Here is a 57,671-nt window from a genome sequence, read left to right as displayed (position 1 = left end):
TGCACCTCGGCGGACAGCGGCTTGAGCGCGTTCTCGTCGGCGTACTGCTGCACGAGGCCCGGCTGGGGCAGGATCGCGACGTCCGGAGGGTTGCCGCCCTGGATGCGGGGGCCGAGGTAGGCGCCGGTGTCCTCACCGGTGGAGGCGTAGGTGACCTTGGCGCCGGTCTTCTCCTCGAACGCCTTGAGCACCTTCTCGAAGTTGGCCTGCTCGTCGCCGGTCCACTTCGCGGCGACCTCGACCTTCACACCCTCCAGGGGCTTGGCGGCGCCGCCGGCGGCCGAGGCGCTGCCCGAGGCCGCGGGCGTGCTGCCGGAGTCGCTGCCGCACGCGGCGGCGGCGGCGAGAGCGAGGCACGCGACCATGACGGGGGGGAGTTTCCGCATATCTATCCTCCGAACTGGATGACCTCGCCGAGTCCCTGTTTCAGGTCGGCGACGGTCTCGTCTACGGGTTTGGCAACAGTGAGCGCGCCGGAAACGGCGCTGGAGATCAGCAGGCTGACCTGGTTGTAGTCGGCGGTGACCGGCCTGGGCCGGGCCGAGACGATCGCCTCCTTGAGCGCGGGCAGGTAGGGGAACCGCTCGATGAGCTCCGGGTCGTCGTACAGGTCCGCCCACACCGGGGGGAACGAGCCCTCGGTGAGCACGAGCCGCTCGTTGTCCCTGCCGGTGAAGTAGCGGATGAAGTCGAGTGCCGACTTCTGCCGCTTGGAGAAGGCGCTGATGGCCAGGTTGTAGCCGCCCAGCGAGCTGGACCCCGGCCCGTTCAGGCCGGGCAGCCGGGCCACCGAGAACTTCCCGGCCAGTTTCGAGTGGGCGGCCGGTCCGTACGCGTGCGGCCAGTTGCGGGCGAACAGCAGCCGCCCCTCCTGGAAGGCGAGCCGGGACTCCTCCTCCTTGTACGTCAGCGCCTCGCGGGGGATCCACCCCTCCTTGACGCCGCCGACCAGGAAGTCGAGCGCGGCCCGCGCGCTGCCGAGGTCCATCGTGACCGTGCGGGCGTCCGGGCCGAGGATCGACCCGCCCGCCGACTGGACGGCCTCGGCGAAGTTGACGGTCAGTCCCTCGTACGGCAGGAACTGCCCGGCATATCCTCCGATGTGATACTTGGCGCTCAGGCGGGAGGCCTGCTCGCGTAGCTCCGCCCAGGTCTTGGGCGGCTTCAGGTGCTCCTTCTTCAGGATGTCCGACCGGTAGTAGAGCAGGCCGGCGTTGCTGGTGTACGGCGCGGCCCACAGCCTGTCGCGGTAGATGGCGGTGTCCGCGACGCCCTTGAGCAGCTTGTCCAGGGGGAACAGGCTGCGGTCGAGCGGCACGATCCAGCCGGCGTCCGCGAACTCCGCCGTCCATATCACGTCGAGCGCGAGCACGTCGTAGACCGCGTTGTGCGCCTGCAGGTTGGCCACCATCTGGGCGCGCTGCTCGTCGGCCGCCTCGGGCAGTTCGAGCAGCGACACCGGCTCGTCCGGGTGCGCCTGGTTCCACCGGTCGAGCAGTGGGCGGAGGTACGCGGTGGTGTCCCTGCCGATCGCCAGTGTGATCGGCCCGGTGCCGTCGCTGCCCACAGCGGACTCGGTGCCGGTGTCGGCGAGCCCCGCGCACCCGGCCACCAGGAAGGTGGCCAGAACGGCGACGGCTCGGCGAACCATGTGGCCTCCGTATGAAAAGCGGGTTACATACGTGTTAGGTAGGTGCATGCATGTTATGCATAGCGATAATGTGAGCGTCAACGGATCAGCCCGTAACGCTCCGATAACTGCTCGATACGGCTTGGGGGTGGGCGCGTGCGGCAGTCGCTGCTGGCGCTCCTTGCGAAGGAACCTGCCCACGGATACGAGCTGAAACAGGCGTTGGAAACGATCTTCGGCGACGCCTACCCGTCACCCAACATCGGCCAGATCTACGTGACCCTGGGCCGGCTGGAGAAGGACGGGTACGTCCGGTCGGTCGACGTCGAGCAGGCCAACCGGCCGAACAAGAAGGTCTACTACATCACCGCCACCGGCCGGGAGGCGCTGGAGACCTGGGTCGAGGAGCCCACCGAGGGCCCCCGGGTGCGTGACGAGTTCTTCATGAAGCTCGTGCTGGCTCCGATGACCGGGCTGTCCGACCGCATGGCCTTGGTGAACCGGCAGCGACGGCACTACCTTGCGCTCATGAGAGACCTCCGCGAGCTGGCCGAGCGCACCGACCCGGCCAACCGCGTCGCGCTGCTGCTCATCGAGGGGGCCATGCTCCACCTGCAGGCCGACCTCGACTGGCTCGAACGCTGCCAGGAGGACCTGCCATGACCGCCGACGTTCCCGTCGTACGGGCCGTCAACCTGGTGAAGATCTACCAGACCGGCGGGCTGCCCGTGCCCGCCGTACGCGGGGTCGACCTGACCGTCGAGGCGGGGGAGTTCGTCGCCGTCATGGGCCCGTCCGGGTCGGGCAAGTCCACCCTCGTCCACATGCTCGGCGGGCTGGACACACGCACCAGCGGGGAGATCTGGCTGGACGGCAGGCGGGCCGACACGCTCTCGGAGAGCGGGTGGGCGGTGCTCCGCCGAGAGAAGATCGGCTTCGTCTTCCAGTTCTTCAACCTGGTCGCCAACATGACCGTGGCCGACAACGTCGAGCTTCCCGCCCTGCTGGGCGGCGTCTCCCCCCGGCAGGCCAGGGAACGGCGCGAGTACCTTCTCAGCGAGCTCGGCCTGGCCGACCGCGCGGAGGCGTCGCCCGCGCAGCTCAGTGGCGGCGAGCAGCAGCGGGTCGCGCTGGCCCGCGCGCTCGCGAACCAGCCCCGGCTGCTGCTCGCCGACGAGCCGACCGGCAACCTCGACAGCCGCAACACCCGCGACGTGCTGCGCCTGCTCGGCAAGGTGCACGGGCAGGGCCAGACGATCGTGCTGGTCACCCACGATGCCCGGGTGGCGAGCATGGCCGACCGCGTCGTCAGCCTGCTCGACGGCCAGATCGTCGACGACGGCGCGATCCCGAAGTCGCGCCGGCGCCCCTTGGGAGCGGCCGGAGACGTCGTGGAGCTGCGCGGTTGAGATCGTCCGGCGACGCACGGGACCGGCACGAGGGGGCGGCTTGATCACGACGAGGACCGCGGAGCTGCGGTGGATCCGCGCGGACCTGCGGGCACGCCGGGGCCAGGCCGCGCTGACGGTCCTCGCGGTGGCGGGGATCGTCACCGCCCTGATCATCGCGGCCACGCTGCTGGAGGACGGCACCAACCCCTGGCGCGGCCTGTTCGAGCGCAGCAACAGCGCGCACATCTGGATCCACAGCAAGGACGTCCCCGACGTGTCCGCGCTGCGCCGCCTGAACGGCGTGACCGACGTCGCCGGGCCCTACCGCAGCGCGCCCGCCACGCTGGTCACCCGAGGCCGGCGGGTGCCGATCACCCTGCAGGAGACGCCTGCGGCCTTCCCCGCCGTGGCCCGCCCGCTCCTGCGCGAGGGCCGCTGGCTCGACGTGCGCACCCCGAACGGCGTGGTCGTCGAACGGTCGTTCGCCCGCGCCCTCGGCCTGCGGCCGGGCAGTTCGTTCACCGTCACCGGACTGAACGGCGCGACCCACGCGCTGACCGTCGCCGGGCTGGCGGAAAGCGGTGACCAGGGGTTCTATCCGGAGTGGACCCCGGGCCTGGCCTGGACGCTCGCGCAGACGCTGAACGTGGTCGAGCCCGCGCCCGGCCGCACGGAGACCGTGACCGGACTGCGTCTGGCCGACCCCGCCGGCACCGACCTCGTCGTCCAGAGGGCCGTCTTCACGCTGCGCAACCAGGTGCAGCGGGTGACGACCTGGCGCGAGGTGCGGGCCTCGATGGAGCTGGACAACCGGCTGCTCGGCCTGCTGCTCGCGCTGTTCGGCGGCGCGGGCCTGATCGCCGCCGCGCTGGCGCTCGCCAACGCCGCCGGAGGCCGGGTGCTGATGCAGTTGCGCGATATCGCCACGCTCAAGTCGCTCGGGTTCACCCGGGGCCAGGTGGTCCGGATGCTCCTCGCCGAGCACGGCACGCTCGGGTTGCTCGGCATCGCCATCGGCGCGGTCGTCGCCCGGCTGATCACGGCGTACGCGATGGGGGAGACGGTCGTCGTGCCGCTGTCGGCCGGCCCGCTCGCCGCGATCATCGTGGGGACGTCGCTGGCGGTGCTGGTCGCCGTGCTGGTCCCGGCCTGGCGCGGCGGGCGCACCCCGCCGATCCCGGCCGCCCCGGCGGCGCCGCCGCGCGGGCACCTGTCGCGACTGGCCCGGGTCGCCCTGCTCGTACGGCTGCCGCCCGCGCTCGTCCTCGGCGCCAGGGACGCCTTCACCCGCAGGATGCCCGCCGCGCTCACGGTGTGCGGCGTCGCCATCCCGATGATGATGATCACGATCGGGCTCGGCTGCTGGACGACCCTGGACGACTTCATCCGCCATCCGGAGAGCGTGGGCCAGGCCGCGGCCCTGACCGTCCGGCCTGGCGAGCTGACCGCCGAGGAGGCGCGCCAGCACGCGATGGCCGATCAGGACGTGGTCGCGGCCTACCCGGGCGCCGAACTCGACGCGCTCGTCCCCTGGCAGACGAGGACCGTGCGGACCAGGGCCCTCGGCCTGTCCTCCGACCCGTACCCCTTCCCGGTCGTCGAGGGCCGGATGTTCGCCGACCAGGGCGAGGCGGTCGCCGGGCAGGGCCTGCTCGACCTCCTCGGCGTACGGATCGGCGACCGGGTCCGCATGACGATCGGGGGCACCCCGCTGATCGTGCGCATCGTGGGCCGGGTGGTGGAGCCCGAGCAGGACGGCGAGGTGCTGTCGTTCGGGGTGGACAGCCTGGCGGCCAAGGACGCGCTGCCGCCCCAGTTCTACGCTCTGGTGCTGCGGCCCGGCGCCGACCCGGCCCAGGTGCGCGCCCGCCTGCAGGGGCAGGGGCTGGAGGTGGCCCAGGCCGTGAACCCGGCCGACCGGCTCGCGGTCATCCGCGTGATCATCGTCGCGCTGGTCGCCGTGCTGGCCCTGATCGGGCTGGCCAGCCTGCTGACGGCCAGCGCGCTCGGGCTGCGCGACCACGTCTTCGACCTGGCCGTGCTCAAGGCGATGGGGCTGACCCCTCGCCAGGTGATGGCCACGCTGGTCACCGCCACCGGCCTGCCCGCCGCGGTGGGGGTCGTGCTGGGGGCCGCGGCGGGGGCGTCCTGGTCGCGCTGGCTGATCGACTTGGAGGGCCGCGGCAGCGGCGTCGGCGCCGGCATCGGCCGCGCACCGACGCCCGGCATGCTCGCCGCGACCCTCCTGATCGCGGTCGGCGCGGCGTTGCTAGTGGCGCTGATCCCCGCCAGGCGGGCGGCGCGGGCGCAGGTGCCCGTCACCGCCCGCTGAGGCGCGCGGCCCCTCAGGCGTCCGGGGACCTGCGCAGGGACAGCCAGTAGAAGCCGTAGCCCGGCAGCGTGAGCAGGTAGGGCAGGTCGCCGACGGTCGGGAAGGAGACCCCGCCGCGGCACTCGACCGGGGTGACCCCGGCGAAACGCCGCAGGTCGAGCTCGACCGGCTGGGCGAAGCGCGACAGGTTGTTCACGCACAGGACCACGTCGTCGCCCTCCTCCCGAAGGAAGGCCAGCACGCTCGGGTTCGGCGACCACAGCTCGTTGTAGCTGCCGGTGCCGAAGATCGGGTGCTCCCGCCTGATCTGCAGCATCCGCCGGGTGAAGTGCAGCAACGACGACTCGCTCTTGGTTTGCGCCTCGACGTTGACCGACTGGTAGCCGTACACCGGGTCCATGACCACGGGCAGGTAGAGCCGGCCGGGGTCGGCGTCGGAAAACCCGGCGTTGCGGTCGGGGGTCCACTGCATCGGCGTGCGGACCGAGTCGCGGTCCTCCAGCCAGATGTTGTCGCCCATGCCGATCTCGTCGCCGTAGTACATGACCGGCGAGCCCGGCATGCTGAGCAGCAGCGCGGTGAACAGCTCGATCTGGTCCCTGTCGTTCTCCAGCAGAGGGGCCAGGCGCCGCCGGATGCCGAGGTAGGCGCGCATGCGCGGGTCCTTGGCGTACTCCGCGTGCATGTAGTCGCGCTCCTCCTCCGTCACGGTCTCGAGCGTCAGCTCGTCGTGGTTGCGGAGGAAGATGCCCCACTGGGCGCTTTCCGGAAGCTTGGGGGTGCGCGACATGATCTCGGAGATCGGCTCGCGGCTCTGCCGGCGCACGGCCATGAAGATGCGCGGCATCAGCGGGAAGTGGAAGGCCATGTGGCACTCGTCGCCGCCCACGGTGGGGTCGCCGAAGTACTCGACCACGTCCTCAGGCCAGCCGTTGGCCTCGGCGAGCAGCACCCGGTCGGGGTAGAGCCGGTCCACCTCGGCGCGGATCTTCTTGAGGTAGTCGTGCGTCTCGGGCAGGCCGGCGCAGGAGGTGCCCTCGCGCTCGAACAGGTAGGGCACCGCGTCCAGCCGGAACCCGTCCACACCCAGGTCGAGCCAGAAGCGGATGACCTCCATCATCGCTTCCTGGACGGCCGGGTTGTCGTAGTTCAGGTCGGGCTGGTGGTGGAAGAACCGGTGCCAGTAGTACTGCTTGCGCACCGGGTCGTACGTCCAGTTCGACTCCTCGGAGCCCACGAAGACGATGGGGACGCCCGAGTACTTCTCCGGGTCGTCCGACCAGACGTAGAAGTCTCCGTACGGGCCGTCCGGGTCGGTGCGGGACGCCTGGAACCACGGGTGCTGGTCGCTGGTGTGGTTCATGACCAGGTCGGTGATGACCCGCAGGCCGCGCTCGTGCGCGGCCTCGATCAGCTTCACGAAGTCGCCGAGGTCGCCGAACTCCGGAAGGATCTTGAGGTAGTCGGAGATGTCGTAGCCGCCGTCCTTGAGCGGGGACTCGTAGAGCGGCAGCAGCCAGAGGCAGTCGACCCCGAGCCACTGGAGGTAGTCGAGCTTCTCGATCAGCCCGCGCAGGTCGCCGGTGCCGTCGCCGTTGGAATCCTTGAAGCCGCGGACCAGTACCTCGTAGAAGACCGCGCGCTTGTACCAGCGGGGGTCTTGCGAGGTGAAGTCGGTGATCTCCGGGAGATCGCCGGTGGAGGCGCCGAACGACCCGGGGACCGGGTCAGGGCAGGGCGCAGCAGCGTTCATCTGGTTCTCGCTTGAGGAAAGAAGGAGCGCGTTGTCAGGTCACACCCGAGCTTTGAAGCTCTCGCCATGATGTTTGGCTCTATTTGACCAAAACTACCACTAGAAGTGGCCTGACCGAAAAGGCTGACGCCGGTCTGACATGCAGTTTTTACCTGTTTTCAGGCGATCACGTTCTGCTACCGCACAGACGCGCCCCAGGACTGTGCGCGCTACCCGCCCGACGGTGCAGGCCAGGGCGGGGTGAGGTCGCCGAGCACGTCCTCGTAGTCGGCCAGCCACGCCCCGAACGCCACCAGGGCGCGCAGCCAGAACCGCGAGTTCCACGACCCGAAGGCGGTCAGCGCGTCGGGCCCGCCGTTGATCGCGTCCAGCATCTGGGGCGACATCAGCCCGGGGATCTCCGCGGCCTTGACCAGCATCCGGTGGTTCCACTCGCGGGCGACCGGCCCGTTCGAGCGCAGCGGCACCCGGCGGTTCGGCATCAGCGGGGTGTTGGTCGAGGGCAGCGCCGCCACCCGGGGGTTGGCGGCCCGCAGGACCTCCCGGTAGAACTTGCCGCCCTCCTTGCGGACGACCGGCACCGACAGCGCCGCGTCGAAGAACTCGGGGTGGAGGAACGGGAAGACCGGGGTCGCCTCGGGGCCGACGAGGTTGACCGGGGACCGGGCGATGCCCCGCACGGTCCGGGTGTGGAGCACACTCAACGGCAGCTCCGCCCGGTGCCCGTGCAGCATCGAGGTCGCCCGGGTGAACGCCGTACGGACCCGGTCGTCCATCCACGCGGCGGCGGCCTCGCCGAGCACGGGGATGTGGGCGTCGCCGGTCGCCAGCGCCTTGAGCAGCGCCTCGCGGCGGGTCGCGCCCGTCCCCGCCCCGACGGCGTCCGCCGTGATCAGGAAGTTCTTCATCAGCGGGCCGCCCGCCAGGCCGTCCACCAGCGCCCGGCCCGCGCCGTGCACCTCGCGGGCGAAGGGGGAGTACCACGCGTGGTGGCTGGTGAGGAACTCCAGGCGCCGGGCCGCCCACAGCGCCTCCTGCGGGTAGGCGGCCGGGTCCTGCGGCATGATCCGATGCGGGATGCCCAGCTCGCGGGTGATGTAGCGGGCGAAGTCGATGTCGTTGTCCAGCCCGTCGTCGGGGCTGGTGGTCCACGACTCGACGTCCATCTTCCTGGCCACCGCCACGCTGGCCAGCAGCCGCGAGTCGTACCCGCCGCTCACCGGCACCAGCACCCGCTCGTACGGCTTGAGCGCGTCGTGCAGCAGCGCGACCAGGTCGTGGCCCGTCACGCCCCGGTCCACCGGCTCCTCCCGCACCCAGCGCGGGGCCCGCCGGTCGGCCCGCAGCCTGCGCTCGCGCCGTGACCAGGTCAGCGCGGTCGCGCCGGGCAGGCGCCGGATCTGGCGGTAGGGCGTGTCCTCAAGCAGCGGGTAGGTCAGCGTGAGGATCGCCGCCCACGCCTCCCAGTTCACCTCGTAGGGCCGCCGGGCCAGCGCGAGGAGCGGCTCGATCAGCGAGGAGAAGTAGACGGCGTCGCCGTCCTGCAGGTAGTAGACGTCGACCAGGCCGAGACCGCCCGTGTGCAGGCTCACCGTGTCGGGCTCGTCCACCAGGCCCGGGGTCTCGTAGGTCTCCGCGACCCGCAGCCACGCGTTCGCCCGGGGCTCGCCCCCGGTCTCCGGCCGCCGGCCGCTCCACGCGTACGCGGTCGCCCGGGCTCCCGTGGCGTACGGCGCCAGGGGGGCCGACGCGAGCAGCGCGGCCTCCGGTGCGGTGTGCACCGCCTGGACGGCGGGGCCCGACCGCGCCAGCAGGTCGAGCGTTGCCTGCTCGAAGGGCCCGACGGCCCCGCAGACGTACGGCCTGGCCTGGAATCGCGGCCACTCACCCTTGCGCACGGTTTGCCCTCCCTTGAACCGCAGCCGAGTCTACGGACCTCGGGGCCGGCAGGGGGACCAGAGCCTGTCACGGCCCCGGGCGGGCGCGGCGACTGCCTGGCATCGGCCGGGCGAACGAAATGGACCTCCTTTGATACTCCGATAACGGGCGTCGATTTCGGTCGCGCGCATACGTATATCTAGGCGATATCTAGGCGAAATATAGATAATCACCTCTTGATCCCCAACTTGGTGCTGTTATACGTTTCTCCACGTTTGCCGATCTTCGCGGGTTAATGCTGTTTCGCGGGGCTGCTCCACCGCGCTCTGAACGTGACGAAGGTGTCGCCGATAGAGGGCGTTTTCCACTTCCGTCCGTGCGATTGCCTTCTGGAGTGTGACGAGCCATGCGGCGTAGCCGTCTTGGGCGCGATTTCGCGCGCTTGTTTGTCCGGGTGACCGTGGCGATTCAGGTGGCGTTGCTACCGAATTTGATTTCTCCCGGAATCGCGTGGGCGGCGGCGCAGAGTGGTCCGCCTCTCGTCTCGGTCGAGTTGCCGAGCGGCGAGGCTCCCAAGCAGCTGACGGGAACGGCCGGAGGTCTGCCCCATCTGGTCGACAGCGCCGTCACACGTTCGAAGGGCCTGCCGGCGCGGAAGACGGCTGAGCCTCCGAAGGGCAGCCTGCCGGTCGAGCAGCGGCACAAGACGTCCGGCGAGCCGGCCGAGGGCGGGCTCGCCTCTCCTCCGCCGTTGCCTTCGGAGCTGAGCCCCTCGCCCGCCCCGGACGCCAAGAGGACGGCGCGGGATGCGGATAAGCCGGCGTCGTCGGAGGAGAAGACGGAGATCGCCGCGGCGCTGGCGAAGGCGCGGCGCACCGACTCCCGGGTCCTGGTCGAGAGTGCCACCACCGAGAACTCCCGGACCTACGCCAACAGCAACGGGACGCTGACCACGCAGATCACCGCTCCCGTCAGCACGGACACGTACGTGGAGACCACCGAATACCAGAACGGCACCTACCAGCTCGGGTCCGGTCATCCCTCCTCTTCCTCGCTTTGGGTGGGGACGAGCGCCAACACGTACGAGATTCCCACCAGCTATGTGCGGGATCGGGCGTTTTTACGGTTCAATTTGTCGGCCGTACCCGCGGGTGCCACGGTGACCGCCGCCGAAATGAAGCTGTGGAATTCCAGCTCCAACGCGTGCAGCAGCGTTTCCGTGAAGGCCGCCATGGTGACCGAGTCGTGGTGGTCGGACATCGCCTGGTATGACCAGCCGGAGGTCGACTGGTCGGAGATTCCCGGAGTGAACGTCTCCTCGTCCTGCGGCAGCTCCAGTCCCAGAGCGATGAAGTGGGACGTCACCAGCATGGTGGAAGATTGGGTGTCCGGCTGGTACGACAACTACGGGGTGCGGCTCACCGGCCCGGAGGGGACGAGCAGCCAGACGCGGACCTTCGCGTCCGCCGAATCCTCCAACAAGCCCGCCCTGACCATCACCTACCAGCCGCCGAACACCGCGCCCACGGTGGCGGCCCCGCAGATCGCGCCCACGGTGACGGCGGAGACCGGCGGGGTGGTGACCTCGCTGACGCCGGTGCTGTCGGCCGTGCTGTCGGACGCGGACGGCGGCAGTCTCAGCGGGGAGTTCCAGGTGCAGGTGGGCAGCTCCCTGGTGTGGAGCGGCACCGCCAGCGGGGTCGCCGCCGGCGGCAAGGCGACGGTGGCCGTCCCCGCCGGGAAGCTGTCGGACGGGCAGACGATCCAGTACCGGGCCCGTGCCTACGACGGCTCGGCCTACTCCGAGTGGTCGGCGTGGCAGACCGCGCGGGTAACGGCCATGCCGCTGGACACCGTGACCTTCCAGCAGTTCACCCCGGCCGACAACACGCAGGTCGGTTCGCTCACGCCGGCCCTGTCCGCCTACGCGCAGGCGCCCGGTGAGGCGGCGACGTCGTACTGGTACCAGGTCTGCGCGGGCCCCAAGGACAACTGGACCTGGTGCGAGTCGTCGACCTGGGTCAAGGGCGCGTGGACCGTCCCGGCCGGCAAGCTGCAGTGGGGCAAGACCTACTGGTGGTACGCGCAGGCCGCCACCAGCGCCGCGACGGCGACGTCGTCCTGGCGCAGCTTCACCGCCGTCCCCGAGCAGGACTCGATCAACGCCCTGCTGGCCGCGGGCACGGACGGCCGTGAGTTCAACCACGTGACCGGCAACTACACGCACACCGAGACCGATCTGACGGTGGCCACGGTGGGGCCGCCGCTGTCGGTGGTGCGCACCTACAACAGCCTCGACCCCCGCACCGACGGGGCGTTCGGAGCGGGCTGGACCACGCGCTGGGACACCCGGCTGGAAAACGAGCCGCTCAGGTCCACCGTGTTGATCACCTATCCCGACGGGCGCCAGTGGCGGTTCGCGGCCAAGGGCGACGGCACCTACGCGTCCCCGGCGGGCACCTACGCCACCCTGGCCACCCAGAGCGGGGGCGGCTGGCGGCTGATGGACAAGGAGTCCACCTCCTACTGGTTCGACTCCGCGGGACGGCTGGTCAAGGTCACCGACAGCCGGGGCCGCACGCAGACCCTGCAATACGGCACGGACGGGAAGCTGTCCAAGGTCACCGGGGCGAGCGGGCGCTCGCTGACCTTCACCTGGAACGGCGGCCATGTGACCGGTGTGGCCTCCGACGCGGTGGACGGCGCACCGATCTCGTGGAGCTACACCTACGACGGGGACTATCTCGTCAAGGTCTGCCCGCCGTCGTCCGGCGGCGCCTGCGTCGGCTACGAGTACGGCGACCGCTCCCAGTACCGCAGCTCGGTCATCGACGGCAGGCCCGTCGGGTACTGGCGGCTGAACGAGACCGGCACCGGGATCGGCAGCGTGATCACCAACGACATGAAGTCGATCTCCGGCGTCGGCGACGCGAAGATCGCTGGGAGCACCGCGGACGCCACCGGCGGCACGCAAGCCCCGTTGGACGGCTCGTCCGACACCGCGATGACCTTCAAGGGCGCGAGCGGCTCCGCGTACGTCTCCCTGCCGGCCGGAGTGATCAACGGGCTGGGCGGCGACACCACGATCGAGGCGTGGTTCAAGACCACCGGTTCGGGCACCATCCTCGGCTACCAGAACTCGGCCACCGACGCGCCGAGTGTGTACACGCCGGCGATCTACGTGGGCACCGACGGCAAACTGCGCGGCCAGCTGTGGACCGGGACCGTCGCTCCGATCACCTCCGCGACGTCCGTCAACGACGGAAACTGGCACCATGTGGCGCTGTCGGGAGCCAGAACCACCCAGACCCTCTACCTGGACGGCCAGCAGGTGGGCACCCTCGCCCAGCAGATCACACAACTGGGCCAGTGGGACACGCGGATCGGATACGGCTTCGCGTCCTCCAGCTGGCCGGGCACGGTGACCTCCAGCCGGCCCTTCCCCTTCGCCGGCTCGATCGACGAGGTCGCCGTCTACGGCAAGCCGCTGCGCCAGGAGCAGATCCGTACCCACTACCGCACCCGGCAGGTCCGGCAGCAGCTCACGAAGATCACCAAGGCGTCGGGCCGCGTCGCGGCGGTGAACACCTACGCCGCCGACGGCGGCCGCCTGCTGACCCACACCGACGCGAACGGCGGCCTGTGGAAGCTGTCGTCCCCCGCGTACGCCAAGGATTCCACCGGGGCGTCCCTGGCCACGATCACCGTCACCGACCCGCGCAACGGCACCCTGACGTACGTCGACGACGCCTCACGCGACGACCGCCTCGTCTCCTGGACCGACCAGCTCGGCAAGACGACCCGGTACGAGTACGACACCGGAGGTTTCGTCGCGAAGGTCACCGACCGCAACGGCATCGCCTCGCAGTTCGCCAACGACGTGCGCGGGAACCTGCTGGCGAAGACCATCTGCCGGACGAGCGGCTCGTGCGGCACGGAGTACCTCACCTACCACGTGAACGCCGACGACCTGTTCGACCCCCGCAACGACCAGGTCGTCGAATACCGGGACCGCAGATCGTCGGATGAGGACGACGACACCTACCTCACCACGATCGAGTACGACCAGTACGGCGACAAGGTCAAGCAGACAGGGCCGGCCACCGGCGACTTCCCCTCCGGGCGGTCCGCCGGCTGGGCATACACCGACGGCACCGAGCCGGCGGCGGGCGGCGGCACGACCCCTGCGGGCCTGCTGAAGAGCGAGAAGAAGCCGAACGGCGCCGAGACCACCTACCGCTACAGGTCCAACGGCGACCTCGCCGAGACCACGGACGCGGCGGGCCTGATCACTCGCTTCGGCTACGACGCCCTCGGGCGCAAGACCAGCCGGACGGTCGTGTCGGCGGCCGAGCCGGACGGTGTGACGACCGGCTACGCCTACGACGGCCTGGGCCGCGTCGTCAAGGCGACCGGTGCCGGCGTCGCCAACGAGGTCACCTCGGCCACGCACACCGCCGAGGTCCGCACCGCCTACGACGTGGACGGCAACGTCCTCACCGCCACGCTGGACGATCTCAGCGGATCCGACCCGGACCGCGTCACCACCTACACGTACGACACTCTCGGCCGGGTCAAGACCATGACCGGCCCCGAGGGCGGCGTCACCCAATACTCCTTCGACGCCACCGGCGCGCTGGTCTCCGCGACCAGCCCGGCCGGCGCCCTGCTGCAGTTCGGCTACACCCCGCGCGGGGAGAAGGCCACGGTCACCGTCAAGAACTGGACGGGCAGCCCGGCCGCCCCGCAGCCGGCGGCCGACGTGGTCCTGACCTCCTATGCCTACGACCCCGGAGGCCGGCTGGCCTCGGAGACCGACGCGATGGGCCGCACCACGCGGTACACGTACTGGGACGACGACCTCGTGTCCCAGAAGATCGCCGACGACGCCCGCCTCAACGGCTTTACCACGCCGCGGGACGTCGTGCTGGCCTCGTACGAGTACGACTGGGCGGGCAACCCCCTCAAGACGGTCACCGGTGGCGGCAAGACCAGGACCGACTACGTCTACGACGCCGCCAACCGGCTCACCTCGGAGACGATCGACCCGGCGGGGCTGGCCCGTACGACCAGCTACGGCTACGACGCCAACGGCAACGTCGTCTCCACGACGAAGACCGCGGCGGGCACCTCACGGACGGAAAGAGTGAAGGCCGAGTTCGACGACGCGAACCGCAAGATCAAGCAGATCGTCGAGAACGGCGACACCGACCTCGTCACCACCTGGAAGTACGACGACCGGGGGCTGGTCACCGAGGTCACCTCGCCGCGCGGCAACGCGTCCGGCGCCGACCGGCTCGACTACACGACGCTGAACCGGTACGACGCCGTCGGCCGGCTCGTCGAGACGAAGCAGCCGCCGGTCGCGGTCGAGCGCGGGGGCGGGGCCCCGGCCAACCAGCGGCCCGTCATCCGCTACGGCTACAACACCGCCGGAGAGCAGACCGACGTCCTCGACCCCGAGGGCAGGGCCAGCTCGATCGGATACGACCGAGCAGGTCAGCGGACCTCGCAGACGTCTCCGTCGTACACCCCGCCCGGCGGGAGCGCGATCACGCCGGTCACGGCTTACGGCTACGACGCCGCCGGCAGGCTGACCACGATCACCGACCCGCGCGGGAACGTCACCACCAACACCTACGACGTCCTCGACCGGTTGGTCCGGGTGAGCCAGCCGCCCGCCACCGGCGGCGCGACCCCGGGACACACGGACTACACCTACACCCTCGACGGCGAGTTGCTGTCGGTCACCGACCCGACCGGCGCGCGTAAGGAGGCGACCTACGACGATCTGGGCCGGCAGATCACCTCGACCGTCATCGAGCGCAAGCCCACCACGGCCACGCTGACCTCGTACTCGACCTACGACGACGCGGGCAACCTGCTCACCGAGAAGCGGCCGGGCGGCGACACCACCACCGCGACCGTCAACGCCGCCGGTGAGCTCACGGAACTGACCGACCCGCTGGGCGACACGACCACCTTCGACTTCGACCTGGCGGGACGCCAGACCAAGGTCACCGACCCGCTCGGCAAGGCCGGCAGCATCACCTACGACCTGGCCGGACGTCCCACCACGGTCAAGGACCTGGACGCCGCCGGGGCGACCGTCCGCACCCGCTCGATCGGCTACGACCTCGACGGCAACCCGGTCAGCCGCACGGACGCCGAGGGCCACGCCGTCACCTACGACTTCGACGCGCTCGGCCGGGTGAAGCGGATGGTCGAGCCGGTGAGCGCCGGAGACTCGATCACCACGTCGTTCGGTTACGACGCGGCGGGCGCCCGTACCCGGTACACCGACGGGCGGGGCAACGTCACCGTCACCACCTACAACAGCCTCGGGCGCGTGGAGTCGGTGATCGAGCCGTCCACCGCCGGGCATCCGAACCTCGCCGACCGCACCTGGACCACGAGCTACGACACGGCGGGCAACCCCGTGAGGCAGCTCCAGCCGGGCGGGGTCACCATCACCAGCACCTTCGACAACCTCAACCGGCTGACCCAGCAGGCCGGCAGCGGCGGCGGCGCCGCGCCGACCGCGCCGAAGACCTTCGGCTACGACCTGGCCGGCCGCGCCGTCTCGGCCGGGGACCTCGCCTTCACCCTCAACGACCGGGGCCAGATCCTCAAGACCACCAAGGGCGGGGTCGACCAGGCGACCTTCGCCTACGACGCCAACGACCGCCTGGTCCAGCGCGGGGACGCCGCGGGCGCCGCGACGTTCACGTGGGACGGCAAGGACAGGCTGAAGACGACCGTCGACCCGCTCACCGGCGTCACGGTCAGCTACGACTACGACAAGGCCGACCGCCTCACCTCGGCGACGTACGGCAGCGGAGGCCCACAGCGCTCCTACGGCTACGACGCGCTCGACCGCGTGACCAGTGACGTGCTCAAGACCGGTGGCGGCGCGGATCTGGCGTCCATCACCTACGGGTACGACAAGGAGGACCGCCTGACCTCCAAGGTCACCTCCGGAACCGCGGGTGCCGGTGGCAACAGCTACACCTACGACTTCGCCGGGCGGCTCACTTCCTGGACCGACCCGTCCTCGACCACGACCACCTACGAGTGGGACGCGTCGGGCAACCGCACGCGGGCGGGGAACGACACCTTCACCTACGACGAGCGCAACCGCCTCGTCTCCGGCGCAGGAGTCGACTACACCTACACCCCGCGCGGCACGCTGGCCTCGGCTTCCAAGGACGGGACCGTCAGGGCCTTCTCCTTCGACGCCTTCGACCGGATGGTCGGCGACGGGAACGCCGACTACACCTACGACGCCCTCGACCGCATGACCGGCCGTACCAAGGGCGGCGCCACCACCAGGTACGTGTACGCCGACATGAGCAACGACGTGGTGGCGGTCACGGACGCCGCGGGAGCGGCGCAGGAGACCTACAGCCGAGGTGCCTTCGGTGACGTCCTGTCCGCCAAGATCGGCACTAACGCGGCCCAGTTCCAGATGGCCGACCGGCACGGCGACGTCGTCGCGGGCTTCACGGCCGGAGCCACGAGCCTGGCCGGCTCCACCGCCTACACCCCGTTCGGCCAGGTCGTCACCGGCACCGGGACCCGGCCCCAGCTCGGTTTCCAGGGCGAGTGGACCGACACCGACACCGACACCGGTGAGGTCAACATGCACGCCCGCTGGTACCAGCCCGGCACCGGCACCTTCACGAGCCGCGACACGGCGAACCTGGATCCGGCGTCGTCGGTGCGGGCCAATCGCTACACCTACGCCGGCGCCTCGCCCCTGAACTACAGCGATCCCACAGGGCACCAGCAGGTGGAGGTCTGCCTGGCCGGCTTCTCCTGCGGCGGATACGTCTGCTCCGGCGACACCTGCTACGAAACCGACGCCCATGCGCGATGGTGGGAGGAGTACTTGCAATCGCCGTGGTACAAGGCGACAGAGCCCCGCATCTCAGACGAGCGGGCCAAGGAACTGGGTGTCATGCCGGATGGGCACCAGGCCCCGAAGGGCTTCTGGTCGGTCGACGAAAAGCGTCGGGAGGCCTACATGCTGGCCTACGACGGACGGCTCACCGACCAGCAACTCGACCTGATGTGGCAGCTGGTCAAGACGATGCCGATGAACGAGAAGAGCATGGACGGACTGCTCCCTTCGGGAGCGATCGGTGACTGGCTCAACAATCTGAGGAAGAAGGTCGGCGAAGGAGCGTGGAAGGGCATCAAGACCGCGTTCTGTGCGGTCGTCGGAGGTGAGAGCCAGTGCAACAAGCTGCTGAGCGGTGACAAGGCCACGTGGGACAAGTACGGTAGCGTCCTGGCGAAAGCGGCGGACATCGTCTTCCGGTCCTGGGTTTCCCTCACCTCAGTGATGCTGGAGTACAACGCGAAATTTAAGCTGGCCAATGTGGAGGCCCAGCTCAAGACGTGGGCGTACAAGCTGACTGGGAAGCCTTGCGGCAGCGCGCTGGGAGGGAAGCTGTCGGTCTGCGGCGGGCTGCCGGGGTGGTTGTTCCCCGAAGGCCGCGGCGGCTACACCATCGGGGCTGTGTTCCTGACCAAGTTGCCTCTCAAAGATGCCTTGCTGAAGACAGACCTGCTGCAGCATGAATATGTACATACTCAGCAGTGGTACACCTATGCCGGGAAAACGGGATGGTGGTTCTCGTTCGCCATCGCCTACTGGCTCGCAGGGCCGAATCCCTGCACCAACACGTTCGAGATTCAAGCAGGCCTTGTCAAGGGTGGGTACGGCAAGCAGTGTGGGCTCACATGAGTAAGGTCCTGCGTCTCGTCGCCGGGCTGGCGATGGTCGGCATGCTCACCGGCTGCGTGCAGAATCAGGTAGGGAACGTGGGGCTGACGCGATCGCAGGACGGTGGCCTGAACATCTCCGTCGCCTGGTGCGGAAGGACGCCTCACCTGCTGACCGTGACCATCATGGTGCACGAGTCCTGGAAGGGTGTCGCCAAATTCAGCACCACGCGGGTCGGGAACGGTTCTGTGACGCTCGACCTCGATTCGCCGTCGTCGGATTGGAAGTTGGTCTCGGGCGATTCTCATCTGCGTCCCGGCATCACGTACTACGTCGAGGCGTTTCCTGATTCGGGAAAGGAGGCGATCGTGAGCCAGCTCACCTTCACGCTGGAAGAAGTCGCCTCACTCCGGCCCGGCCAGGTGTACGTCGGCGACAAGAACGACCTGTACACCTGGAACGAGTTTCTCGAGAGTGCGAATCGTCTGTGCGCTTGAATCGAAGTGGGCGAGCCCGGACGAACACGACCTCGTACGGCGCCGTGGCCGCCTTGTCCGCGAACGCGTAGCTGCCCCCTGCGGTTCGCGGCCGAGGCGTCAGACCTGCCATAGGGCGCTCACCGGCATGGCGCGCAGGCGGGGGCCGAAGGGGAGGGTCTGGGTGCCGGTGTAGAGGACGATGCCGGCCACGAAGTCGTCGCCCAGGCGGTCGGCGAGATGACGCAGTCCGCGGAAGTCGTCGGCGCGGACCGTGGAGGAGGCCTTGACCTCGATGCCGACGACGCGGCCCTGCCGGTTTTCCAGCACCGCGTCGACCTCGACCTTGTCCTTGGTCCGGTAGTGGAAGAGCTCCACACGCTCGTCCGACCAGGTGAGCTGGCGGGCGAGCTCCATGAGGACGAATCCCTCCAGCAACGGTCCGAACCGGCCCTCGGGCCGCACCAGGCTCCTCGCGTCGGCGCCCAGCAGGTTGGCGGCGACGCCCGAGTCGACGAAGGCCACCTTGGGGGTGCCGACCGCTCGATTGCTGAGGTTGCGCGACCAGGCGGGAATGCGCTTGATCAGGAAGACCTCTTCGAGCAGGCCGAGGTAGCGGTTGGCGGTGCCGTGGGACAGACCGATGTCCGCCCCGAGCGCGCTGGTCACGAGCAACTGTCCCGACCGGGCGGCCACCGACCGCACCAGGGCGCGCATCTCGGCCGCCCGCTCGATCTCGGACAGCCGGCTCACGTCCCGCGCGATCAGGTCCGAGACGTAGGAGTCGAAGAAGCGCTCGCGTCTGCGCGGGTTCGTCCGGGCCACCGCCTCCGGAAATCCTCCGCGGACGACCCGCTCGGCGTAGTCGGCGCGCGACAACGAGGACGTGTGATGGAGGCCCTCGCCCTCGGCGAAGATCGCGTCCACGAACCTGTCCGGGGTGTCGTCGATCTCTCCTTGAGAGAACGGCCACAGCTCGATCGTCTCCATGCGGCCCGGCAACGCGTCGGGGAGGCTCCGCAGACCAAGCACTCGCGCCGATCCGGTGAGCAGGAACCGCCCCGGCCGGGGGTCGGTGTCCACCTGTTCCTTGATGGACAGCATGAGTTCGGGTACGCGCTGGATCTCGTCGATCACCATCAGATCGGGGAACGCCACGAAGCCCGAGGGATCCTCCTCCGCGGCTTGGCGGACGACCGGGGTGTCCAGGTTGCGCCACTCGGCGGTCCGTTCCTTGGCGAGGAGGCGGACAAGGGTGCTCTTGCCGCTCTGGCGGGCGCCGTTGATCAGCACAACGCGAGTGTCGCTCAAGGCGTCCGCGGCGGGCTTTTCCGCGTGTCTTGGGACCACTCGGCCGAGAGGGGTCTGTGAAGGGCTTCTCACCAGCTCAGGATGGCATGCTCGACTGCCCTCGTGAAACAACGGTCGCATGATCGATGACAAAATGGCCGCGTGATCGTTGGCGATTTGGTCGCTGGTCTCATGGTGATCTGGTCGCGGAGTGGCCGGGGTGGCGGTCGCCGGGGCATGGGGCGCACGAGGTGGACGAGGTCTCGGCTCTGCCTGAGAGCGATCAGGGCGTTCTGCGAATATTGTGACTCTGGTCCTGAAGGTCTACCGCGGAGTCACCCCCTATGAGCGAGGTAAGCGAGCCGGCAGCCGGGCAGCCCGAGCGGAGCGACCCGGCGGCGCTGCGGCAGGCGCTGGCGGAGGCGGTGGAGCGAGCCTCCGGCGCGGCGGAGCTCGCCCGGCTGATCACCGACTACCAGCGGCGGCTGGAGGAGGTGGCGCGCTCGGAGGCCGAGGCCCTGACCAAGATGCGCGAGGCCGAGGCGCGACTGAAGACGGTCGAGCGGCAGAACGCGCAGCTCGCCAAGCAACTCGCGGAGCAGAAGTACCAGACCGAGGTCGCCAACTGGAAGCTCGCCTCGCTCCAGGAGAGCCGGTGGAGCAAGCTCGGCGACGCGATCCACAGCAAGAAGCCCGGCACGGTGGCCAGGACACTCAAGGCGCCGGTCAGGAAGCGCCCCGCGCCCAAGCGCTCGGACTTCAAGCCCGAGGTCCCCGCCGTCCCCGAGGTGAAGGCGGCCCCCGCCGCGCCCGAGCCCAAGGCCCCGCAGGTCTCCGCACCGCTCGCCGAGTCGTTCGTGGTCCCCAAGGGCCCGACGGCCCGGCCGTACATGACGGTCGCCGCGATCGTGGACCGGCAGACCGAGGCGCTGCTGCGGTACGAGTGGCGGCTGGTGACCAACTTCGGCCCGGACAACTGGGAGGCCATGCTCGACCAGCAGCGGCCGCACGTGCTGTTCGTCGAGTCCGTACGGCCCGGCCCGCGGCAGGGCAACGGCGGGCGCTGGCTGGAGGCGCTGGCAGGGGAGACGCGGGCGCTGCGCGACCTGGTGGCGGCCTGTCACAAGCGGGGGGTCAAGACGGTCTTCTGGCACTCGGGCGGCGCGGTGTCGCGGGCGGTGCCGGCGGCCGAGCACTTCGAGTACGTGCTGGCCACCACCGAGGCCCGGGCCCGCGAGTGGCGCTCGGCGCTGCGGCACGACCGGGTCGGCGTGCTCCCGCACGCGATCCAGCCCCGCGTGCACAACCCCATCCCCGCCGAGGGCGGCAGGACCGGGGAGATCGTCACCCTCGGCACGGTCACCCCTCCGGCCGGCGGCGCCACCTGGCAGCCGCTGGCCGGGCAGGGCGACGACCCCACGGCGTACGACGACGTGCTGACGGCCTACCGGCAGCCGGCCCTGGTGATCGCGGGCGCCGACGCCGAGCCGAGGGTGATAGGGGAGGTCGCGGCCTGCGGCACCCCGGTGCTCCAGGTGCGGGCCGGGGCCAAGGGCGAGGAGATCCTCGCGGCGGCCGAGATCCTCATGGCCGACGCCGGACGGCTGGACAGGGAGGCCCACCTCGCCTGGCGGGCCCGCACGAGCGTCACCCCGCTGCTCGACCCGATCCTCGACACCCTCGGCGTGCCGAGCGTGCGGGGCAGCGGCGTGATCACGGCGATCACCGCCGTGTCCGACCCGGCGGAGCTGGACCGCCTGCTCGCCCAGGTCACCCGTCAGATCGAACGGCCCGGCCAGATCGTGATCGTCGCGGACGGCCTGGACGCCGGACTGGTGGACAAGACGGTCCGCCAGGCGTGCCCGGACCTCGACGTCGTGGTCCGCGCCACCGAGGAGCCGGTCACCAGGGGCGCCGCCCTCGACCGCGCGATCAGGCTCGCCGACGGCGACCACGTGGCCGTGCTCGACGCCAGGGACCTGTACGGCGAGCACTACCTGGCCGACCTCGTCCGGCACTTCGCCTCCACCGACGCGGAGGTGCTGGGGAAGGCGTCGTTCTACGCCCACCTGCCGGCGGCCGGCGCGACCCTGCTGCGCCAGCCGGGAGCCGAGCACCGGTTCCTGCCCGAGGTGGCCGGCGGCACCGTCCTGGCCCGCCGCCAGGTCCTCACCGACCTCGGCTTCGCCGACGTCTCCGAGGAGTGGGGCGAGGTCCTGATGCGGCAGTGCCGTACGGACGGGGTGCGGGTCTACTCGGCCGACCGCTACTCCTACGTCTGCGTCCGCGACTCGGCGGAGGGCTCGCTGCTCGGCTCGGCGCGCATGGAGGGATACGTCCCGGCCGAGCCCCTCGCCCTGCTCTGATCTCCAGCAGTCAGCCCAGGTCGAGCACGGCCTTGCCGTGGAGGCGGCGGCCGAGGAGGAGCGCCACCGCCTCCTGCGCCTTCTCCCAGCCGCCGCGCCAGGAGATCCCCGGATCGAGACGGCCCGCCGCGACCTGCCCGGCGAGCCAGGTGAGGTCGGGAGCGAGCCCGCCGCAGGCGAGCAGGAAGAACGTGACCATCGAACGGTCATGACCCTTGTCGCCGAAGAGCGCGCCGAACGGGAAGGTCTCCGGCTCGCCGGTCACATGCCCGACGGCCACCAGCGTGCCGCCCTCGGCCAGCCTGTCGTACGCCTCGACGAGCAGGCGCCCGCCCACCACGTCGATCACGCCGTGCACCGGGTCGCGGAGGGCGGACGGCCGGTCCACCACCTCGTGCGCGCCGAGCGCCCGCAGGGCGTCGCCGTGCGCCCCGGGATCGCCGGTGGACGCGACCACATGGGCCCCGCCGAGCCGGGCCAGTTGCACGGCGTACCTGCCGACCCCGCCGGTGGCGCCGGTGACCAGCACCCTCCTGCCGAGGATGGGGCCGAGCCGGTGCAGGGCGCGCAGCGCGCTGCCGGCGGCCACCGGGATCGTGCTGATGGCGCCGGGATCGGCGCCCTCCGGGACCGCGCCCATCAGGGAGGTGTCCACGGCCCGGTACTCCGCCCACGCGCCGTCGACGCCGAGCGTCACCACGGGGGTTCCCGCGGCGGGGCCGGACCCGTCGGCGGCGGCCCGTTCGACCACCCCGGCCGCGTCCCATCCCGGTACGGCGCCGTCGGGGGCGTTCTCGATGCCGAACCTGACCTCGCCGTAGTTGAGCGAGGTCGCCGTCACCCGCACCAGCGCCTGATGCGGGGCGGGCTCGGGGTCCGGAGCCTCGCCGAGCCTCAGACCGGCGGGCGCGGAGCGGTCGACGATCAGAGTGCGCATGGGGGTCGTCCCTTCGTGTGGAAGTGCCACTCGGTGGCAGGAGTGTCGAGGCGCTCACTATGCCACTCAGTGGCATATGCCAACAAGGGGCGTTCCGTGCCGCGGCTAGACTGGCCGCGATGACCACCACCGCCGTCCCGGCCGACCAGCTCCCGCTGCGCGAGCGCAAGAAGCTGCGCACCCGCCGGGCCCTGGTCGATACGGCCCTGGAGCTGTTCACCGAGCGGGGGTTCGAGGCGACGACCCTCGACGATCTGTGCGCGGCCGTGGAGGTCTCCAAGCGCACCTTCTTCCGCAACTTCGGCAGCAAGGAAGACGTCGCGCTGACGCCCACGCAGGACATGTGGGCGGCGTTCCTCGACGAACTGGAGCGGTGGGAGCCCGGCGCCGGACGCCCCGTCATCGAGGTGGTGCAGGACTGCCTGCTCGCCGCCGTCGGCCGGATGACCGACGACGGCTGGGCGCGCCAGGTCCGGCTCAGCGAGCGACTGGCCGCCCGGACCCCCTCGGTGGGGGCGTACGGCCTGCACTTCTGCGACCGCACCACCCGTGAGGCGCTCGCGATCCTGCGCCGCCGTCTCGACCTGGGCGGCGTGGACGACCTGCGGACGAGACTCGTGCTCGACATGCTCGTCGGGGCCTGGCATGGCGCGCTGGAGTCCTGGACGGCCATGCCGGGCGAGCCCACGTCCGCGGATCTGGCCGCGTGCCTGCGGGAGGCGTTCGCCGCGATCCCCGGGTGCCTGACGCTGACCGCCGCCCCCAAGGACGGCCCGGCCGCGCCATGATCATGGAGGTGCTGCGCGACGTCCTCGGTGCGCCGCCCGTGCCGCAGGGGTCGTGGGAGCGGGAGGCGCGCTTCGTCTCCGCCGCCGCGCTGCGGGGGACGGCGGAGCCCCCGGCCGAGGCGGCGGAGCGGCTGGCCGTACGGCTGCGCGCGGTGCCCGGGGTGCGGCACGTGGACGTCCGGCCGAACGGTTTCCTGGTCGTCGAGATCGCCGCGCCGGGAGAGATCGTCCACGACATCCTGGCCGCCCCGCTCGCCGTGCCCCTGCCCGAAAAGGACCAGGAATCGGGCCCGGAAACGAACTCCGTGGCGCCGTGGCCCGATTTCCCGCGCACCTGGGACAACCCCGGTTTCGTGGTGAGGTACGCGTACGTGCGGGCGGGAGCCGTACAGCGGTGGGCGCGCGACCTCGGCGTGCCTGCCGCCGCGGTGGTGCGGTCCGGCCTCCTCGACGGCCCTTTCGACCGGGCCGTGCTGCGGGTCCTGGCCGAGCTGCCGAGCAGGAGGGACAGCCGCGATCCTGGATGGGCGGCGTACCTCGAACGGCTGGCCGAGGTCTACCACGCCGCCGTCGAGCACGCGTCCCCGATTCCCAGGGGCGACGAGCCGCCGTCGGAGGTCCACGCGGCCCGGGTGCGGATGGGGGAGGCCGTGCGCCGGGTGCTCGGGGAGGGACTGGCGGAGCTCGGTGTCGCCCCGCCCGGCAAAATCTGACCAAAACCAGCGGATGGCGGAAAGTACTGTCGCCGATGACCTGCGGATCTGAATATCTTCCGTCCGGGCCGTCTCGCAGGGTGAACAGCGGGCGCGAGTGAATCGCAGGGTCGGCTAGCCTCGTTCGGGTGAGTCGATTCGCCCACCCCGCCGGCGACCTGCACGCCGCTTCATCGATCGTCGCCGTGACCGCCGGACACCCCGAGGAGCGTCCGCAGCAGGTGCCCGCCGACCTCAACGCGCTCGAACCGGCCATCTGGCCGCGAACGTCCGGCCGGGCCGACGGAGCCGTCACGATCGGCGGAATCGACGTGCGTGACCTGGCGAAGGAGTTCGGCACGCCTCTGTACGTCATCGACGAGGAGGACTTCCGCTCCCGCTGCCGTGAGTACCGGTCCGCCTTCCACGACGGCGAGGTCCACTACGCCGCCAAGGCGTTCCTGTGCCGCGAGGTCGCCCGCTGGATCGACCAGGAGGGCCTCGGCCTCGACGTGTGCAGTGCCGGTGAGCTCGCCGTGGCGCTCAGCGTGGGCTTCCCGCCCGAGCGGATCACGCTGCACGGCAACAACAAGTCGCTCGCCGAGCTGGAGAAGGCCGTCCAGGTCGGCGTGGGCCACATCGTGGTCGACTCGTTCGAGGAGATCGCCCGCCTCGGCTTCCTCGCCGACGAGCACGGCGTGCGGCCGAAGGTGATGATCCGGGTGACCGTGGGCGTCGAGGCGCACACCCACGAGTTCATCGCGACCGCTCACGACGACCAGAAGTTCGGCCTGTCGCTGAGCAGCGGCGCCGCCGCCGAGGCGGTGCGGCGCATCCTCGCGTTGCCGCAGCTCGAACTGGTCGGCCTGCACTCCCACATCGGGTCACAGATCACCGACACCGGCGGTTTCGAGGTCGCGGCCCGCCGCCTGGCCCGGCTGCTGGTCGAGATCAAGGAGGAGCACGACGTGGTGCTCCCCGAGCTGGACCTCGGCGGCGGATACGGCATCCCGTACGTCGTGGGCGACGACTCCCTGGACGTCAAGGTCATCGCGGACGGTCTGCGGGAGATCGTCACGAAGGTGTGCGAGTCGGCCGGACTGCCGGTGCCGCGCCTCACGGTCGAGCCGGGCCGCTCGATCGCCGGAGTGTCCGGCGTGACCCTGTACGAGGCCGGTACGGTCAAGGACGTGGAGGGCCTGCGCACCTACGTGAGCGTCGACGGCGGCATGAGCGACAACATCCGCACCGCCCTCTACGGCGCCGAGTACACGGCCGTGCTCGCCTCCCGCGTGAGCCAGGCGGCGCCGATGCTGTCGCGCCTGGTCGGCAAGCACTGCGAGAGCGGCGACATGGTCGTGCGCGACCTGTACCTGCCGGGCGACCTGGCCCCCGGCGACCTGATCGCCGTCGCCGGCACCGGCGCCTACTGCCGGTCGCTGGCCAACAACTACAACTATCTGCCCAAGCCCGCCGTCGTCGCGGTGTCCAACGGCCAGGCGCGGGTCATCATCCGCAGAGAGACCGAGGACGACCTGCTCAGGGGGCAGCTGTGAGCGGCCGTCCCGGACAGTCCGGCGGCGAAGCGAGGAGGGGTCGTGAGTAAAGCCAAACCGGCGCTCAGGGTCGCGCTGCTGGGCTGCGGCGTCGTCGGGTCGCAGGTCGTGCGTTTGCTCCGCGAACAGGCCGACGACCTGGCCGCCCGCGTCGGCGCCCCGCTGGAGCTGGCCGGCGTCGCCGTGCGCAGGCTGGGGCGCAAGCGGGACGCCGACGTGGACCCCGCCCTGCTCACGACCGACGCGGAGGCCCTGGTCACCCGCGACGACGTGGACATCGTCGTCGAGGTGATCGGCGGCATCGAGCCCGCCAGGTCGCTGATCCTCGCCGCCATGGCGCACGGCAAGTCCGTGGTGAGCGCCAACAAGGCGCTGCTCGCCGAGGACGGCGCGACGATCCACCGGGCCGCCCGCGAGAACGGCGCCGACCTGTACTTCGAGGCGAGCGTCGCCGGGGCGATCCCGCTGCTGCGCCCGCTGCGCGAGTCGCTGGCCGGCGACCGGGTGCGCCGCGTGCTGGGCATCGTCAACGGCACCACCAACTACATCCTCGACAAGATGGACTCCACCGGCGCCTCGTTCAACGACGCCCTGGAGGAGGCCCAGGCGCTCGGGTACGCCGAGGCCGACCCCACGGCCGACGTCGAGGGCTTCGACGCCGCCGCCAAGGCGGCGATCCTGGCCGGCATCGCCTTCCACAGCCGGGTGACGGCCGCCGACGTGCACCGCGAGGGCATCACGGAGATCACCGCGGCCGACGTGGCCTCGGCCAAGGGCATGGGGTACGTCATCAAGCTGCTGGCCATCTGCGCCCGCTCCGACGACGGCCGGTCGGTCGGCGTCCGGGTGCACCCCGCCATGATCCCGAGGTCGCACCCGCTGGCCGGTGTGCGCGAGGCGTACAACGCCGTCTTCGTGGAGGCCGAGTCGGCCGGGCGGCTGATGTTCTACGGCGCGGGCGCGGGCGGCGCGCCCACCGCCAGCGCCGTGCTGGGCGACATCGTCGCCGTGGCGCGCAACCGCCTCGCCGGCACCCGCGGGCCGGAGGAGTCGACGTACGCCGACCTCAAGGTCCACCCGATGGGCGACAGCGTCACCCGCTACCACGTGTCGCTGGACGTGGCGGACAAGCCCGGTGTGCTCGCCCGGGTGGCCGAGATCTTCGCCGGCCACGACGTGTCGATCCAGACGGTGCGGCAGGAGGGCCGCGGCGACGACGCCCAGCTCGTGCTGGTGACCCACCGGGCCAGCGACGCCGCCCTGTCGGGCACGATCAAGGACCTGCGCGACCTGAACATCGTCCGCGCGGTCGCGAGCGTCATGCGGGTCGAGGGCGACGACACCCCCTGACGCCGAGGGCGGCGGCCATGGCTGAAGGCACTCCCGGGTGCTCCACCCGGGAGTGCCTGTTGCTGCCTGCCGTCGTCTAGGGGGATCTTCGCGATCTGGCCGACGTAGTTCTCGGAACGCCCACGGCAGGCCAGGGCACCGGGGCGGCCTCTTGCCGTCGCCACGCCGGGATCAGCTGTAACCGTGGACATCGGGCCGCGCGTCTCCGCCGGTCGTCATCTGATCACAAAGGGTCTCCAGACACCGGCGGAAGAACCCTGCCATACGCCTCGGACCGGCCAGGATGTCACCGACCGCGACCCCGACGGGGCACCGCATCGACGGAGGAGTTCGGCAGATGGGCAAGAGGAGTGTCGCCGCCCCGTCGGCGGGTGTCGCGGGACTGGCGCTGGTCGCGACGCTCACGGTCGCATCCACGGCGTCCGGCGCGGCGACGGCCACGACCGGCCCCGGCAGGTTCGTGCCGGGGCACGCGGACGCGGCGGCCGCCCAGTCGCTCGACGTGCCGCGCACCGCGTTCAGCACGACGAGCGGCTCCGGAGACAACTCCGCCACCTGGGACCCGACCCTCGTCGTCAACGTCCCCGCCCAGGCGGTGGCGGGCACCAACATCGGCACGCCGAACCACTCCGTTGCCTGACCGTTCACCCCGCAGGGTCGTCGCCTCCGGCCTGCTCGCGGTCGTGCTGTACACGGCCGCCGTCGCCCCGGCGGCGGCCTCCGGCGACGCGCACCGGCACCGCCCGGAGAGCGTCCCCGCGCGTACCACCGACGAGCTGACCTCCTGGTCCACGCTCGACCGGACGGCGGTGAACCTGCCGCCGTACGGCCGCGTCCCGGTGACGGCCACCGTCGCGGTGCCGCCCACGGCTTCCAAGGGCGAGCGATACGCCGTCATCTGGGCGGGGATCGCCTCGGCCTCGCCCGGCCCGTCGGGCGACGTCGCGCTCGTCAACCGGGTGGGCGTCCGCACCGACCCGGACGTGGGCCCGGGCGGCGAACCGCCGACGAGCTTCCGGATCGGCGAGGTGGCCGCCGGGCGCACCGACGCCGGGCAGCCGCGGCTGGTGGCCGAGGTCGGCAACACGGGAGAGCGCGCCGTCGACCTGGAGGGCGAGGTGCGGTTGTCGGAGGGGCCGAGCGCGCTCAGCGCCGGGCCGTTCCGCAGCACCCGCGCCACCACCCTGCCTCCCGGAGGACACGGTCAGGTGACCGTGCTGCTGGGCGACGACCTGCCCGCCGGGCCCTGGAAGTTCCGGCTCACCCTGCGCAGGCGGCCGCGTCAGCCGTACGGCCACCGGGACGATCATCATCCCGGCGGCCGGAGAACCGGCGGCGGAGGACGACCCCAGCATGCCGGTCCTCGCCGCCTGCGCCGCGGCGGCCGTCGCCGCCGCGGCCCTCCTGGTCGTGAACCTGCTCCGGTTCCGCCGCCGCCCACTGGACGGCGAAGCCGCCTGACCGGCCCGGCCTCCCGGCCTCGGCGAACGCCGTCGACACGGCGGGCGAGGCGCGGATCAGCGCTCGGCCAGAGCCCTGCGGACCGCGTCGAGGGCCTCCTCCTCGGAGGCCCCGAGGTGTCGCACGGCGCCGGCGAACTCCTCGGCGGCCTCGCGCAGGCGCAGGCGGCCGCCCTCGGCCGCGAGATCGGTGATCGTCGCCGCGCGGCCCCGGCGCAGCTCGACCAGGCCCTCGTCGCGCAGTTGCTGGTAGCCGCGGAGCACGGTGTGCAGGTTGATGCCGAGCGCGGCGGCGACGGCCCGCGCCGAGGGCAGCTTGTCGCCGGGGACCGCCGCGCCCCTGGCGACCGCCGCGCGCACCGAGGCCGCCACCTGGTCGGCCAGCGGCTGAGCCGAGGACGGATCGACGACGATCAGCACCCGGCGGCTCCCCTGGCCCGGGAGAGGGACGCGTTCACCAGCGCGGCGGCCGTATCGGCGTCTCGCGTCGAGTACAGGAACTCCCGGCCGTCGGTGAGCCGGAGGGCCAGCACCGGACCACGGCCGCTGACGTATCCCCACCCCCTGCTGCTGCCGATCATGCCGAGCCCCCTGCCGGACGCCTCCGGCAGCACCGAGGCGAAGAGCACCGTGTCGTATGGCACGACCCGCCGCAGGCCGCCGAGCCCCGGCAGGCTGACCTCGACGCCGCTGCCGTCGATGCGGAGCCGGGTGCGCGCCGAGAGGACCGCGATGAGCCCCATCAGCGCCATCAGCGTTGCCCCCTGCCAGGAGCGTGAGAGGTTGAAGAGTCCGAACCAGCCGAAGGCGAGCATCGCCGCTCCCTGTAGGAGCGAGCGCGGGTACCAGGAGGACACGGCGTAGACGGCCCGCTGGGCCGGCGCGAGCGGCAGCAGGGGCACTCCCGGGGGTGGTGCGCTGCGCGCGCCGGGCGCGGGCGGCAGGGGACCCGCCAGCCACCAGCCCGTGGCGCCTCCGAGAACGGTGAGGGCGATTTCGGCCGGAACCTCCCACGCCGGCAGGGTGGCGGGTCCCGCGGAGTCGATCAATGCCGTCACCGCGACACCGTTCCCTGTCGCCATGGAGACGCTCATGGCGACGGAGCACGTGACCAACCAGCGCTGCAGCTCGGGCCAGCGCCAGTAGTGCGTGAACGCGGCGAGGAACACCACCTCGAAGACCCCGAGGGAGAGGGCGGCCGATCTCAGCCACTGACCCCATCCAGGCGCGTACCGCGGCTCCCAATCGGCGACGTAGGCCCGGTCGGGCAGCCGGTCCCGGAAGACGGCGAAGAGCAGCAGGAGAAAGAGGAGGGCGAGAAGCGGTGGCGCGAAGGTCAGGGCCAGGCGGCGCGGCCGGCCGGGGCGCCCAGTGTCGTGCTGGGGGGAGTCGTACACGAGCCACCTCCCAAACTGTTTGCATGTCACTATAACAAGCAAACAGTTTCGTGAGGAGTCCCCCATTGAGATCTCGTACCGTGGAGCCCGGCATGTCCGGAACGGACGGCTCACGGCGCCGGTGGGGCAATGACTCGATCGGATAACGCCCCGCCGATCCGCGCGTCCGTGCGTGTTCGATGTCTTTGACGTGGCCGAAATGATCAGTTCTGTGGGGGGAAGCGTGGTTGCGGGCGAGGCGGTCCGGACGTCCGGCCAGAGGACGGATGCGGGCGCGAAGGACTGGCCCCGCTGGACGCCGCTGCTCGCGGGCCTGCTGACCACCTGTGTCGCCGTCTCCGGCACCACGGCGTCGCTGTCGGCCGACGAGGTGGCGACCTACAGCGCCGCGGTGGCTCGGCCGCTGAGCGGGCTGTGGGGGCTCGTGCAGCAGATCGACGGCCACTTCCTGCCCTACTACCTGCTCATCCATGTCTGGTCATTGCTTGGCGAGGCCGAGTGGTGGCTGCGCCTGCCCTCGGCCCTCGCGGCCGGTGTGGCGGCGGGCTTCCTGGCCGACCTCGGCCGTCGGCTGGCCGGTCCGCGTGCGGGAGTGGTGGCCGCGGCGCTGTTCGCCGTCCTGCCTTCGGTGTCCTACCACGGCGCGAACGCCCGGCCGTACGCGTTCGCGGCGGCGGCGGCCGTCGTCTCCGCCTGGGCGCTGCACCGGGTGGCCGAGGCGCCCACTGACTCCGCCGGCGGGAAACAGGTCCGCTGGTACGCGGCGTCGGTGGCGCTGCTCGGTTGCACGCATCTGTTCTCGGTCCTGGTTCTCCCGGCCCAGTTCCTGGCCGCCCTGCTCGCCCTGCCCCGCCGTACCTTCCTGACCAGGATCGTTCCCGCGACGGCGGTGGGGTGCGTCCCCCTCGCGATCCTCGCCCTGGTGGGCTGGGGCGAGCGCCACGCGATCAGCTGGATCCAGCCGCACGGGCCCGACGTGCTGCTGAAGTTCCCCAAGCACGCGGCGGGCTCCGACCTCGCCGGGCCGCCGCTGTTCGCCCTCGCCGTCGTGGGGGTGGTGATCCTGCTGCGCAGGTCGGTCCCCTGGGGCGTCCTCGTGGGCGGCTGGCTCGTCCTCCCGCCGATGCTGCTGCTCGTGATCGACGCACTGGTCACCCCGGCCTACGTGGACCGTTACGTGTTCGTCACGGCGCCCGCCCTGGCCCTGGCGGGAGGCGTGGCCCTGGCCTCGATCCGCCTGGCTCCCGTCCCCTTCGCTCTGGTCTGCGTGCCCGCCGTGCTGGTCGTGGCGCTGCTGGGGATGCCCGCGCAGGCCGACTACCGGCAGCGCAACGGCCACTACGACGACTTCCCCGGCGCGGTCGGGGTGATCCGGGCGCGGGAGCGCGCCGGCGACGCCATCGTGTACGGCCAGAGCCGGCTGCGCACCGGCTTCGTCTACTACGGCCGCGAGGGCCTCCCCGAGGACGTGCTTCTCAGGGGGCGGGGCCCGGCCTTCGAGTACGTGGAGCGGGACGACCTCGCCGAGGCCCTGGCCGGGCACCGCCGGGTCTGGGTGGTCTGGCGGGGGACGAAGCAAGCCGGGCTGACGGGAAAGAAGATCCCCAAGGTGGCCGCCGTCCGTGCGGCCGGATACCGCCTCTCGACGGCCTGGCACTCCGCGGAGCTGCCGGGCCTGACTGTCGCACTGTTCGAGCGCGTCCGCGGCAAGGGCTGAGTGGACCGTTTCATCACGGTTGGACATCGCGCGCAAGAGTAATTGCCAATTATGAGTAAAGTTTCTCTTCATGCGACTTACGGTGAAGAGACTTCTGCCGGTCTGTCTCCTAGCCGCGGCGTCGATCGCGGGACTCCAGCACCCGGCCGCGGCGACGGCCGGCTCGGCCGTCTCCGCGCAGGCGGCCCCCGCGCGAGTCGCCGAACAGGGAGCGCGGGCGGCCGGGGTGCCGACCGTGGTCCTCACCTTCGACGACGGCACGGCCGACCACCTCGCCGTCGCCGGAATGCTGAGCAGGCGCGGCCTCAAGGGCACCTTCTACGTCAACAGCGCCCGCCTCGGCAGGCGCGGCTTCCTGAGCGTGGCCGAGCTGCGGGCCATCGCGAAACAGGGCCACGAGATCGGCGGCCACACCCTTCACCATCCGCATCTGCCGGAGACGTTCGACGCCACGCAGCAGACGGAGATCTGCGACGACAGGCGCGCGCTGCTGAAGATGGGCTTCGCGGTGCGCTCGTTCGCCTATCCGTTCGGTGACTTCGACGAGTCGGGCAAGCAGATCGCGATGCGCTGCGGCTACAACAGCGCGCGCGACATCAACGGCCTGTACCGGCCGGACAGCTGCCGCGCCTGCCCGGTCACCGAGACGATCCCGCCCGCGGACCCCGCCGCCGTACGCGCCACGAGCCAGACCCGCCTGCCGCGCACGGCCCGCACACTGCGGGAGTTCGTCACCCGCGCCCAGCGGGAGGACGACCCCGGCATGCTGACCTTCGTCTTCCACGAGATCAAGAACGACCCGCGGGACGAGTACGCGACGGCGCCCAAGGAGTTCGCGGCCTTCGTCGACTGGGTGGCCCAGCAGCGGAAAGCCAAGAAGATCGACGTGAAGACGATGGGCGACGTCGTCGGTGGGGACGTGTCGCCCGTGTCGTGATCCCGCCTGCCGCGCCAGGTCACAGCGAGTCGTCAGGTTGACCATGACGGTCACAGGGATTCACAAGGTTCGGCTGATAGAAGTTCAGCAGCCTACAAACGGACGCGCGGGAGGGACACCGTGACGGTGACGACCGGCATGTGCTCGCCGTACGGTTTCACACGCAGCCCCACCGAGGACACCGTGACGTTGTCCTGGAGCGACGGCCGGTGGGCGATGGGAGGCCGGCCGCTGGCCGTCCCCCCGCAGGCCGACGTCGCCGCCCTCCGGCCGCTGCGCGGGCTTCGGGTGGAGTGGCCGGAGGAGGCCGACGCCGAGGCATTCGGCGCGGTCACCGCCTTGGCCGCCGCGGGGGTGCCGCTCACCTGCCACGATCCGCCGAGGTGGGTGCGTGAGGCCGATCCCGTGCTCGCCGGCCTGGCCGCGGCCTGGACCCCCGAGGCCGGCGACGGTACACCCGAGTCGGTCGCCGACCTGCGCAGGGAAGAGCACAGCGTGCGCCTGCGCAGGCACGCGCTGCGGGCCGGTGGCGTCGGCACCGGCCTCGCCCCGGTGACCGTCGTCATGGCCACGCGGCGGCCCCACTACGTGGGCCACGCGCTGCGGCAGCTCGCCCGCCAGCGCGGCGTCGGTCTGGAGGCGGTCGTCGCCCTGCACGGGTTCCCGGCCGCGCGGGTGCGCGAGGCGGTCGAGGAGTTCCCCCATCCGATCACCGTGATCGAGGCCGAGCCGGACGCGCCGCTCGGGACGGTGCTCAACATGGCGGCGGCCCGGGCGTCCACCGGCATCGTCGCCAAATGGGACGACGACGACTGGTACGGCCCCGAGCACCTGGCCGACCTGCTGCTGGCCATGGCCTATTCCGGGGCGGAGCTGGTCGGGACCGCGCCGGAGTTCTTCTACCTCCAGCCCCTCCACACGACGATCCGCCGCGTCGACTACAGCAGCGAGGTGTGGGCCGACCACGTCGCGGGCGGCACGATCCTGCTCGGCCGCGAGATCTTCGAGCAGGTCGGCGGCTTCGGGCCGCTGGATCGCGGGGAGGACGCGCACCTCCTGCACGCGGTCGAGGCGGCCGGCGGCCGCGTCTACCGCACCCACGGCCTGGGCTACGTCCTGCGGCGATCGGTCAGCGCCGACCACACCTGGAACCTTCCTCTCGCCCACTTCCTGCGCGTCGCCGCGAACCAATGGCGCGGCTTTCGCCCGAGTGTGATTCTGGAAGCGCCATGACGCCACGCATCAGGGGAAACGACTACACCGTCCTCAAGCCGCCCGCCCTCGGGTCGTCGTGGACGCCCCGCCTGCGGGTCAGCGTGGTCATCCCCGCGTACGCCAACCAGGCCAAGCTCGACCTCACGCTCGCGGGGCTGGCCAGGCAGACGTACCCGGCCGACCTGCTGGAAGTGATCGTGGTCGACAACGGCAGCGAGCCGCCGCTGCGCCTGCCGGAGATCCGGCCCCGCGGCACGCGGCTGCTGGTGTGCGCGGCGCCGGGCCGGGCCAGGGCGCGCAACACCGGGCTTGCCGCCGCGACGGGCGACGTCATCCACTGGATGGACTCCGACGTCGTCCCCGAACCGGAGGAGGTGGAGGCGCATATGCGCTGGCACCACCTCGCGCCCTATCTGTCGGTCACCTCCTACCTGCGCTTCACCACCGCCCCGCTGCCCGACCCGGCGGACGTCGCGGGAACGGACGACCTGGCGAAGCTCTTCGAGCCGGCGGAGCCGCACTCCTGGATCGAGGACCTGGTGCGGCGGTCGGAGGGGCTGACCCGCTCGCCGCGGCCGTTCAGCATCCACATCGGCGGCGCGTCGTCGGTCTCCGCCCGGCTGTTCGAGCGGGCCGGGCCGATGGACCCCGACATGATCCTCGGCCAGGACACCGAGATGGGCTACCGGCTCGCGCAGGCGGGCGCGGTCTTCATCCCCGACCCGCAGGCCAGGGCCTACCACCTCGGCCCGTCCATGCGCATGCGCGACAGCGCGCCGGTCAGCCGCGTCAGTCACGCCCTGGTCACCGACCGGGTCCCCGGCTACCGGTGGCTGCGCACCCATCCCTCCCGGCAGTGGAAGGTCCCGCAGGTGGAGGTCCTCGTGGACGCCACCGCGGGGTCGTACGACGACGTCAGGGCCACCGTGGACGGCGTGCTGGCCGGCACGGTGACCGACCTCGCCGTGGTGCTGACCGGCCCGTGGGACGAGCTCGCGCCCGAGCAGCGCGCGCCGCTCAAGGATCCGCGCCTCGATCTCGTGCTGCTGCGGGCCCACTACACGCACGAGGGCCGGGTGCGGCTGGCCACGGCGGTGTCCGACACCCAGTCGCCGTACCGCCTGCGCATCCCGCCCGGCTGGGTGCCGGAGGAGGACAGCCTCGGCCGGCTGATCGAGGTGCTGCGCGGACGGGAACACGGACTGGTGAGCGTGCTCCTGGCCGAGGACGCGGAAGGCGTCACCGCCGCCCGCCTGGAACGCACCGAGGCGTTCTCCCGCGCCGCCCTCGTCGCCGAGGAGGGCGAGGACCTCGACGACGCCGTGGACGAGATGTTCGGCACGTACTGGGTCGACGGCGAGACCTTCGGCTTCCGGGCCGCCGCGGACGCCCCGGCCTACATGAATCCGCGCACCGCCTATCGCAAGCGGGTGCAGGCGCAGGCCGAGGTCGAGCGGCTGACCAAGGAGGTCGAGCGGCTGCGCGGGCAGGTGACCAGATGGCGCGACGAGGCGGCGCGGTGGCGTAAGTCCGCCGTCGAGTTCCGCCGGGAGATCGGCACCCTGCGGCGGCAGGTCTCGGTGCTGCGCGGGCAGGTCTCGGCGCTGCATCGCGCCCGAGGCCTGCGTGGCATCGCCCGGGGCATCACCCGGCCCTTCACGTTCAAGAAGACCTGACCGGCGAGAAGACCTGACCGGCGGCCCCTCCGTCGCGTGACAGGAGTCGCGGGGCGGGGCCGGCCATCGGATGGTCAGGAGCGGCGGAACAGGCCGCGGCGGCGCGGCGGCGTGGCCTCCGGCTCCGGGACCTGCGCCGCGGCCGGCCTCGGGGTCGGTCTCGGGGTTTGCGCGGCGGCCGGTTTCCCGGTGGCCTGCGGTGCGGCGGGCGCGGCCGGTTTCGCCAGAGCCTTGGGACGCTCCTCGAACTCGCTCGCCGCGGCGTGCCGTACGCCGTGGGTCTGCGCGATCACGCCGGCCGGGTCCTCGCCCGGCGCGGTGAGGCGGCGGGCGCGCGCGACGGCCTCGGTCCGCTCCAGGGTGGCCGTGCCCCCGCCGGGCAGGTCCAGGACCAGCAGGCCGATGCGCTCCTCCAGCATCGCCTTGACCGCACGCTCGAGCAGCGCCGGAGCCGGAGGGGCGTCGACGGGCGCCGTGTAGCGGAAGGGCACGGGCGCGGCGGTCGGCGCCGCCCGTTCCGCGAACCGCACCCGCGCGTCGTGCCCGAACGCCGCCCTCACCAGGGCGAGGTCGAACGCCTCGGTCCCCGGAGCCCACCTGCGGCCGCCTTCCAGCGGCGACCAGGGGCCGGTCAGCGTCACCACGACGTCGCTGAGCGTGCCCCGCAGCACCGCGTCGACCGCCGCGACGATCCGCCGCTCGTCCGCCCCCATCACGTCGAAGACGACCTCGACGTACGGCACGAGCCAGCGCCGGCCGGGCTCCTTGCGCAGGTCGCGGCGGAGCGGGACCCGGTGTGCCAGGTGGGCCTCGACGAGGCGGACGATGGACTTGCCGTGCTCACCGCGCTGGGCCGGCAGGCCGAGATGCACGGCGCGGGCTTCCATGTCGGGGACGAACACCGCCCCCGCCTGCGCGAGCCGGTAGGCGAACTCGGTGTCCTGGCCGCGCACCACCTCGGGATCGAAGCCCCGGACCTCGTCGAGCAGGGCCCGTCGCAGGGAGACCGTCGGACCTGTGCACACCTGGTAGGGGTTCTTGCTGGCCCGCAGGCCGTCGAGGCGGCGGATGGTCTCCTCGGTCGAGCTGGACACCAGCGCCGACGGGTCGAACAGGTCCTCGGGCGAGCCGTGCCGTACGGCCTCGTGGACCTGCGCGGGAGTGAGGGCCGGCTCCTCGGCGAACTTCTTGCCGCCGATCGTGACGAGGTAGTCGGTGAGGTGGTGCCAGCGGAACAGCGCCTCCAGGTGCTCCCGCGAGATCACCATGTCGGCGTCGAGACGCTGCACGATCTCACCCTCGGCCGCCGCGATGCCGGCGTTCATCGCGTGGCCGGCGCCCCATCCGCCGGGCGGGACCACGACGACGCGGGTGTTGTCCGGCCGCAGATCGGGCAGGCGCAGCGGGGGATCGCTGCGGTCGTCCACCACGATCACCTCGGTGAGGTGCGCGGGATAGGTCTGCGCGGCCAGCGCGGCCAGCGTCAGATCGAGACGGTGCTGCCCGCCGTGGGCGGGGATGACGACACTCGCGCTGAGCGTGGGCGTCCAGCCGCCGATGGGCGGCGGCGTGAGCGGAGAGTAGTCGTTGTGGCGAATTCTCGGCCGGGGCTCCACGCCCGTCAGGTGGGCCAATCCTCGTCCTCTACAGCGATGGTCAAAGGGCCGCTCCACAGTAGCGAAACCCGCTGACAGTTCCCTAAGGTGGCGCCCAATATGTCCATTTGGTGGACAACGAAGTCCGCACGTCAAACGGTTGGCCGTAGACTCGGTGACCGATACCCCTGGTGACACGCGTATGCGCGCGTGGGAGGAGCGACCAATGTTCAGGGCTTGGCGTGGCCTGATCGAGGAGTACCGCGATCGTCTGCCGGTCTCCACGACGACGCCCGTGGTGACCCTGCTCGAGGGCGGCACGCCGCTCGTCCCGGCCAAGCGGGTGTCCCAGATCACGGGCTGTGATGTCCATCTCAAGGTCGAGGGCCTCAACCCGACCGGCAGCTTCAAGGACCGCGGCATGACCGTCGCGATCAGCAAGGCCGTCGAGGAGGGCGCCCAGGCGGTCATCTGCGCGTCCACCGGCAACACCAGCGCCTCGGCCGCCGCCTACGCCGTACGGGCCGGGCTGACCTGCGCCGTCCTCGTGCCGCGCGGGAAGATCGCGATGGGCAAGCTCGCTCAGGCCCTGGTGCACGGCGCCAGGCTGCTCCAGGTCGAGGGCTCGTTCGACGACTGCCTGGAGATGACCAGGAAGCTCGCGGAGACCTACCCGATCGCGCTGGTCAACTCCGTCAACCCGCACCGCCTGCAGGGCCAGAAGACGGCGGCCTTCGAGATCGTCGACGCGCTCGGCGACGCGCCCGACGTCCACTGCATCCCGGTCGGCAACGCCGGCAACATCTCGGCCTACTGGATGGGCTACAAGGAGTACGCCGACGACGGCGTGGCCACCAAGCGGCCGCGAATGCTGGGATTCCAGGCGAGCGGCGCGGCGCCGCTGGTCGGCGGCAGCCCCGTTACCCACCCGCAGACGATCGCCACGGCGATCAGGATCGGCAACCCCGCCTCCTGGCGGCTCGCCGAGGCCGCGCGCGACGAGTCCGGCGGCGACATCCAGGCCGTGACCGACCGCCAGATCGCCGCGGCGTACAAGCTGCTCGCGCAGGAGGAGGGCGTGTTCGTCGAGCTCGCCTCCGCCGCGAGCGTCGCCGGCCTGCTCCAGGCGCACGAGCAGGGCCTGCTCACGCCGGGGCAGCGGGTCGTCTGCACCGTGACCGGCAACGGCCTGAAGGACCCCGACTGGGCCATCTCCGGCGCCCCGGCGCCCGTGACGATCCCGATCGACGCCTACGCCGCCGCGGCCGCGCTGGGACTCGCCTGACCGGCCCTCTCATTCCCGCCCATCAAAGGGTTCAGGTGACGAATTGACGGAAAGTCAGGGCGTCGTCGTCCGCGTGCCGGCGACGAGCGCCAACCTCGGCCCCGGCTTCGACAGCCTCGGTCTCGCGCTCGACCTGTACGACGAGGTGGAGGCGGAGATCTCCGGCTCTCCCGGCGTGCGGATCGCCGTGGAGGGCCAGGGCGCCGGTGAGCTGGACGAGGACGAGGGCCACCTCGTCGTCAGGACCATGCGCGCGACGTTCGACCGCATGGGGTTCGCCCAGCCGGACGGCATGGCGCTGCGCTGCCGCAACCGGATTCCGCACGCGCGGGGGCTCGGCTCGTCGTCGGCGGCGATCTGCGCCGGCATCCTCGCGGCCCGCGCACTCGTCCGCGCGAGGGGCGCGGGGGATCTGCCGGACGCCGAGGTGTTCGCGCTGGCCACGGAGCTGGAGGGGCATCCCGACAACGTGGCGCCATGTCTGGCGGGAGGTCTCACCATCGCCTGGACGGACCAGTCGGGAGCGGCGAGTATGGTGAAACTGAGCCCGCACGAGGACGTCCGGCCGGTGGCGTTGATCCCGGATTTCCGGTTGTCCACGGAGGAGGCTCGGGGGCTGCTGCCGAAGGACGTACCGCATTCGGACGCGGCGGCCAACGCGGGGCGGGCGGCTCTGCTCGTCGCGGCGCTGACACAGAGACCGGAACCGGATCTCCTGCTCGCCGCCACCGAAGACCGCCTGCACCAGAGGTACCGCGCGCCCGCCATGCCCCGCACCGCCGAACTGGTGCGACGGCTCCGCGAGGCCGGGGTGCCCGCCGTCGTCTCGGGGGCCGGTCCGACGGTTCTCGCGTTGACGACACGGGACACCAAGGATTTGATCGCGCCAGAAGTGGGTAATGACTGGCACATCCAGCCAATGAACGTCGACCCGCTTGGTGCGTACGTTCGGTTTCCCGAGACACGCTGATGTTTCTTCGACCTTCAGGGAATAGCTGTGCGCGCTGGTGATGTTAGGCTGATAGCCGCACCAGGTGCCCCCGTGTTGGGTGCGTGCTTGTCATTCGCACATCGCTGCACTTCGCCTCGCGTCCTTCGACGCGGGCAGGGCGATTTCCCCGAAACCGTTTCCTCCAGTCGGCACACCCTCGGGTGGCATGGCCGGAGGCGGCGTTCTCGGAGACATGCGCGTTCGAACCACCAAGACATCTGGTCGGTGGCGGCAATCCGGGGGATCGCCCCCGGGCACCTACCGCTCGCGAATCCCGAGGGTCATCGACACATGAGATTCGCGAAGCCCGACCCGGTCTGTCCCGCCGGGTCGCATCACCGGGACGCCTGGACGCACGATTCTGGCGCCCGACCCCTGGGAAGGACCCTTAGTTGAGCGACACCACCGAACTCCTCTCCGACGGCCAGGCCGCCGGCGACACCCCCACTTCCGCCCCGGCCCGTCCGCGACGTCGCTCCGGCACCGGCCTGGCTGGCATGGTGCTCCCCGAGCTTCAGGCCCTGGCGACCAGCCTCGGCATCACGGGGACCGGACGGATGCGCAAGAGCCAGCTCATCGCGGCCATCCAGGAGAAGCAGGGCGGATCGGGAGAGGCCGCGGCCGAGCCGAAGGCCGCCGCCGAAGCGCCCGCAGTCGCCGAGCGCCCCGCCCGTGGCCGCCGGGAACGTTCCCGCGCCGCCGCGGCGCCCGCACCCGAGGCCGCGCCCGCCGCCGCGCCCGCTGCCGAGCCCGTCGCGGCCCGTGAGGAGCGTCCCGTGGTCGAGGCCGCTCCGGTCGTGGCCGCCGACGCCACGCAGAACGGCGTCGCCGCCGTCGCCGAGCCGCAGGCCGAGGCCGCCCAGTCCGAGACCCGCGCCGAGCGGCCCGAGCGCGGCGACCGCCGCGAGCGCCGCACGCGCGGTGAGCGGGGCGAGAGGGGCCGCGAGCGCGACGGCCGCGGTGACCAGCGCGGTGACCAGCGCGGTGACCAGCGCGGTGACCAGCGCGCCGCCGACGCCGGGGACGGCGGCCAGGGCCGTCGTGACCAGCAGGGCCGCGGCGACAACCGCGCCGACGGCCGTGACGGCCGCTCCGACGGGCGCGGTGACAGCCGTACGGACAGCCGCGCCGACGGCAAGGGCGACCAGCAGGGCGAGGACGGCCGCGGGCGCCGTGGCCGCTTCCGGGAGCGTGGCCGCCGCGGGCGCGACCGCTTCGAGGGCAACGAGCCGGTCATCAGCGAGGACGACGTCCTGATCCCGATCGCCGGCATCCTGGACATCCTCGACAACTACGCCTTCGTGCGGACCAGCGGCTACCTGCCGGGCTCGAACGACGTCTACGTCTCGCTCGCCCAGATCCGCCGCAACGGCCTGCGCAAGGGCGACGTCATCACCGGCGCCGTCCGGCAGCCGAGGGACGGCGAGCGGCGTGAGAAGTTCAACGCCCTGGTCCGCCTCGACACCGTCAACGGCATGGACCCGGAGCAGGCCCGCCAGCGGCCCGACTTCAACAAGCTCACGCCGCTCTACCCGCAGGAGCGCCTGCGCCTGGAGACCGAGCCGAACGTCCTGACCACGCGGATCATCGACCTCGTGTCGCCGATCGGCAAGGGCCAGCGCGGTCTGATCGTGTCGCCGCCCAAGGCCGGCAAGACCATGGTGCTCCAGGCGATCGCCAACGCGATCACGCGCAACAACCCCGAGTGCCACCTGATGGTCGTCCTCGTGGACGAGCGTCCGGAAGAGGTCACCGACATGCAGCGGTCGGTCAAGGGCGAGGTCATCCACTCGACCTTCGACCGCCCGGCCGAGGACCACACGACCGTCGCCGAGCTCGCCATCGAGCGGGCCAAGCGGCTGGTGGAGCTGGGCCACGACGTCGTCGTGCTGCTCGACTCGATCACCCGTCTCGGGCGTGCGTACAACCTCGCGGCGCCCGCGAGCGGCCGCATCCTGTCCGGTGGTGTCGACTCGACCGCGCTCTACCCGCCGAAGCGGTTCTTCGGCGCCGCCCGCAACATCGAGAACGGCGGCTCGCTGACGATCCTCGCCACGGCTCTCGTCGAGACCGGCTCCAAGATGGACGAGGTCATCTTCGAGGAGTTCAAGGGCACCGGCAACATGGAGCTCAAGCTCAACCGGTCGCTCGCGGACAAGCGCATCTTCCCGGCGGTGGACGTGGACGCGTCCGGCACCCGCAAGGAGGAGATCCTCATGGCCAAGGAGGAGCTGTCCATCGTCTGGAAGCTCCGCCGCGTCCTCCACGCCCTCGACATGCAGCAGGCGCTGGAGCTCCTTCTCGAGAAGATGAAGGAGACCAAGTCCAACGCCGAGTTCCTGCTCCAGGTGCAGAAGACCACGGTCAGCAACGACCGCGACTGACGCCCTTCCGACCGACGCCCCGGACGGCCGCGCCGTCCGGGGCGTCGGCGTGATCCGCCGATCCGCCGCCCCTGCCACGACGATGGCCGGCCCCGGGAATAGCCCATGGCCTGGGATGGTTGGAGGATCTGGCACACTGGTAGCCGAACCGCAGCGGTACCGGTTCCCGCGCCGCGCATCACAGGTGTGCCGATGCGCGCAGACCGTGACAGACGGAGCGACCCGGCGACCGCGCCTAGCGTTAAGGACTGAGACATGAAGCCCGACATCCACCCGGAGTACGTGGTCACCCAGGTGACCTGCACCTGCGGGAACACCTTCACCACGCGTAGCACCGCCAAGAACGGCGTGATCCACGCCGACGTCTGCTCCGCCTGCCACCCCTTCTACACGGGCAAGCAGAAGATCCTCGACACCGGTGGCCGGGTGGCGCGCTTCGAGGCGCGCTTCGGCAAGAAGGCCCAGAGCAAGTAGCTCCTCCAGGACGCCGGCTCGGGGGCGCCCCTTTCTGGGGGCGTCTCCGGGTCGGCGTTCTTGGTGATTACGGCCTTTACCGAGGAGCTTGAGCAAAGGAGCGTGCGGTGAACCTCGACGAGATCATGAGTGAGTACGCGGATCTGGAACTGCGGCTCGCCGACCCCGCCGTGCACGCCGACCAGAGCAAGGCGCGGACGTACGGCAAGCGTTACGCGGAGCTCACGCCGATCGTCGCGACCTACCGGGAGCTCGAAGGCGTACGGCAGGACCTGGCGGCCGCGCGCGAGCTCGCGGCGGAGGACCCGGCGTTCGCGGAGGAGGCGGCCGAGCTCGAGGGCCGCATCCCGGTGCTGGAGGAGAAGCTCACCCGTCTCCTGGTCCCGCGGGACCCCAACGACGACAAGGACGTCATCATGGAGATCAAGGCGGGCGAGGGCGGCCAGGAGTCGGCCCTGTTCGCCGGAGACCTCCTGCGGATGTACCTCAGGTACGCCGAGCGGATCGGCTACAAGACCGAGATCATCGACGCACAGCACTCCGACCTCGGCGGCTACAAGGACGTCACCGTCGCCATCAAGGGCAGGGAGGGCGTCTGGTCGCGGCTCAAGTTCGAGGGCGGCGTGCACCGTGTCCAGCGGGTGCCGGTGACCGAGTCGCAGGGCCGCATCCACACCTCGGCCGCCGGTGTGCTCGTCTATCCCGAGGCCGAGGAGGTCGACGTCCAGATCGACCCCAACGACCTGCGCATCGACGTGTTCCGCTCCAGCGGTCCCGGCGGCCAGAGCGTCAACACGACCGACTCGGCCGTGCGGATCACCCACCTGCCGACCGGCGTCGTCGTCTCCTGCCAGAACGAGAAGAGCCAGCTCCAGAACAAGGAGTCGGCGCTGCGCATCCTGCGCGCCAGGCTGCTCGCGATGGCGCAGGAGGAGGCCGAGGCGGCCGCGATGGCCGAGCGCAAGTCGCAGGTGCGCACCGTCGACCGCTCCGAGCGCATCCGCACCTACAACTTCCCGGAGAACCGCATTTCGGATCACCGCGTGGGTTTCAAGGCCTACAACCTGGACCAAGTCCTGGACGGCGATCTCGATGCGGTGATACAGGCTTTGCTCGACGCCGAACTCGCGGAGAAGCTGGCCGCTCATTCGTGAGCCCGCGGCGAGCCTGATGAGGGGACGATGGGAGAAGCGGTGATGGACGTGGGTCGTCGAATGACCGTGGGCCGTCCCGGCGGCGGCCCGTCTGCCCACGACCGACGATCCCCAGGCCACGCCGCGACGACCGTGCTGTAAGAGACCATGACCTTCCTGCTCGACGAAATCGCCCTCGCCACCGCCCGGCTCGCCGAGGCGGGAGTGCCGTCACCCCGAACGGACGCCGAGGAGATCGCGGCCTTCGTGCACGGCGTTCCGCGCGGCATGCTGCACACGATCAAGGACGCCGACTTCGACGCGCGGTTCTGGGAGGGCGTCGCCCGGCGCGAGGCGCGCGAGCCGCTGCAGCACATCACCGGCCGGGCGTACTTCCGCTACCTCTCCCTCGAGGTGGGCCCGGGCGTGTTCGTGCCCAGGCCGGAGACCGAGGTCGTGGCCGGCTGGGCGATCGACCGGCTGCGCGAGATGGACGTCGCCTCTCCCGTCGTGGTCGACCTCGGCACCGGTTCCGGAGCCATCGCGCTGTCGATCGCGCAGGAGGTCGCGCTGGCGCAGGTGCACGCCGTCGAGATCGACCCCGTGGCGTACGGCTGGGCCAAGCGCAACATCCTCGAACACGGCCAGGGCCGCACCACCCTGCATCCGGAGGATCTGGCCGACTGCCTGCCGGAACTGAACGGCCAGGTGGACCTGGTCATCTCCAACCCGCCGTACATTCCGCCCGGAGCGATCCCGCGTGACCCCGAGGTGCGCGACTACGATCCCTCGCGGGCCCTGTACGGGTCGGGGGAGGACGGGCTGGACGAGGTGAGAGCCGTCGAGCGCACGGCGCGGCGCCTGCTGCGGCCGGGCGGGTTCGCCGTGGTCGAGCACGCCGACCAGCAGGGGAACGCCGTCTACTGGCTGTTCGCCGAGGAGAACGGCTGGCGCGACGTGCGGTTGCGCCAGGACCTGACCGGCCGGGACAGGTTCGTCACGGCCCGGCTGACCCAGGACTGACTCGAATGGCCCGGTCGGTGGCCACGCGGCGGCGGAGCCGGGCGGGACACGTGGAAGGATGGCTTCGTGAGCCGACGGTTTGACTGTGCCGACCAGACGGAGCGGATGACCGGACTGGCCGAGGCGACCTCGGCGGTACGGCGGGGCGAGCTCGTGGTGTTCCCCACCGACACCGTCTACGGGATCGGCGCCGACGCCTTCACTCCTTCCGCCGTCAACGCGCTGCTGGAGGCGAAGGGCCGGGGCAGGGACATTCCCGTGCCCGTCCTTGTGGGCACCGTACGGGCCGCCAACGCCCTCGTGGAGAGCCTCGGGACGTACGGGCAGGACCTGGTGGACGCCTTCTGGCCCGGGCCGCTCACGCTCATCCTCAGGGCCAACCGTTCGCTATCGTGGGACCTCGGCGACACCAAGGGAACGGTCGCCGTCCGCATGCCGCTGCACCCGGTCGCGCTGGACCTTCTCAAGGAGACCGGCCCGATGGCGGTCTCCAGCGCCAACCGGGCCGGCAACCCGCCGGCCACCACGGCGGACGAGGCCGAGGAGCAGCTCGGCGACTCGGTGGACGTCTACCTCGACGGCGGCCCCTGCGACGACACCGTGCCGTCCACGATCGTCGACCTGACCACGGCCGTGCCCCGGGTGCTGCGCAAGGGCGCGATCCCCGTGGACAAGATCCGCGGCCTGGTGGGATACCTCGCGACCGAGGAGTGACCGCGATCCGGGCGTACGTCTCGGGATGTGAGACGTCGGCACGGCTCTGATCAGGGCGATCGATGCCGTCTGGCTATCGGGCTTCTTTACCGATGCCACCCCGGCTACCGTGAAGTGCGCCGATATCTCTGTGGAGGCGCGCCCATGGCCAAGCTCGACGGGATGGATCCGAAGCTCGTCCGTGAGTTGCTGTCGGAGGTTCAGCACGCCGCGAGGCAGATGGACGGCATCGAGGCCCGGGTCACCCAGTTGACGCGTACGGCCGGCGTCTCCGTGCACGTGACCCACCGGCCGTCGCAGGTCGCCGACGCGTGCTCGACGATGGTCAAGGACGTCACCAACCGCGTGACCCTGCTGGAGAAGAAGGAGAAACAGCAGAGCCCGGGCAAGGTCCCCACGGCCCACGGGGCCTCCTTCACGGAGGAGAGGGACACCACCGCGCCTGCGGACGATCCGGCTCCGAAGCCCGGCGACCAGGGCGACAAGGGCGACGCCAAGGCCGACCACAAGAGCGACGGCAAGTCCGGCCACAAGGCCGACGCGAAGACGGACGAGCACAAGTCCGGCCACAAGGCCGACGGCAAGGCGGATGCGAAGCCGGATGCCAAGGGCGACGGCAAGCCGGATGCGAAGCCTGACGGCAAGTCCGAGGGCAAGGCCGAAGGGAAGGCGGCCCACGACAAGCAGGACCCCCCTCACTCGTCGTCGCCCGCTCATGGTTCGGGCGATTCCGGCACCGCGAAGGGCGAGACCTCCCACCGGGCGCACAGCGCCGCCGACGGCGCGACCCGCGCGAACGGCGACGGCGGAGGTCGCGGCGTGGCCGAAGGAAAGCTCGCGGACAAGCCCTCCTACGCCACCGTGGAGGGCTCCCTCGCCCAGATGCCCTCCTCGACGCACGGTCCGGCCCACCCCGCCGACACCACCGGTACGGCCACGGGCACAGGCACGAACACAGGCACGGGAACGGGGACGCCTGCGGCCACCGGTGCGAGTGGTGACAACGGCGCGGGGACCGGCTCCGGTGCGGGCCAGACGGGAAGCGCCAACGGGGCCGTGGGCGGCACCGGCGACGCGGGCGCGACCGGCGGCGGTTCCGGCCAGGTGCACCAGCCCGCCGGTCAGGGTCAGCCGGTCGGCGACAGCCAGGGTGTGGGTCAGAGTGCGGGCCAGGACCGGCCTGCCGGTCAGGGGCAGTCGGCCGGCGGCGATCAGATCGTGGGCCAGGATCAGGGCACGAGCCACGTGCGGCCGGTCGGCGACAGCCAGGGCGCCGCGCAGAGCCAGTCCGACGGCGGCCGGCAACAGCCCGTCGCACAGGGACAGGACCAGAACCCGGGGCAGGGGACGCCGGTCGATTCGCATGCGGCGGGGGAGCAGGCTTCCACGGGCGGAAGCGACTCGGCGTTCTACGACACTCCAGGCAAGGATCACCCGGACGACATCGACCCCGCCGGCCGGCAGGTGACCGTCGTCGACGGTGTCAAGGTCGTCAGCACCCCGATGAACCAGCACCCGCAGGGCGCCCAGCCGATCGACATGCCCAGCGCAAGCGCCACCGGTGCGCACCCGGACGGCCCGCCCGGGGTGGTGCCACCCGCCGAGCCGACCAACCCGGCGGCGAACCAGCCTCCGCAACCCGGCCTCGCGCCGGGCGATCCCATGGGCGCCTACGTCGGCACGTCCGCCGACAACCTCTCTGGTGAGCCGCTCCCGGCGGACAACACGAACGCCGTGCAGGGGACTGCCGCCGGCCACGGCGCGGTGACGGCGAGCGCCGGCGGTCATGCGTACACGGGCGACACGGCCGCGAGCGGCACGGCGACCGGGACCACGCATCCGGCGGCTACGGCCGGTGCTACCGGTACAGCGCCTGCTGCACCAGCGGCGACCGCGACCGCACACCCGGCGGGCGTGGCCGACGCGGCGCCTGCGGCACCTGCGGGGACAAACGCGGGTAACGGCACGGCTCACCCGGCCGGGACGGCCGGTGCCACGGGCACAGCCGATGCGGCGCCCGCGCCATCGGGCGCGACGGGCACGGTGACCGGCAGCTTGCAGGCGGTGGATACTCCCGGCACCGGGCATGCGGCGGGTACGACCGGTACGGTCACCGGCGACCTGCACGCGGCGGGGGCGACGGCGGCCGGAGAGGCCCACACGGCCGGGACGGCGCGGGCAGCAGCGGGCGCGGCGGGTGCCGGTGGCGACGGCTTTACGGGCCATGCCGGGACGACCGGTGTGAGCGACAAGGCCGACAACGCGGCGGGTACGAGCGGGCGAGTGTGTGACAACGACGCCGCTACGGGCGCGACCGGAGCAGTCTGGGACGGCGCGGGGGCGAATGGCCCAGGTACGCACGGCGCGGGAACTGATGGCTATCGCTCGCACGGCGCGGGGACGCACGGCCATGGCATGCACGGTGCGGGAACGCATGGTCATGGCGCAGATGGCGCGGGCCCGCATGACGCGGGAACGCGCAGCGCCGAGACCAACGACACGGCGACCGACGGCGCGAAGACCAATGGCACGGCGGGGACGTGGGACACCGGCCAGGCTCCGGCTCCCGATCCCCGATCGCTCGCCGCCGCGCAGCCCGGGGACGTGCTCACGTATCCCGCCGGCCACTCGGACGACGAGGCCGTGCCGCGCATGCTGGTCGACCACCATCGGGACATCGAGCCCGTGGACATGCCGGACGTCGGCGTCCCGGAAGGGGAGTGGGGCAAGGGCGACTGGGTGGCCAGGAAGATCCAGCCCGACGGGCCCGCCGGCCGCGTCGAAGCCGTCGACGTCATCGTTCAGAAGCCGGAGAAGTGACGCGTGCCAGCGACGTTTCCGCCGCTCGGGCGGGCTCGGTCCCGGGCTCGCGCGTGCGGAGCGATGTTCCCGCCGCTCATGCGGGCTTGGTCCCGGGCCGGGCGGCGGCCCGCCGGGGCGCACGAGGCAGGGCATGCGATGACCAACGCCGGCGTGCTGGCCGGCTTCGCACAGGAGGCGCGATCGTGAGTTACGTCGACCCGCCGGCGCCGACTCCGCTGCAGCCGGGGGAGACCCCGCCGGCGCCGTCGAGCACCGACCTGCTCTCGCCCGGCGGGCAGCCGACGGGCTGGGTGTTCAACCCGGAGTACCAGAAGCTCGTCGACCTGTGGCTGCAGGTGGTCCCGCTGATGGACCAGCTCACCAAGTCGCTGGACAAGCCGTACGAGATGTCGCGAAGCAGGGACGTGTGGGACGCTCCGGTCGCCGAGCGGTACGTCCAGGACCTGGCCGAATGGCGCAACAGGCTCGGGATGTACCGCCAGGCGGTGCTGACGGCGATCAGCGATCAGGCGGCGGACACGCCGCGCTGGATTCCGGGCAAGGCCGGCGCACCGCACGCCTTCACCTCCTGAGCAAACCTCCGGCAACCCCCGGCAACCCCCGCAACTCCTGGCCACCTCCGGCAACCGTCTGAACTGCAACGACGCCCGCGCGACGGTCTCCGGGCGGTCTACTCTTGGAGCGAAGACCGCCACCGGAATGCGAGCCGGTTCCCATGGACAGTTCGGAGCCGTTCTACGGGCCTGATTTCGCCCGGCTCGCCGCGCAGGACCCGGACGTCGCCCAGGTGTTGCTCGACGAGGTCGCCAGGCTGCGCGGCGGGCTCCAGCTCATCGCCAGCGAGAACCTGTCCTCGCCCGCCGTCCTCGCCGCGCTCGGCTCGACGCTGAACGACAAGTACGCCGAGGGCTACCCGGGCCACAGGTACTACCGCGGTTGCGAGGTGGCGGACCGCGCCGAGCAGATCGCCGTAGAGCGGGCCAAGCGGTTGTTCGGGGCCGACCATGTCAACGTGCAGCCCTACAGCGGCACCACGGCCATCCTGGCGGCGTACGCGGCCCTTCTGCAGCCGGGGGACACCGTCCTGGCGCTCGCGTTGGAGCACGGCGGCCACATCACCCACGGATCCAAGGTCAACTTCTCCGGCAGGTGGTTCCACGTCGTCTCCTACGGTGTGCGGCGGGACACCGAGACGATCGACTACGACGAGGTGAGGGACCTGGCGCTGCGCCACCGGCCCCGGGTGATCGTCTGCGGCGCCACGGCGTATCCCCGCCTGATCGACTTCGCCGCCTTCCGCGCCATCGCCGACGAGGCCGGGGCCTGGCTGCTGGCGGACGTCGCCCACGAGATCGGCCTCATGGCCGGCGGGGCCATCCCGTCGGCCGTGCCGTACGCGGACGTCGTGACCTTCACGACCCACAAGTCGCTGCGCGGCCCGCGTGGGGGAGGCGTGCTGTGCACCGGCGAGCTGGCGTCGGGGATCGACCGGGCGGTGTTCCCCTTCACCCAGGGCGGGCCGCTGATGCACGTCGTGGCGGCCAAGGCGGTGGCGTTCGGCGAGGCGCTGTGTTCCGAGTTCCGGGCGTACGCCGCGTCGGCGGTGGACAACGCGAGGACCCTGGCGGAGGCACTCGCGGCCGAGGGGCTGCGCCCCGTGTCGGGCGGCACCGACACCCATCTCGCGCTGGTCGACCTGCGCGGGACAGGGGTGAGCGGGGCGGAGGCGGAGCGGCGCTGCGCCGAGGCCGGCATCCTGCTCAACCACAACGCGATCCCGTACGATCCGGCGCCCGCGACCGTGACCTCAGGGATCAGGGTCGGCACGCTCTGCGCGACCACCCAGGGCATGGGCGAGGCGGAAATGAGGGAGATCGCGTCTCTCGTCGTCCGGGCCATCCGGCAGCCGGGTGCGATAACGTCGGTCCTCGAACGGGTAAAGGGGCTGACCGCGACGCATCCGGCATATCCCCGTTAGGGATAGGGCGATCTATGTCTTTTGCCCGTCACAACCGATCCGCCTATCCAGGAAACTAGGTCCGTGCGCGAATATCTCCTCTTGGCGCTCGTGGCGGCCGCGGTGACGTACCTGCTGGTGCCGCCGGTCAGGGCGTTCGCGCTGCGCATCGGCGCGGCGCCCGAGGTGCGGGAGCGGGACGTGCACACGGTGCCCACCCCGCGTCTGGGCGGGCTCGCGATGTTCGGCGGCATGGCGGCCGCGCTGCTGGTGGCGAGCAACCTGCCGTACGTCGGCGGAGCGTTCGACAGCGGCCAGACGGGCCAGACGGTCATCGGCCTTCTCGCGGCCGGCGGCCTGATCGTCATCACCGGCTTCCTGGACGACTGGCTCGGCATGGACGCGCTGGTCAAGCTGGGCGGCCAGATCGCGGCGGGCGGGCTGCTCGTCAAGTTCGGCGTGTACCTGCAGTTCCTCCCGCTGCCGCAGTCGATGGGCGGCTCCCAGGCCCTCGACGACACCCTGCGCACGATCCTCACCATCATGATCGTGGTCGTCGTGATCAACGCGGTGAACTTCGTCGACGGGCTGGACGGCCTGGCCGCGGGGATCGTCGGGATCGCCGCGATGGCGACCTTCGCCTACTCGATCGTGCTGCAGCAGACCGCGAGCGGTTCGCGGATCAACGGGACGGCCGCCATCGCGGCGATCCTCATCGGGATGTGCGCGGGCTTCCTGCCGCACAACTTCAACCCCGCCAAGATCTTCATGGGCGACACCGGAGCCATGCTGCTCGGCCTGCTGCTCGCCACCTCACTGATCACGAGCCTGTCGTCGGTCGAGCCGGACGCGGTGGTCGGCAAGCTCAACCGGTTCCCGGTGATCCTGCCCCTGGTGCTGCCGATCGCGGTCGTGGTGCTGCCGCTGGCCGACCTGATCATGGCGGTCGTCCGGCGGACGTCGGCCGGGCTGTCGCCCTTCGCGCCCGACCGCGGCCACCTGCACCACCGGATGCTCGACATCGGCCACTCCCACCGGCGCAGCGTCCTGATCATGTACGCGTGGACGTTCCTGTTCGCCTTCGCGATCGTGGGCCTGTCGATCGGCCGCGTGCCGCTCATCGTGTTCCCCCTGACGATCGTGCTCGCGGTGGCGGTGCTGGTGATCATGGGCCTGCCGCGGTGGCGATCGCGCCGCACCGCGACGCAGGACCACAAGAGCGACCAGGAAATCGGAGCACGTCCGGCCGCAAGCCGCTCGTCCGGCCCCGCCCCCGCGATACGCGGGACGGAGCACGACACGCTCGTCTTCCCCGTCGTCCCCCCGCCCGCCCCACCCGTCACTCCCGGTCAGGCCGCCCCCGCCGCCCCCGGCCAGGCGGTCCCCGGCAGGCTCCCGGCACAGGGCCGGCATCCCTACGCCGGCCAGGGCGGCCCGGGTTCCCCGGACGTTCCCCCCACCACTTCCCGGGCCGACACCGGGACCTTCCGCTGAACCGTCCCCGCAGGTCGACGCCGACCCGAAACGCCAGGTAAAGGTGGCACTCCGGGGCTTGTGATAGCTTTCACTAGCAAGGGGCGAGGCCAACGACGCCCCAGCAGGTAGCAATCGCTCGTTTGACAATCGATACTGGAGTCCCATTGCAGGCCAACGACGTGCGCGTTCTCAAGGGCGCCGCCGTGCCGACCTTGATCGTCGGTCTCCTCGCCGCGCTCGTCGCGGTGTTCACGACCGGGGCCAAGGGTGCGTTGGGCGCCGGCATCGGTCTCGTTCTCGTCGCCGCCTTCTTCACCGTCGGCCTGGTCGTCGTCTCCTGGGCCGGCCGGGTCTCGCCGATGGCCATGATGGCGGCCGCCGTGCTGGGTTATGTCGTCAAGATTCTCGCGATCATGGCGATGATGAACGCCTTTTCCGGCACGACCGCGTTCGACTCCCGGGTGTTCGCGCTCAGCGTCATCGCGTGCACGCTCACCTGGACCATCGGTGAGATGCGCGGATTCATGAAACTCAAGATGCTCTACGTGGAGCCTGAGGCGAAGGTTCCCGGGCAGGGTCGCGGATGACCACACGTACGGGGCAGCCCGATATGACTAGTCCGCATGGCTCCTGCTATCGTCGTGCCCGCGATGAGCGAACAGGAGCGCAGGCCCGAGACCGACGGCCGCGACTTCGCCGACGCCGCCTGGTCGGTCCCGAGCTATCTGCTGTCCGGGATCCTGGTTTGGGGCGGCCTCGGCTGGTTGCTGAGCTGGTGGACCGGCGTGCACGCGTTCATCCCCATAGGCGTCATTCTCGGGGTCGGGCTGGCTGCCTACCTCGTCTATCTGAAGTACGGCCGCTGACAACCGGCCCGCTTCCCACGCTCTTCTGTTGATCCAATCGTTGAAGGGAACGCCCGTGCGCGAGCGTAGCGAACGGACGAACAAGCACATGCTTCGGGCATTCGGCCCCGAGCAGGTAGGCGAGGTGGCCAAGTGACCCCCCTCATGCTCGTCGCCGAGGACTTCACGGCGCCGGGACCGTCCATCTTTGACTTTCCTCCGCTGTACGAGGGCGCGCCGTACTGGCTGACCAAGCCGGTGCTGATGGCGATCTTCGGCGCCATCGTGGTCTGCGCCCTCGCGTGGAGCGCCTTCGCCAACCCCAAGCTCGTCCCCCGGGGCATGCAGAACCTCGGCGAGATGGGCTACCAGTTCGTCCGCGACCAGGTCGCCCGGCCATTCCTGGGCAAGGACGCCGAGCGGTGGATGCCGCTGCTGCTCAGCCTGTTCTTCCTGATCCTGCTGTGGAACTTCTTCGGCGTCATCCCGCTGATCCAGATCCCGGTGGCGTCGCACATCGCGTTCCCCATCGTCTTCGCGATCACCATCTACGTGATCAAGATCTACCTGGGCATCAAGCACCAGGGCCTCGGCGGCTACTTCAAGAACATGATGTTCCCGCCCGGACTCCCGAAGCCGATCTACGTGCTGCTCGCGCCGATCGAGTTCCTGTCGAACCTGATCATCGCGCCGTTCACGCACGCCGTCCGACTCTTCGCGAACATGTTCGCCGGACACCTGATCCTGGCCTTCTTCAGCGCCGTCGGGTTCTGGTTCCTGTTCGAGAAGCCGACCCCTCTCGGCGCGGGCCTCGGCGTCGTGGGCGCGATCATGACGATCGCGATGACCGGCTTCGAGATGTTCATCGAGTTCCTGCAGGCGTTCCTGTTCACCATGCTGGCCGCCATGTACATCGGCGGCTCGCTGCACGCGGACCACTGACGGATCCCTGATACCCGCCCCTTACGTAGACCAGACCGGCGAGACCACACTCACCGGCCGACCAGTAAAGGAAAAGACGAATGAGCGTTCTCGCTGCGGCCACCGGCGTCATCGGCAACCTTGGTGCCATCGGCTACGGCCTGGCCGCCATCGGCCCCGGCATCGGCGTGGGCATCATCTTCGGCCAAGGCGTGCAGGCCATCGCCCGCCAGCCCGAGGCGTACGGCCTCATCCGGCAGAACATGCTGCTCGGCTTCGTCCTCACCGAGGCGCTGGCCCTCATCGGCCTCGTCGCCCCCTTCATCTACCCCACGAGCTGACGTACCCACTCTGACGGAAGGCTGCACCCATGACTCTGGCAGCTACGCTCCTGGCGGCCGAGGGGGCGGAGAGCCCCCTCATTCCGCACGCTTACGAGCTGGTCGTCGGCAGCTTCGCCTTCCTCGTCGTCTTCCTCGTCGTCGGAAAGATCCTCACCCCGCGCATCCAGAAGACGCTGGCCGAGCGGACCGAGGCTATCGAGGGCGGCATCAAGAAGGCCGAGGACGCCCAGGCCGAAGCCCAGCGCACTCTGGAGCAGTACCGGGCGCAGCTCGCGGAGGCCCGCCAGGAGGCGGCCCGCCTGCGCGAGGAGGCCCGTGAGCAGGGCGCCGCGATCAAGGCCGAGCTCCGCGAGGAGGCCCAGGCCGAGGCGCGGCGCATCATCGAGGCGGCCCACGCCCAGATCGAGGCCGACCGCCAGCAGGCGCTGACCCAGCTGCGCGGTGAGATCGGGCGTCTGTCCACCGAGCTGGCGAGCCGGATCGTCGGTGAGTCGCTCGAGGACGAGGCCCGCCAGCGCCGCATCGTGGACCGGTTCCTCGAAGAGCTCGAGGGCCGGCCGGAGGCGGTCCGCTGATGCGCGGCCTCAGCAGGACCGCCCTGACGGAGGTCGAGGAGCGGTTCAACACCGCCGCCGCGACCGCCGACCTCGGTGCCCTCGCCGAGGAGCTGTTCGCCGTCGCCGACCTCTTCGACCGCGAGCACGGGCTGCGGCGGGGTCTTTCCGACCCCTCGCGCCCGACCGAGCAGAAGGAGAGCGTCCTGCGCTCCCTGCTGCAGGGCAAGGTCGGCGACGCCACGCTGGAGATCGCGGTCGCCGCGGTCAGGGCCAAGTGGTCCAAGGCCGGCGACCTGCCGGACGCTTTGGAGCGCGTCGGCGTGATGTCCGCGGCCGCCGAGGCCGAGTCGGACCGCCGCCTCGACGACGTCGAGGACGAGCTGTTCCGCTTCGGCCGCATCCTCGCCGCCAACCCGCAGTTGCGCCGGGCGCTCAGCGACCCGGCCGTCCCGGCCGAGCGCAAGAGCGACCTGCTCGCCGCGCTGCTCGGCGGGAAGGCCGCTCCCTCCACCGTACGGCTCGTCACGCAGGCTGTTGTACACCCGCGGGGACGTAGCCTGGAGACGGCACTGGAGGAGTTCGGCTGGATCGTCGCGCGGGCGCGCGAGCGCCTGGTGGGCGTGGTACGCAGCGCGGTGCCGCTCACGCAGCAGCAGAAGCAGCGGCTCGCGGCCTGGCTGCGAGCCACCTACGGGCGAGACGTCCACCTGAACGTCGAGGTGGACCCCGAGGTGCTCGGTGGGTTCTCCGTCAGGGTCGGAGACGACTACATCGACACCACGATCGCCGGACGTATCGAAGAAGTCCGCCGCCGGTTGGCCGGCTGAGGCGAATAGGGAGACAAGAAAGAGATGGCGGAGCTTACGATCCGGCCGGACGAGATCCGGGACGCCCTTGAGCGCTTCGTCCAGGCGTACGAGCCGGAAGGTGCCGCGCGCGAGGAGATCGGGACCGTCGTCGACGCCGGGGACGGCATCGCCCATGTCTCCGGCCTTCCCTCGGCGATGGCGAACGAACTGCTCGAGTTCGAGAACGGCACCCGCGGCCTGGCGCTGAACCTCGACGTCCGCGAGATCGGCGCGGTCGTCCTGGGCGACTTCAGCGGCATCGAGGAGGGCCAGCAGGTCCGCCGCACCGGCGAGGTCCTGTCGGTGCCGGTCGGCGACGACTTCCTCGGCCGCGTGGTCGACCCCCTGGGCAACCCGCTCGACGGCAAGGGCCCGATCGCCGCCGAGGGCCGCCGCGCCCTCGAGCTGCAGGCCCCCTCGGTGGTCCAGCGCCAGCCGGTGAAGGAGCCGCTGCAGACCGGCCTCAAGGCGATCGACGCCATGACGCCGATCGGCCGCGGCCAGCGTCAGCTGATCATCGGCGACCGCGGCACCGGCAAGACCGCGATCGCGGTCGACACCATCCTCAACCAGAAGGAGAACTGGCTCTCCGGCGACCCGAGCCGCCAGGTTCGCTGCATCTACGTCGCCGTCGGCCAGAAGGGCTCCACGATCGCCCAGGTGCGGGGCCGCCTCGAGGAGGCGGGCGCGCTGGAGTACACCACCATCGTCGCCGCTCCGGCCTCCGACCCCGCGGGCTACAAGTACATCGCCCCGTACACCGGTTCGGCCATCGGCCAGCACTGGATGTACCAGGGCAAGCACGTGCTGATCGTCTTCGACGACCTGACCAAGCAGGCCGACGCCTACCGCGCCGTGTCGCTGCTGCTGCGTCGTCCGCCGGGCCGTGAGGCGTTCCCCGGCGACGTCTTCTACCTCCACTCGCGTCTGCTGGAGCGCTGCGCCAAGCTCTCCAACGACATGGGCGGCGGCTCGATGACCGGCCTTCCGATCATCGAGACCAAGGGCAACGACGTGTCGGCCTTCATTCCGACCAACGTCATCTCCATCACCGACGGCCAGTGCTTCCTGGAGACCGACCTGTTCAACGCCGGTGTCCGCCCGGCGATCAACGTCGGTGTCTCGGTCTCCCGAGTCGGCGGTTCCGCGCAGGTCAAGGCCATGCGCAAGGTGGCCGGCACGCTCCGTCTGTCGCTGTCCCAGTACCGCGACCTGGAGGCCTTCGCGGCCTTCGCCTCCGACCTGGACGCGGCCTCCCGCGCCCAGCTGGAGCGCGGCGCCCGCCTGGTCGAGCTGCTCAAGCAGCCGCAGTACAGCCCGTTCCCGGTCGAGAAGCAGGTCGTCTCGGTGTGGGCCGGCACCACCGGCGAGCTGGACGACGTGCCGGTCGAGGACATCCGCCGCTTCGAGGCCGAGTTCCTCGACTACCTCGGCACCGCTCAGAAGGGTGTCTTCGACAGCATCCGCGAGACCAAGGAGCTGACGGACGACACGGTGACCGCCCTCAAGGACGCCATCACGGAGTTCAAGAAGGGCTTCACCACCTCCAGCGGTGAGCTGCTCGTCAACGACGAGCCGGTGGAGGCGCTGGACGCCAGCGAGGTCGGCCAGGAGAAGGTCGTCAAGCACGTTCGCAAGGCCGAGGCGAAGTAACCCATGGGTGCCCAGCTTCGACAGCTGCGGCGGCGGATCAAGTCGGTCAAGTCCACCGCGAAGATCACCCGTGCGCAGGAGCTGATCGCCTCGTCGCGCATCGTCAAGGCGCAGCAGCGGATGCAGGCGGCCGTGCCGTACGAGCGGGAGATCACCCACGCGGTGTCGGCGGTCCTGTCGAACACGACCAACGTCGACCACCCGCTCACGGTGGCCAAGGAGCAGCCGGCCACGGCCGGCGTCCTCATCGTCACCAGCGACCGCGGCTTCGCCGGCGGCTACAACGCCAACATCCTCCGTGAGGCCGAGGCGCTGAAGGGCCACCTGACCGGGCGCGGCCTGACCGTGAAGCCGTACGTGGTGGGCCGCAAGGGCCTCACCTGGCACCGCTTCCGCAGCCGGGAGATGTTCGGCGAGTGGGACGGCTTCTCCGACAACCCGTCGTACGCCAACGCCAAGGAGATCGCGGACGCGCTCATCACGGCGTTCAAGGCGGAGGACGGGATCGACGAGATCCACGTCGTCTACACCGGGTTCGTCTCGATGCTGACGCAGAACGTGATCGTCAAGCGGATCCTGCCGCTCGAGGTCGAGGAGGCGGAGACGCCCCCGGAGGGCATCCCGCCCTACTACGAGTTCGAGCCGACGGCCGGTGACGTGCTCGACTCGCTGCTGCCGCGCTACATCGAGTCGCGCATCTACAACGCGCTGCTCCAGTCGGCCGCCTCCGAGCACGCCGCCCGGCGCCGCGCGATGAAGTCGGCCACCGACAACGCCAACGAGCTCATCCGCGTGTTCACCCAGCAGATGAACCAGGCGCGTCAGGCCGAGATCACCCAGGAAATCAGCGAGATCGTCGGTGGCGCGAACGCGCTGGCTGACGCCGCAGCGGGGAAAGAGTGAAATGACCGCACAGACTGTTGAGACCACCGTGGGCCGTGTCGCCCGCGTCACCGGTCCGGTCGTCGACGTGGAGTTCCCCGTCGAGGCCATGCCGGACATCTACAACGCGCTCACCGTCGACGTCGAGCTCGCCGGCGAGACCAAGACCCTGACGCTGGAGGTCGCCCAGCACC

The 57,671-nt window shown here is 71.0% G+C and carries 44 protein-coding genes (2 of these 44 cut by a window edge); 35 read left to right on the top strand and 9 right to left on the bottom strand.

Going from position 1 to position 57,671, the window contains the following annotated elements; translation table 11 throughout:
• Together IL992_RS30330 and IL992_RS30325 are read right to left on the bottom strand one after the other, a co-directional pair.
• Positions 1-386: the beginning of an ABC transporter substrate-binding protein gene (locus IL992_RS30330; RefSeq protein ID WP_079317107.1), read on the bottom strand. The gene continues 940 nt to the left of window position 1, outside the view; the window shows 386 of its 1,326 coding nt (coding positions 1-386); the start codon lies at positions 384-386; the stop codon falls past the left edge of the window.
• A gap of 2 nt (positions 387-388) precedes the next feature.
• Entirely contained in the window at positions 389-1,651 is a 1,263-nt protein-coding gene (locus tag IL992_RS30325) for an ABC transporter substrate-binding protein (protein ID WP_193206757.1), read from the bottom strand.
• 135 nt (positions 1,652-1,786) lie between these two features.
• On the opposite strand from IL992_RS30325, the gene IL992_RS30320 reads away from it, so the two are divergent.
• Genes IL992_RS30320 through IL992_RS30310 form a run of 3 tightly spaced genes read left to right on the top strand, consistent with a single transcriptional unit; the run spans position 1,787 to position 5,353 of the window.
• The gene (locus IL992_RS30320) at positions 1,787-2,293 is read left to right on the top strand and encodes a PadR family transcriptional regulator (RefSeq protein WP_079317111.1); all 507 of its coding nucleotides are present in this window, start codon (positions 1,787-1,789) and stop codon (positions 2,291-2,293) included.
• Positions 2,290-3,039, top strand: coding sequence for an ABC transporter ATP-binding protein (locus IL992_RS30315; protein WP_193206756.1), 750 nt, complete (start codon positions 2,290-2,292; stop codon positions 3,037-3,039). Before IL992_RS30320 ends, IL992_RS30315 begins: the two co-directional genes overlap by 4 nt.
• Before the next feature lie 40 nt (positions 3,040-3,079).
• On the top strand, positions 3,080-5,353 hold the full coding sequence (locus IL992_RS30310; protein WP_226874036.1) for an FtsX-like permease family protein: 2,274 nt from the start codon (positions 3,080-3,082) through the stop codon (positions 5,351-5,353).
• 13 nt (positions 5,354-5,366) lie between these two features.
• Here IL992_RS30310 and treS read toward each other — a convergent pair whose 3' ends face one another.
• Both treS and IL992_RS30300 read right to left on the bottom strand, forming a co-directional pair.
• Positions 5,367-7,106: a maltose alpha-D-glucosyltransferase gene (gene treS / locus IL992_RS30305; RefSeq protein ID WP_193206755.1), complete on the bottom strand. Its 1,740-nt coding sequence runs from the start codon at positions 7,104-7,106 to the stop codon at positions 5,367-5,369.
• 209 nt (positions 7,107-7,315) lie between these two features.
• Positions 7,316-9,004 carry an asparagine synthetase B family protein gene (locus IL992_RS30300; protein WP_193206754.1) on the bottom strand — a complete coding sequence of 563 codons (1,689 nt, stop codon included), beginning with the start codon at positions 9,002-9,004 and terminating at the stop codon, positions 7,316-7,318.
• A gap of 434 nt (positions 9,005-9,438) precedes the next feature.
• Between IL992_RS30300 and IL992_RS30295 the strand changes: the two genes are divergently transcribed.
• Both IL992_RS30295 and IL992_RS30290 read left to right on the top strand, forming a co-directional pair.
• Complete coding sequence (locus IL992_RS30295) at positions 9,439-17,736, top strand: DNRLRE domain-containing protein (RefSeq protein ID WP_193206753.1); 8,298 nt, start codon at positions 9,439-9,441, stop codon at positions 17,734-17,736.
• Entirely contained in the window at positions 17,733-18,212 is a 480-nt protein-coding gene (locus IL992_RS30290; RefSeq protein ID WP_193206752.1) for a hypothetical protein, read from the top strand. Before IL992_RS30295 ends, IL992_RS30290 begins: the two co-directional genes overlap by 4 nt.
• 99 nt (positions 18,213-18,311) lie before the next feature.
• Here the strand turns inward: IL992_RS30290 and IL992_RS30285 are convergent, their stop codons facing one another.
• Positions 18,312-19,484, bottom strand: coding sequence for an ATP-binding protein (locus tag IL992_RS30285; protein ID WP_319018929.1), 1,173 nt, complete (start codon positions 19,482-19,484; stop codon positions 18,312-18,314).
• A 341-nt stretch (positions 19,485-19,825) separates the two neighbouring features.
• Here IL992_RS30285 and IL992_RS30280 point away from each other — a divergent pair, with 341 nt between their 5' ends.
• Positions 19,826-21,847 (top strand): glycosyltransferase, encoded by a 2,022-nt coding sequence (locus IL992_RS30280; RefSeq protein WP_193206750.1) that lies wholly within the window; start codon positions 19,826-19,828, stop codon positions 21,845-21,847.
• A gap of 10 nt (positions 21,848-21,857) precedes the next feature.
• On the opposite strand, the gene IL992_RS30275 is transcribed toward IL992_RS30280, so the two are convergent.
• Positions 21,858-22,784: a zinc-binding dehydrogenase gene (locus IL992_RS30275; RefSeq protein ID WP_193206749.1), complete on the bottom strand. Its 927-nt coding sequence runs from the start codon at positions 22,782-22,784 to the stop codon at positions 21,858-21,860.
• A gap of 119 nt (positions 22,785-22,903) precedes the next feature.
• Between IL992_RS30275 and IL992_RS30270 the strand changes: the two genes are divergently transcribed.
• The 5 genes from IL992_RS30270 (at position 22,904) to IL992_RS30250 (ending at position 27,810) form a co-directional block, all read left to right on the top strand.
• Entirely contained in the window at positions 22,904-23,572 is a 669-nt protein-coding gene (locus tag IL992_RS30270; RefSeq protein ID WP_193206748.1) for a TetR/AcrR family transcriptional regulator, read from the top strand.
• Complete coding sequence (locus IL992_RS30265; RefSeq protein ID WP_193206747.1) at positions 23,569-24,285, top strand: DALR anticodon-binding domain-containing protein; 717 nt, start codon at positions 23,569-23,571, stop codon at positions 24,283-24,285. Before IL992_RS30270 ends, IL992_RS30265 begins: the two co-directional genes overlap by 4 nt.
• A 128-nt stretch (positions 24,286-24,413) precedes the next feature.
• Entirely contained in the window at positions 24,414-25,820 is a 1,407-nt protein-coding gene (gene lysA, locus IL992_RS30260) for a diaminopimelate decarboxylase (protein WP_193206746.1), read from the top strand.
• Between the two features lie 42 nt (positions 25,821-25,862).
• Entirely contained in the window at positions 25,863-27,170 is a 1,308-nt protein-coding gene (locus IL992_RS30255) for a homoserine dehydrogenase (protein ID WP_079317125.1), read from the top strand.
• A 337-nt stretch (positions 27,171-27,507) separates the two neighbouring features.
• Positions 27,508-27,810 carry a hypothetical protein gene (locus tag IL992_RS30250; protein WP_193206745.1) on the top strand — a complete coding sequence of 101 codons (303 nt, stop codon included), beginning with the start codon at positions 27,508-27,510 and terminating at the stop codon, positions 27,808-27,810.
• An 877-nt stretch (positions 27,811-28,687) separates the two neighbouring features.
• On the opposite strand, the gene IL992_RS30245 is transcribed toward IL992_RS30250, so the two are convergent.
• Both IL992_RS30245 and IL992_RS30240 read right to left on the bottom strand, forming a co-directional pair.
• The gene (locus IL992_RS30245) at positions 28,688-29,050 is read right to left on the bottom strand and encodes a GntR family transcriptional regulator (protein WP_076434823.1); all 363 of its coding nucleotides are present in this window, start codon (positions 29,048-29,050) and stop codon (positions 28,688-28,690) included.
• Positions 29,044-30,027, bottom strand: a complete 984-nt coding sequence (locus tag IL992_RS30240; protein ID WP_193206744.1) for a hypothetical protein — start codon at positions 30,025-30,027, stop codon at positions 29,044-29,046. The genes IL992_RS30245 and IL992_RS30240 overlap by 7 nt, the downstream gene beginning before the upstream one ends.
• A gap of 199 nt (positions 30,028-30,226) precedes the next feature.
• On the opposite strand from IL992_RS30240, the gene IL992_RS30235 reads away from it, so the two are divergent.
• The 4 genes from IL992_RS30235 (at position 30,227) to IL992_RS30220 (ending at position 35,572) form a co-directional block, all read left to right on the top strand.
• Positions 30,227-31,744, top strand: coding sequence for a glycosyltransferase family 39 protein (locus IL992_RS30235; protein ID WP_193206743.1), 1,518 nt, complete (start codon positions 30,227-30,229; stop codon positions 31,742-31,744).
• A gap of 70 nt (positions 31,745-31,814) precedes the next feature.
• Positions 31,815-32,681 (top strand): polysaccharide deacetylase family protein, encoded by an 867-nt coding sequence (locus IL992_RS30230; RefSeq protein WP_193206742.1) that lies wholly within the window; start codon positions 31,815-31,817, stop codon positions 32,679-32,681.
• Positions 32,682-32,801: 120 nt separating this feature from the next.
• Positions 32,802-33,914, top strand: coding sequence for a glycosyltransferase family 2 protein (locus IL992_RS30225; protein ID WP_319018927.1), 1,113 nt, complete (start codon positions 32,802-32,804; stop codon positions 33,912-33,914).
• Positions 33,911-35,572: a glycosyltransferase family 2 protein gene (locus IL992_RS30220; RefSeq protein ID WP_193206741.1), complete on the top strand. Its 1,662-nt coding sequence runs from the start codon at positions 33,911-33,913 to the stop codon at positions 35,570-35,572. The genes IL992_RS30225 and IL992_RS30220 overlap by 4 nt, the downstream gene beginning before the upstream one ends.
• A gap of 74 nt (positions 35,573-35,646) precedes the next feature.
• On the opposite strand, the gene IL992_RS30215 is transcribed toward IL992_RS30220, so the two are convergent.
• Positions 35,647-37,206 carry a glycosyltransferase gene (locus tag IL992_RS30215; RefSeq protein ID WP_226874033.1) on the bottom strand — a complete coding sequence of 520 codons (1,560 nt, stop codon included), beginning with the start codon at positions 37,204-37,206 and terminating at the stop codon, positions 35,647-35,649.
• A gap of 187 nt (positions 37,207-37,393) precedes the next feature.
• Between IL992_RS30215 and thrC the strand changes: the two genes are divergently transcribed.
• The 20 genes from thrC to atpD form a co-directional block, all read left to right on the top strand.
• Positions 37,394-38,452: a threonine synthase gene (gene thrC / locus IL992_RS30210; RefSeq protein WP_079317145.1), complete on the top strand. Its 1,059-nt coding sequence runs from the start codon at positions 37,394-37,396 to the stop codon at positions 38,450-38,452.
• Between the two features lie 43 nt (positions 38,453-38,495).
• The gene (gene thrB / locus IL992_RS30205; protein ID WP_193206740.1) at positions 38,496-39,422 is read left to right on the top strand and encodes a homoserine kinase; all 927 of its coding nucleotides are present in this window, start codon (positions 38,496-38,498) and stop codon (positions 39,420-39,422) included.
• A 413-nt stretch (positions 39,423-39,835) separates the two neighbouring features.
• Complete coding sequence (rho, locus tag IL992_RS30200) at positions 39,836-41,827, top strand: transcription termination factor Rho (RefSeq protein ID WP_193206739.1); 1,992 nt, start codon at positions 39,836-39,838, stop codon at positions 41,825-41,827.
• A 255-nt stretch (positions 41,828-42,082) separates the two neighbouring features.
• A complete protein-coding gene (gene rpmE, locus IL992_RS30195) occupies positions 42,083-42,301 on the top strand; it encodes a 50S ribosomal protein L31 (RefSeq protein ID WP_079317149.1) in 219 nt (72 codons plus the stop codon).
• A 107-nt stretch (positions 42,302-42,408) separates the two neighbouring features.
• A complete protein-coding gene (prfA, locus tag IL992_RS30190) occupies positions 42,409-43,455 on the top strand; it encodes a peptide chain release factor 1 (RefSeq protein WP_319018926.1) in 1,047 nt (348 codons plus the stop codon).
• A 147-nt stretch (positions 43,456-43,602) separates the two neighbouring features.
• Positions 43,603-44,457, top strand: a complete 855-nt coding sequence (gene prmC / locus IL992_RS30185) for a peptide chain release factor N(5)-glutamine methyltransferase (RefSeq protein ID WP_193206738.1) — start codon at positions 43,603-43,605, stop codon at positions 44,455-44,457.
• A 66-nt stretch (positions 44,458-44,523) separates the two neighbouring features.
• Entirely contained in the window at positions 44,524-45,171 is a 648-nt protein-coding gene (locus IL992_RS30180; protein WP_193206737.1) for an L-threonylcarbamoyladenylate synthase, read from the top strand.
• Between the two features lie 144 nt (positions 45,172-45,315).
• Positions 45,316-47,991, top strand: a complete 2,676-nt coding sequence (locus IL992_RS30175) for a hypothetical protein (RefSeq protein WP_193206736.1) — start codon at positions 45,316-45,318, stop codon at positions 47,989-47,991.
• A gap of 185 nt (positions 47,992-48,176) precedes the next feature.
• Complete coding sequence (locus IL992_RS30170) at positions 48,177-48,566, top strand: hypothetical protein (protein WP_193206735.1); 390 nt, start codon at positions 48,177-48,179, stop codon at positions 48,564-48,566.
• Positions 48,567-48,709: 143 nt separating this feature from the next.
• Positions 48,710-49,972 carry a serine hydroxymethyltransferase gene (locus IL992_RS30165; protein ID WP_193206734.1) on the top strand — a complete coding sequence of 421 codons (1,263 nt, stop codon included), beginning with the start codon at positions 48,710-48,712 and terminating at the stop codon, positions 49,970-49,972.
• 63 nt (positions 49,973-50,035) lie between these two features.
• Entirely contained in the window at positions 50,036-51,445 is a 1,410-nt protein-coding gene (locus IL992_RS30160; RefSeq protein WP_319018925.1) for an MraY family glycosyltransferase, read from the top strand.
• Between the two features lie 146 nt (positions 51,446-51,591).
• Entirely contained in the window at positions 51,592-52,014 is a 423-nt protein-coding gene (locus IL992_RS30155) for a hypothetical protein (protein WP_142560346.1), read from the top strand.
• Between the two features lie 36 nt (positions 52,015-52,050).
• Entirely contained in the window at positions 52,051-52,293 is a 243-nt protein-coding gene (locus IL992_RS30150; RefSeq protein WP_226874032.1) for a hypothetical protein, read from the top strand.
• 132 nt (positions 52,294-52,425) lie between these two features.
• The gene (atpB, locus tag IL992_RS30145; RefSeq protein ID WP_319018924.1) at positions 52,426-53,214 is read left to right on the top strand and encodes a F0F1 ATP synthase subunit A; all 789 of its coding nucleotides are present in this window, start codon (positions 52,426-52,428) and stop codon (positions 53,212-53,214) included.
• 80 nt (positions 53,215-53,294) lie between these two features.
• Positions 53,295-53,534: an ATP synthase F0 subunit C gene (gene atpE, locus IL992_RS30140; protein ID WP_142560345.1), complete on the top strand. Its 240-nt coding sequence runs from the start codon at positions 53,295-53,297 to the stop codon at positions 53,532-53,534.
• Between the two features lie 29 nt (positions 53,535-53,563).
• Positions 53,564-54,112: a F0F1 ATP synthase subunit B gene (locus IL992_RS30135; protein ID WP_193206733.1), complete on the top strand. Its 549-nt coding sequence runs from the start codon at positions 53,564-53,566 to the stop codon at positions 54,110-54,112.
• Positions 54,112-54,921, top strand: coding sequence for a F0F1 ATP synthase subunit delta (locus IL992_RS30130; RefSeq protein WP_193206732.1), 810 nt, complete (start codon positions 54,112-54,114; stop codon positions 54,919-54,921). The genes IL992_RS30135 and IL992_RS30130 overlap by 1 nt, the downstream gene beginning before the upstream one ends.
• Before the next feature lie 24 nt (positions 54,922-54,945).
• Positions 54,946-56,595, top strand: a complete 1,650-nt coding sequence (atpA, locus tag IL992_RS30125; RefSeq protein ID WP_079320506.1) for a F0F1 ATP synthase subunit alpha — start codon at positions 54,946-54,948, stop codon at positions 56,593-56,595.
• 3 nt (positions 56,596-56,598) lie between these two features.
• Complete coding sequence (locus IL992_RS30120; RefSeq protein WP_193206731.1) at positions 56,599-57,498, top strand: F0F1 ATP synthase subunit gamma; 900 nt, start codon at positions 56,599-56,601, stop codon at positions 57,496-57,498.
• Between the two features lies 1 nt (position 57,499).
• Positions 57,500-57,671 carry the start of a F0F1 ATP synthase subunit beta gene (gene atpD / locus IL992_RS30115; RefSeq protein ID WP_193206730.1) on the top strand. It continues 1,256 nt past the right edge of the window, so 172 of the gene's 1,428 nt are visible here — the first part of the coding sequence; its start codon is at positions 57,500-57,502; its stop codon lies beyond the right edge, outside the window.

The sequence above is a fragment of the Microbispora sitophila genome, from assembly GCF_014892245.1.
Classification (GTDB): Bacteria; Actinomycetota; Actinomycetes; order Streptosporangiales; family Streptosporangiaceae; genus Microbispora; species Microbispora siamensis.
The sequence above is the reverse complement of the archived record's forward strand: the minus strand, read 5'-3'. Positions and strand labels throughout refer to the sequence as shown.

Coding starts and splice junctions, on each gene's coding strand:
- IL992_RS30325 (WP_193206757.1), bottom strand. CDS start 1,651: ATGGTTCGCCGAGCCGTCGCCGTTCTGGCCACCTTCCTGGTGGCCGGG.
- IL992_RS30315 (WP_193206756.1), top strand. CDS start 2,290: ATGACCGCCGACGTTCCCGTCGTACGGGCCGTCAACCTGGTGAAGATC.
- treS (WP_193206755.1), bottom strand. CDS start 7,106: ATGAACGCTGCTGCGCCCTGCCCTGACCCGGTCCCCGGGTCGTTCGGC.
- IL992_RS30290 (WP_193206752.1), top strand. CDS start 17,733: ATGAGTAAGGTCCTGCGTCTCGTCGCCGGGCTGGCGATGGTCGGCATG.
- IL992_RS30280 (WP_193206750.1), top strand. CDS start 19,826: ATGAGCGAGGTAAGCGAGCCGGCAGCCGGGCAGCCCGAGCGGAGCGAC.
- IL992_RS30275 (WP_193206749.1), bottom strand. CDS start 22,784: ATGCGCACTCTGATCGTCGACCGCTCCGCGCCCGCCGGTCTGAGGCTC.
- IL992_RS30270 (WP_193206748.1), top strand. CDS start 22,904: ATGACCACCACCGCCGTCCCGGCCGACCAGCTCCCGCTGCGCGAGCGC.
- IL992_RS30265 (WP_193206747.1), top strand. CDS start 23,569: ATGATCATGGAGGTGCTGCGCGACGTCCTCGGTGCGCCGCCCGTGCCG.
- IL992_RS30250 (WP_193206745.1), top strand. CDS start 27,508: ATGGGCAAGAGGAGTGTCGCCGCCCCGTCGGCGGGTGTCGCGGGACTG.
- IL992_RS30235 (WP_193206743.1), top strand. CDS start 30,227: ATGATCAGTTCTGTGGGGGGAAGCGTGGTTGCGGGCGAGGCGGTCCGG.
- IL992_RS30230 (WP_193206742.1), top strand. CDS start 31,815: ATGCGACTTACGGTGAAGAGACTTCTGCCGGTCTGTCTCCTAGCCGCG.
- IL992_RS30220 (WP_193206741.1), top strand. CDS start 33,911: ATGACGCCACGCATCAGGGGAAACGACTACACCGTCCTCAAGCCGCCC.
- thrC (WP_079317145.1), top strand. CDS start 37,394: ATGTTCAGGGCTTGGCGTGGCCTGATCGAGGAGTACCGCGATCGTCTG.
- rpmE (WP_079317149.1), top strand. CDS start 42,083: ATGAAGCCCGACATCCACCCGGAGTACGTGGTCACCCAGGTGACCTGC.
- prmC (WP_193206738.1), top strand. CDS start 43,603: ATGACCTTCCTGCTCGACGAAATCGCCCTCGCCACCGCCCGGCTCGCC.
- IL992_RS30175 (WP_193206736.1), top strand. CDS start 45,316: ATGGCCAAGCTCGACGGGATGGATCCGAAGCTCGTCCGTGAGTTGCTG.
- IL992_RS30165 (WP_193206734.1), top strand. CDS start 48,710: ATGGACAGTTCGGAGCCGTTCTACGGGCCTGATTTCGCCCGGCTCGCC.
- IL992_RS30150 (WP_226874032.1), top strand. CDS start 52,051: ATGGCTCCTGCTATCGTCGTGCCCGCGATGAGCGAACAGGAGCGCAGG.
- atpE (WP_142560345.1), top strand. CDS start 53,295: ATGAGCGTTCTCGCTGCGGCCACCGGCGTCATCGGCAACCTTGGTGCC.
- IL992_RS30135 (WP_193206733.1), top strand. CDS start 53,564: ATGACTCTGGCAGCTACGCTCCTGGCGGCCGAGGGGGCGGAGAGCCCC.
- IL992_RS30130 (WP_193206732.1), top strand. CDS start 54,112: ATGCGCGGCCTCAGCAGGACCGCCCTGACGGAGGTCGAGGAGCGGTTC.
- atpA (WP_079320506.1), top strand. CDS start 54,946: ATGGCGGAGCTTACGATCCGGCCGGACGAGATCCGGGACGCCCTTGAG.
- IL992_RS30120 (WP_193206731.1), top strand. CDS start 56,599: ATGGGTGCCCAGCTTCGACAGCTGCGGCGGCGGATCAAGTCGGTCAAG.